The organism is Paenibacillus sp. F024, assembly GCF_057814255.1.
The window spans coordinates 113,282-166,259 of the sequence record NZ_JBVASZ010000011.1 but is presented as its reverse complement, the minus strand read 5'-3'; the positions used below and the strand labels follow the sequence as shown (position 1 = coordinate 166,259).

The window sequence follows — 52,978 nt, the reverse complement described above, 5'->3', positions numbered from 1 at the left end:
TGCAAAATGTATGGACTAAAGACGCTTTTGTAAATCGCATGCGCATGAATGACGAACATCGGAAAGCCGTATGAGGGAAAACTTCACGTACGGTTTGATGAGGAGGGGCTGAAAAAAAAAAAAAAAATTCAGTCCTTTACTCTAGATGCTATTGGTCAAGGCAATTTGACAGATGCCCTATATAAGCGTTGATCCCACTGGACCGCGGCACCCAGCGTTTCGGACACAAGGCGAAGCGGTACATACATCCGGCTATCCTCGAGAATTTGCAGCGGAACAGGGATGGAGACTGGCTTGCCGTTGACCTCGGCGGTGGAGCTGCCATCCCGCAGCTTCAACGTGACTTTGCCGCTCGTGATCACAGCCGTCCTGGTTGCGGCATCCCATTGGAAGCCGGCTTTCAGCGACGTGATAAAAGGCCGGATGGGAACCAGGGTAGTATCCTTTAGGATAAAGCCGTGAAAATCAGGCACATATCTGTCGTTGATTTCGATCTGTACCTTGGGCTTGTCCAGCTTGCGCACGACAAGCGCATTGCTGAGCTTCTGATTTTCTCCGGAATGCACAAGCTCTCCCGAATCCAGCAGCGTCCCGTTTGGAAATCGGTTGTATGGGTTGGACTCATAGGCGCTAAAGAAAGTGCCGTTTACCGCGGCTGCAGCCCGTTCTCTCTCAATCATGGAAACGAAGTCCTCGTCATGTCCGATTCCTCCTTTGGCTACTGCAGGGGCAAGCTCCAGCGTCGGATCGGTCAAATCGATTCGGACAACATTCACCTGGAAGGCTTTACCCAATGCGGTCACTTGAAGTGTCTCGGAGCTTATAGAGCTGGAGGATTGGGCAAACGCCGAGCTGCTCCCCGTGAAAAGAGCGGCGCTCAGCAGCAGGGTCATACCAAATTTGAATGCTTGCTTATGAAACATCGTTCGGATCTCCTTTATGATCGATTAAATACAGAAGGTTTGGTATTCGGTATGCTACAAACTTCGGACGAATATGTGCAATTATGACAGTTTTGGCTTGTTCATGAATAATTTGATAGAATGGATAGTATACTAGGTTTTTAAAATGATCAAACCATTATACAGGAGTGTGAATGACAGTTGGACGATTTACCCTTATCCTTGTTATTAACTTTGAGTGCATTAATTTTGTTATCGGCATTTTTTTCATCGGCGGAAACCGCTTTTTCCAGTGTGAACAAAATCAGATTGAGAAATTATGTGGATGAAAACCGCCATGGCAGCAAGAAGGCGTTATATATTGTCGAAAATTTCGATAACGCCTTGTCCACCATACTCGTTGGCAACAATATTGTAAATATTGCCGCGGCCAGTATTTCGGCGAAAGCAGCCACGGATTTGTTTGGGGCCAGCACAGGACTTGTTGTCAGTACATTTGTGATGACGGTAATTATCTTGATTTTTGGTGAAATTCTTCCTAAATCCATTGCGAAAGAGCATGCGGAATCCTATGCATTGAAAATATCGGGAATATTGCTGTTTCTCATTACGGTTTTAACTCCGATTAATTATCTGTTCAGACAATTGAAGCTCATCGTCTCCCGGCTTTTCTCCAGCGATTCGAAAAATGCGCCTTCGGTAACCGAAGAGGAAATCAAGGTGATGATCGATATCAGTGAAGAAGAAGGGGTTATTGATAAAGAAGAAAAAGAATTGGTTCACCGTTCATTGGAGTTTAATGAGGTTCTGGTAGGAGAAGTTTTTACACCCAGACCGGATGTGATTGCAATAGAAGTGGATCAGCCCATAGAGGAAATCAAGCGTGTATTTTTTGAAGAGAGGTTTTCAAGAATTCCGGTTTATGAAAAAAACATTGATAACATCATAGGAATTCTGTCGGAACGTGAATTTTTGGCGGAGGTTCTTCAGCACAAGGAAGTTGATATAAGAAAGCTGTTACGAAAACCCATGTATGTGGTTAAGTCAATGAAAATCGCTACTTTGTTACTTGAACTGCAAAAAAGTAAAGTACATATGTCCATCGTTATTGACGAATTCGGCGGTACCTCCGGGTTAATTACTTTGGAAGACATTCTGGAACAGCTTGTGGGTGAAATCTGGGACGAGCATGACGAAAAATTCAATGTCATTACTCAAACAGATGAAAATACATATGAGTTTGACGCCCAGCTCCAGCTGGATGATTTCTCCAAAATTATGAATATACAACCGCCCGAAACCAGCTATCATAATTTAGGAGGCTGGATTTTTGAAAAGCTGGAAAGGATCCCGCAAGAAGGGGATACATTCGAGTACGAAAATTTGAAAATTACGATTGTTGAAGTTGAGAAAAATCGAATCCGCAAAGTAAAAGTGGAGGGTCAAAATCCGATCGAGATGTAAGAAAACTTTGTCGCGGCAAAAGGTCCATGTCGGCCGCAGCGAAGCATGTTCAGATTTCCTGCAGGTGATGCCGCTTTAAGGGCATGGTCTGCAGGTTTTTTTATTTCCTGAGCTGTGAAATGATTGTCACTGAATTGTCAAATTTACTTTAGGTGCAAAATATTTGAAACTTTAAGATCAGTTCGAACGTATTAAACCGGCAGCTATATCGAATTCACCGTGATTATGACGCATATAGTCGATCGTCCTGGTCTTAAAGGGGTTTGAATGATGTTTGGATTAATATTTATTATCGTATACCATCTACTATTGTTCTACATCGGGTGGAATGGATGGGTCTGGTTAAAAACAACATGGGGCCCAAATAAGCTTATCCGATATCTCTTTGTGGCTGTCCTTCTTATGTTGGCTTATTCGTTTTTTCTGGGTCGGGGATTAGAAGAAAGTGTGCTGTTAGCTATCATCAGTGCGCTCTGGATCGCTCTGTTTGCTTTTTTAATCCTGCTGCTGCCGTTAGCCAATCTTTCCGTATTCATAGCCGGATGGATGCGGATATCTAAAGAGAAGGCCGTCAAACGGGTTGGGTTTACCACCATCTTTGTCTTACTAAGCTTATTTTCTTATGGCGTCTTTAACGCTTATAGTCCGGTTGTCCGAAGCTACGAAATCAACATACCGAAGAAGGTTGAAGGCAAGCCGAATCTAAACATCGTCATGGCTTCGGATATGCATTTTGGAACACTTTCCGGTGCTGCGCACGCGAATAATCTTGTTGACCGCATCAATGCTTTGGAGCCCGATCTGGTATTGTTCCCGGGGGATATACTTGACGATGATGTGGTTCAGTATCTAAAAAAAGACATGCCCCAAATCTTGAGTCGGATTAATGCCCCGGTATATGCGTCCTTAGGAAATCATGACCGGCTGCAAGGAAATACGGACCTGATTAAAGTTCTTGAGGACAGCGGCATGAATGTATTATACGATGAAGTGATAACGATCGATGAAAGCATCACTCTCATCGGCCGTAAGGACCGACGAGACCAGCCGAGAGCCGAGCTTGACGAATTCATAAAGCAAGTGGATTTATCGAAGCCCGTTATTCTTTTAGATCATCAACCTTTTGATTTGGACATCGCACAGAACAACGGTATTGATCTTATGGTGTCGGGTCATACCCATCGGGGACAGATCGCCCCTGCACATTTAATTACACAGAGAATGTATGAGAATGATTGGGGTTATTTAAAGAAAGGGCAGCTGCACTCGATTGTTTCTTCCGGATACGGATTTTGGGGGACGCCGGTTCGGATCGGCTCCCGTTCGGAAATCGTCCAGATCCAGGTGACTTTCGATCCGATCGCAAGCCAGCCTTAGAAATGCGCCGTGGTTCAATTGGAAGACGCCAAGCAAAAAATAATGCCAGTAAAACGAATGAAGCTGTTCGGCTGGAGCCGACAGTTTTTTGGATAGAGGCTTTGAACCGGAACCAAGTCAATCCTGATAAAAAATTTTTGGTATACGGACGCCATATGCGTTAACTTATATGGTGATTTTGCTCCTGGTTTTACTAGCTGTTGTACGGTTGCCGATAAAGTTTTAATAGACGGGTCATAATTCTGTCATATTTTTTATGTACAATTAGCAATATATGACTTATAAGGGAGACCCGATCTATGACAACCTTGCAGCAAGCGAACCCGGCACGTCATTTTACATTACAAGAAATTTTAAAGGTTCCTGATCTCGATATTTATCAGCAAATGGTTTGTGTGGTGCTGAGTACTTATGTCAATATGGGCGCTACAGGTATTCCTACGGTTGAAGAGATTGCCGCCCAAGGACGCATGAGCATGAAGGAAGCGACCACAGCATTACAGCAGTTAGCTGAGCAGAAGGTACTGCCGCATAAAGTATTCCGTGACATCGTGGGCGATTATGGAGACAGCCGGTTGTCTTGGGCGGCGAAGGGCTTGCTGCTCTACCTTCAGGAACACCCGCGGGCTACTCTGCAGGAGCTCATGGACATGTCTATGAATGATCAAGAAACGATCCGCATGGAGCTGGAATCCCTAAGAAGGTATGGCTATATTGGTGAAGAGTATGAAGCTTTGCTAGCCGATTTAAAAGAAGCGATATAACGAAAATAAAAACTCACATACAAGAATGTAACGACTTAAGACGTCTGGTGACAGGCGTCTTATTTGTTGAGCCGCCGATGTCAATTTCCGAAAGAGGTCGTGATATGATATGATAAAGAAGATCACAAGCGGGGAGAGAATGCATGATTAAAAAAATAGGTTTAGCGATCCTCTACTTGGGGATTGCCTATCTGATTTATATTTACGGGGCCGTTATTTTGGCATGGTTTCAGCAATCTACTAATATTGCTTTGGTTATGCTTATTGCTACTTTGATGGCCTTATTTCCGGTCATTCCGTATCCTATCGTCGGTGGAGTGATCGGCGCGGCATTTGGTCCTGTGCTTGGAGGGGTTCTCACGTGGGTAGGCTCCACGGCCGCTTCTTTATTCATGTTCTTGTTTGTTCGCTATGGGTACCAGGAATGGGGGGAAAGGATACTGCATCGTCATAACAGCCTGGGCAAAATCACGGTGCTTTTTGAAAAAAATGCATTTTTGACCATTCTCTTTACCCGATTCATTCCTTTTATCCCTTCGATCATAGTCAACGTGTATTCCGCTTTAAGCCGTGTATCGTTTGCCGCATATGCCGCAGCTTCTTCCTTAGGCAAAATACCGTCCATGCTGTTATTTGCACTGATAGGAGACAGCTTGATGACAGAGCCCAGAAATATTGCAATTACGATTGCGGTATATGGTATTTTCCTTGCGATTACTCTTTTGGTCTATCGTCTTTGGAGAAAGAACAGGGTATTGGAGACCCCTAAGCAGGTATAATAGGAACTGGATCATAAACTTACATATGTCACAATGTTAAAACGAACTTAGGAGTGTAGTTATGGAGAATGAAACTCAATTAAATGATATCCAATTAGCTGTAGAAAAAATTGAGCAGCTGAATATTCGCAATCAAAGAGCGATGATGGAATTAATCAAAAGAAGCCTGAAAATGAATGATGATGAGTTTAATAAAGAACTGCTGCTGGCCTATGCCCATCAAAATCCGGTTCATATCCTTGAAGTGGCGGTTGCTTTGCAATATGAAGAGATCATTAAAACTCTCCCGGAAAAATTCAACTAGTCAGAGCTTGTCGATGAATACGACACAAGAATGGAAAGAGGAGCGTTCAGACTGCCGCCGATCTATATGAATCGAATGTGATACGGATGAGGAGAACTTGTACATGCATGAGCTTCAAGGGCAGTACAGAGAAAGACTAGGGGAGGTAGATATTCTACGCGGTTTTGCCGTATTGGGCATCTGCGTAGTCAATATACCTGAGATGCTTGGAAGCGGCGTTGCTTTTGTATCGGAGTATTCCGGCTCCAATGCATTTTTCCGGCTTCTCTACGATATGTTCATACAGACCAAGTTTTATACCCTGTTTGCCTTTTTATTCGGGTTGAGCTTTTATCTGTTCATGCAAAGAGCAGAACGGCGGGGCTTTGCTGCCAGCAGATGGATGACAAGACGGCTGCTGATCCTTCTCATCGTCGGGATTGTCCATGGGGTAATGATATGGTTTGGGGATGTGCTGCACACGTACGCCATTCTCGGGTTTATCCTTCTCATGCTCTACAGAAGGAAGGAGAAGACAATTCTGGTCTGGAGCTGGATCCTACTTATTCTCTCGGGACTCATCACCATCGCTTCTACCTTGCTTTCCATCTTATTGGTTCCGGAAGAGCTGAGCAGCCCCCTTTTTCTGACCGTTCCGAATCTGGAAGAGCGCATCGATTTTTTGTTAACGTACAGCACATTGAACTTATTCCTGAGAGGCCCGGAGATTCTGGGGTTGTTTCTGCTCGGACTTTATGCCGGCAAGAAGGGCTGGTTTGCGGGTAAAGGGTTTTCTGCTAACAGGTTAAGGCGCATGCAGTGGATTTCACTGTTCATATCCATCCTGTTCTTTATTCCGATGGTACATTTCTATGCTTCAGATTCATCCTATAATCCAAACTATGTGTACCAATATACGTTCTTATCCGGCAAAACGATGGCCGTATTCTATATTTGTACGCTGCTGCTTTTGATTCGTAAATTCGGTGAACAATGGTTTGGAGGCTTGGCCGCGGTCGGCCGGATGGCTTTTACAAATTACTTGACGCAGTCCATCCTGACCATGCTCCTTCTATACGTTATTTTGCGGGATGCTGCTTTATGGCCTCTATGGGCATGTTTTATTTATACTGTGATTCTTTCCATGCTCCAGGTCGTGTGGAGCCGGATTTGGCTTCACCGCTATCGTATGGGACCGCTGGAGTGGGCTTGGCGTGCCGGAACCTATGGGAAATTGCCGGTGCTTCGAGAAAATCCGGCGAACCTGAAGAAGCCCAATCATTAAATGGAACACAAATAGGGACCCCATTATCTTGGATAACGGATGGTCCCTATGTTGTCTTTGACTTGTCCAATGTATTAAACGCACTCCATTTCAATCATAACTTCTGAGTTCCCGCATGCCGCTCATTATGGACATGCTTCGCTAACGTGGTCCAACGGACTCCTCTCCTTTCAGAAGAAGGTTTTATTTCAATTTCAATTCGAGTCTGCGGACCGTCGCATTCCCAAATTGAATCTTGTAAACGTCAATCATGGTCCCATACCTGTCACCTCCCGCTATAAAATTGGAATGTAATCGCAATCATTATGATGTTGACCTCCTTAACCACATCATAAAACAAATGTTAAAGATATGTAAATATTCAGAATTATCTGTAATATGGATGAAAAACTATTTTTCCGCCATTATTCGCTCCTTTTCTTCCTTTCCCTGGATTTTTCGACGAAAAGTTTCGGGCTGTTTCAAGTAAAAGTATTCCACATCACATAATGTTGTGATTAAAACGGATATCCATGATGATTAGTTTTCAAATTATCTGGTCTTTAGGAGGCCAAGTACTGGTAAGAGGTGAAAAAGACAACGGAACACAATTTACGATTTTGTTACCGAATGTTAGCTAAGCCAACGTACAAACGGAGTCCATAACGCATTGAGATGGGCTTATTTTGGAATGGTTATTATTGGAATTAGAGCTTTTGTTTGGGGAGAGCTTGCGATAAGATAAGAAGGAAGGCATCATCTTCATCGTCCGACCATTACAAAGAAAGAACAGGAGTGACAAGATGGAATACGTGAAACTTGGATCTACCGGACTGGATGTTTCCAGGCTTTGTCTTGGCTGCATGAGCTACGGAGATCCCGATAGAGGTACGCACCCTTGGTCTTTGAACGAAGAACAAAGCAGGCCATTCATTAAGAAAGCGCTTGACCTTGGCATTAACTTCTTCGATACGGCGAATGTATATTCTGACGGAACTAGTGAGGAGATTGTCGGGCGAGCGTTGAAGGATTTCGCCAAACGGGACGAAGTAGTCATCGCGACGAAAGTACATGGCCGCATGCGCCCGGGTCCCAATGGTTCGGGTCTTTCACGAAAAGCGATAATGTCTGAAATCGATAACAGCTTAAGAAGGCTTGGGACCGATTATGTCGACCTTTATCAAATTCATCGCTGGGACAATCATACGCCTATCGAAGAAACGATGGAGGCGCTTCATGACGTGGTAAAATCCGGCAAGGTGCGTTACATCGGGGCGTCCTCTATGTATGCTTGGCAGTTCCTCAAGGCTTTACATATTGCAGAGCGCAACGGATGGACGCGTTTTGTTACGATGCAAAATTATTTGAATCTCCTTTACCGTGAAGAGGAGCGCGAAATGCTGCCGCTCTGTAAAGAGGAAAAGATCGGCATCATCCCCTGGAGCCCGCTTGCAAGAGGCAGACTCACACGTGATTGGGATGAAATGAGCGCCCGTTCGGAAACGGATGAATTCGGGAAGAAGCTTTATTCATTAACGGCTGATGCCGATCGTAAGGTTGTTGAGCGGGTAGCAGAGGTTGCTAAGAAGCGCGGAGTCCCGCGTGCTCAGATTGCGCTTGCATGGGTACTGCAAAAAGAACCGGTTACGGCACCAATTGTTGGGGCAACGAAGGAGCATCATCTGGACGATGCGGTTGCGGCGCTTTCGATCCGACTGACACCTGAAGAAATTCAGAGTCTGGAAGATCCTTATGTACCGCATCCCGTCATGGGTGGCCTAAACTAAGAAGGCATCACTGCATATCGAGGAGACATCTCAAAAGGTGTCTCTTTTTTTGTTGTGTTATTATCAGTTTAGTTATATACTAATCACAGGTTTAGAACTAAACTAAAAGGGTAAGGATTAGAAAGGGAGGTGACTCGAGTGTCGGCAAACGGCGAATCCAATGCATTGACCAAGCAGGAGGAACGACGCGGAATCCTGTTATGGTTCCGGTTATCCCGTTTTTATAACCAAAGTATTCGTGAAACCAATCATCACTTAAAAAAATGGAATATGACGGCTGCCCAGTTTGATGTACTGGCCCAGGTGGGTGCAGCTGGGCGCATTACACAGCAGGAGCTGGCCGAAAAGCTTGTAGTTACCAAGGGAAACATCACCCAGCTGATTCGAAAAGTGGAGGAGCTGGGCTGGATCGTACGTGAGCAGGATTGGAAAAGCAAGTACGTGTCGCTTACAGAAGCGGGTCAAGCCTTATTTGATGAGGTTGTTCCGCTTCAAGAACGATTTCAGGCGGCACAATTCGGAAAACTGAATTCATCGGAGCAAAAGCAGCTGTACGCCTTATTAAAAAAATTGCAATCATGAAAGGATGGTTAAACATGAACGTAAAAGGGATTCATCATTTATCCGCTATGACAGGAAACGCACCGGGGAATTATCAATTCTACACGGAGGTACTCGGTATGCGCCTGGTTAAGAAGACGGTAAACCAGGATGATACATCAGCCTATCATTTATTTTACGGTGATGAAAGAGGGAATCCGGGAACCGAGCTCACCTTCTTTGACTTTCCCGGGATCGGCCCAGCAAGCCCTGGGGTGAGCAGCATTTCGGGAACGTCGCTGCGCGTGCCCAGCGATGCAGCGCTTCAATATTGGGTGGAGCGCTTCACGGAAAAAGGTGTAAAGCATTCGCCGGTTACAGAATTTGCTGGACGCAACGTCATCTTTTTTGAAGATCCGGAAGGACAAAAGCTTGCACTGGTCTCCGATGAGAAGAATAGCGGCGTTAAAGGCGGAATTTCGTGGGATAAAAGCCCGGTACCGGCTGAGTTCGGCATTATTGGATTAGGCCCGGTGAAGCTGACCGTACGTAAACCGGAATCCACCATAGCGGCACTTCGTCTCATAGGTTTTACAGAGAAAATCCGCGTTCCGGCACTTGTCGAAGGTCAAGACGATATCATTATTATGCAAACGGGTGAGGGAGGCTCGGGTGCGGAAGTGCAGGTTGAGCCGCGCAGTGATCTGGCTGTCGGGCGTCAGGGCAAAGGAGGCGTTCATCACGTGGCCTTCCGTGTGGAGGACAAAGAAGAGCTGCTTGCCTGGATCGAAGTCCTCAATAAAGCGGGATTGCCGAACTCCGGTTTTGTAGAAAGATATTATTTCCGATCCTTATACTTCCGCGAGCCCAACGGTATACTGTTCGAGCTTGCTACTGATGGTCCGGGATTTGTAACCGATGAACCATTCGAGTCTTTAGGCGAGTCGCTTTCCCTTCCGCCGTTCTTAGAGAACCGGAGGGAATCGATCGAAGCCAATCTTAAACCGCTCGAGACCAAACGTTGATCCTATTGAATAAAAAGGCAATCCCTTTCCTCATTGAGCGGGGGGATTGCCTTTTTATTATTCATCAGACTTTAGCAGGATAGCGAGTTCATCTCCTAATCGTACTTGGCGTCTTCGATTCTAGTTTTCCGGTCAACAATGAGCTCGGCTTCGGTCTCAAAATTCAAATGCAGCGGCGCAGGAAGCAGATTCAAAATCTTCTGGACCATGGGTAATTCGAAGAATTCCTCCAAAGTCCGCGGCTGTTGATCCAATTCATAAGTCCAGTTTCGTAACGCATCGATAAAAAGATAAAAGGAAGACTCGAATTCATTCGCAGCCCCTTCAGCATCATCCTGGCTTGCTCCCGACATGGCGTTCCAGTTCCTTATCGTCGTGTTTAACGACTGCTCCACCTTTGTGTTCATCCGACAACCTCCTGATAAGACAAATGCGTTCTTTCATTTTACATTGAACATTATAACAGTCTTGTGTTGAGATCGGTTAGCCTACTTCCGAATTTTACCTTAAAGATGCATAATATAAATAGTATTGATTATCAGTTCATTTTTCTAAGGAGAGGTCGCTATGAATGAGGAAAAAACAAAAGAACATGGAACGGATTTTGAATTCGGGGTATATACCTTCGGGGATCTGCTTCCTGATCCGCAGACAGGCCGGACCATCAGCGCCCGACAGCGTCTGGAAGAAATCATAGCCGCAGCCAAGCTGGCCGATGAGGCCGGATTGGACGTTTTTGGCTTTGGGGAGCATCACCGTCTGGACTTTGCGGCCTCTTCCACACCCGTTGTCCTTGCGGCGATCGCCCAGGTGACCAAACGAATTCGTCTGACCAGCGCCACGACAGTACTTAGCACCTCTGATCCCGTAACGGTCTTTGAGGATTTCGCCTCGTTGGATTTGATTTCAAACGGACGCGCCGAAATTATCGCCGGCCGTGGGGCGTTTGTTGAATCCTTCCCGCTGTTTGGATATCGTTTGGATGACTATGAAGAACTGTTCAAGGAGAAAATCGGGCTGTTGCTGGAGCTGACCGCAAATGAACGGGTAACTTGGAACGGCCGTTTCCGTCCGGCTTTGCATGATGCTGAAATCTCTCCGCGGCCGATACAAGACCCCTTGCCGGTCTGGATCGGCGTCGGGGGAACGATGGAGAGTGCGGCGAGAGCCGGCATGCTGGGAAAAGGTATGGCGATGGCGCTGCTCAGCGGCGACCCGTCCTTTTTCAAAGCGCGCGTCGATGTCTATAAGCAGGCATACCTGGAAGCCGGCCACAATCCTGCGGGTCTTAAGATATCGGTTAACAGCCACGGGTATATCGCGAAGACATCCAAGCAGGCTTTGGATGAGTTTTTTCCCTACTATGCGAATTATTGGGGTCCTCTTATGCGGGAGAGAGGCCGCAGATTCTCGTTATCACGCTCCGAATTCGATTATTTTGTTCGTCCTGAGGAGGGGCTGGCCGTGGGCAGTCCGGAGCAAATCGTAGAGAAGATTCTTTACCAGTATGAGATGTTCGGACATCACCGCTTTGTAGCCCAGATCGATATCGGCGGTCAGCCATACAGCCGGGTGGCCGAAGCTATTGAGCTGTTGGCTGCTGAGGTAGCACCGGCGGTCCGGCGCGAGATTAGCCGGCGGTCTGCCGGTGCTTGAGGAGACTCCCGCACGAGTCAAGCGGATGTAGTGTCACGTTCAAAGACATTGCCATTGAGATGGCTCACTGCCAAGATCATGGCTTTCCTGAACCGCAAGCTTTGCCGCGGCCGCTTGGCAGTGCAGCCAATCCGCTTCCTGCTGCAACACGGGCTGCCCCTTTTTCACATACGCCATAAGGCAGCCAAGGGCATGATGTGCATATCAGTGAAATGTCCCTCGGCATGATGTGATTTTCCAGAAGCTGAAGGATATCCTGCCACGAGAGCTGATCACCCGGAGCTAATCCGAGCCTTTGCAATACCGTAGCATCTCTCTCATGCACGCTTTTCGTTTCACAGTGATTGGGCTTGTCGGCAGGATAGCATCGGCAAAGATCATCGCTGCCGTGAACGATCGTCACCCATGTTGCCGGCTCGGTTCGAAGCTGCTCATATATCATCGTCATATTGCTGGTGAACTCAGGAGAATACCCCATCCCTTGAAAGCCTAATAAACATAGCAAATGATGTCGAATATCCATGGCTTGTCACCCCTTCCCTTCTAAACAAATAATCGTATCCCAACTAGAATGAAGAAAAAGATAAAGCTGATGAGCAAAGCGGCCTTTCCGGACAGTCCTTCGGTCTTAACCATAGACAAGGGCTGCGGAGATCGGTTCGTATATCCTTTCATCTCCATGGCCACGATGAGGTCTTCTACCGCTTGAAACAATGAGATCAGCAGAGGAATGACGAACACCGGGATTTCTCTTATACCGATTTGACCATGTCTGGTAGTCCGTTTGCCGCGGGCCTTGGCGATCATGGCAAATCGCTCCGTCTCTTCAATAATAAGAGGGATGAATCTGAGTACCAGAGAAGCGGTTAAAGCCAACAGCTCGGTTGGTACCTTGATCCGTTTCAGCGGACGGAGCGCGATTTCAAGCCCCAGCTTCATATTGGAAGTACTGGTTGACAGCGTAAAGACAAGGCCGATTAACGTGATGTCAAAAAAGGTGAATAATCTGCGCAAAGTTTCCTGAGCGGAACCAAAGGAAAAACCGAATCTGTCCGTCCATGGAATTCCTTGTGTGAAGCTGATCTGTATTCCGGAAATAAAAACCGCTATGGCCATGAACCAAAGCAGAGGCTTACTCATCCGCTTCAGCTTAAGACGATCCTCCCGACTGAGGAAAGATATGCTTAAGACTGCGAAAAGCAGGCCGATCCATAAGCCCTCCCATTGATTCTGAAGGATGATTCCCGCCGAGATCAGCATATAGATCAGCCACTTTAGCTTGGTATCCATACTATATATAAAGCTTCTGGCCGGCCGGTCCGCCCAAGTTCGCCGGGCTTTAGCAGAACGTTGATTACTCTTGGATTGTATCCGCTGTGTTGAGCGCTCCTCCGGCTGCCGCGGCGAGCCGCTGAGGTTGTGGGCAAGCGATTGGGCTATTTGCTGAGGTGTTAACGCGTCGGACGGAATGAGAAAGCCTGCATCGCGAAGCGAAGCGTTGACCTTCATCGCATCGGTGAGGCCGATTCCGGCTTGTACCAGCATATCTGATCTCAGGTATAGCTCCTCGGGAGTCAGATCTGCGATGATCTGTCCTTGCTCCAATAAAAGGACCCGATCAGCAATCGGCAAAAAGGCATCCAAATCATGGGTAACGAGAACAATTCCGCAGCGGCGCTTCCACTGAATCAGCTCCTCTTTCAGCCGGGTTAGCGATTTGCCGTCCAGGCCCGCTGAAGGCTCGTCAAGCAGCAGCCATGGAGTTTCGGCAGCCAGGATCGATGCAAGAGCCACCCGCCGCTTTTGGCCTCCGCTAAGAATAAAAGGGGAGAGGGGCAGAAACGATGCAGGCAGCCGTTGTCCTTTCATGGCGGTGCTGATGCGGCGAAGCTTTTCCGGATGGGGGAGTCGGTAAGCTTTTAGAGAGTAATCCAATTCACTTTGAACCGTACGGGCGAACAGCTGATGCTCGGGAAACTGAAAAGCCAGAGCGCTGCGAAGCAAAAGCGAACGGTCGATCCGGCCATTGTTCCATAAAGAGAGATCGTCATACCATACGCTGCCTTCGCTTATTTCCGTCAAGCCGGCCAGCGAGCGGAGCAGAGTGGATTTACCTGATCCCGCTTTGCCGATGACAAGTGTAATCGCCCGGTCTTGAAAGGTACATTGGATATGATTCAAAATGGCATCGGTCCGCCGATGATCCGCAAATACCGTCATTCCGCTTACTTTTATTGGCATAAGGTCATCACTGCCTGACTTAACTGATGGGGAAATAAAGGCCGGATAGGCAGCTTATGTCCAAGCTTGTGCAAAGCACCAACGACTTGCACGACATAAGGCGGCTCGAATCCGAACCGCTCACATGGAGTAGGTGCATCGGAAAGGTCCCCGCCATAAAAAAACTGTTCACAGGTTCCATCAAAGGCAAGCCGTCCCTGATCGAGCAGCAAAACTCTATCGGAGAAGCAAAGCTCCTCCATTCGGTGGGTCACCCAAACGATCGTATGCCCAGCCCTTATAAGCTTGGCGGTTGCCTTCAACACGGCATTGCGGGACTCGGGGTCCAGCATGGAGGTGGCTTCGTCAAACACGATCAAATCCGCTCTGGCGGCCAAGCAGCAGGTCATGTTCAAAAGCTGCTTTTGTCCTCCTGAAAGGGCTTTGATCGGAGTATCGAGTGGTACCGATAAACCGACCTCATTCAGCGTATGGAGCATGATTGATTTCTGTTCGTCCGGGGTGCGGTGATGAGGATCCCGCAAGCTCATATTCATTTCTTCATAGACGGTCTCACCCAGAATTTGCGTCTCCGGATTCTGCAGCACCATATGTACAGAATGTCCCTCAGTCAGGATCAGCCGACCTTCCGAAACGGGAATCAATCCGGCCAGTACCTTGGAAAATGTGCTTTTGCCGCTGCCGTTGTCCCCGATGACGGCTGTCCATGAGCCTTTGGCCAGCTCTAGGGATATCTGCTGCAGAGCCGGTTGTTCCGATGGGCCCCCATGATAATCGACGGACACCTGCTCCAATTTATAAACAGTTTGAGAAATTGCACTCATCGGTCTATCCATTCCTTTATTCACATGCTATAATGCGTATTGCACATTGTTAACCTGATCCTTGCTGATTTAGTTGACAATCAAATTAAATTATACTGTATCATAATGAAGGGAAGAAACACAATTGGCAAAAACTTTAACTTTAAGAGGCGTTGCATTCAGCGCCTTATTCGCAGCACTGGTCGTTGTTTTCGGTTATGTCAGCATTCCGCTCGGGTTTACACCGGTGCCGATCACGCTGCAAACGCTGGCGGTGATGCTGGCCGGAGGATTACTTGGAGCACGCTACGGCTTTTTCAGTATGATGATTGTCATTGTTTTGACTGCGCTTGGATTTCCTTTACTTCAAAACAAAAGCGGCATAACGGCCCTTCTTGGCCCTACCGGAGGTTACGTCGTCATGTGGCCGTTCGCTGCGCTTCTTATTGGCCTCCTGGTGAATAAAGTACGCAGCAATGGATGGCTAGGATACGTGCTTATTTTTCTGATCATGGAATGCTTCGGTTCTTTGCTCCTGTATGTGACAGGAGTTCCATGGCTTGCCCATGTGGCAGGATTCTCTTTGGACAAGGCCATGGCGGCAGGCTTTTATCCTTATCTTCCGGGAGATGCGATTAAGGCCGCTGGGGCTACCGTAATTACCGTTGCGCTTCGTCAGGTTTTCCCCCAAGCCCGCTTGACCGGGCGTGGCCATTATGGGGTTCGTCAAACCATATCAAAATAAGTATAAGCTGCCCGTTCGGGGCAGCTTTTCGTTTAAGTTAAAGTTATTCCTAATCGTCCCGCCCATTCAAATCATCTTTATTGAAAGGATGGTTTTTTATCTTTCGCAGGTACTCGTTCCGATAACAAGCCGACCACGTACACGCCAAAAGCGCTAAAAGCGGTTAAGATCAATGAAAATATGGTCTCCGTTCCCCCAATAATAAATAGACTGAGCGGATAGACCGAAGCATCCACGAAAAAAATCGATTTGCTAAGAGAAAAGCCGTAACGTAGATGAAGCATCCTGCCAAGCAGGGAGCCGCCCCCCAAGCTGGCGTTCAACCTCGAGAGAATGCCTAAGGAAATTCCCATCCAAAAGCCGCCGACGATACTGCCGATCCAAATATTCTGAACTCCAAAAGGAATGATATAATCCTGCAATAATCCGATGGCAAGGGAAAACACGATCATACTGGCTACCGATTTATAAAATAAATCACGGTATTTAAAAAAAGAATAAATGAAAAGCGGCAAATTAAACAGTAAAAGGCTTAGGCCGATATTTGTCTTAAACACATAATAAGATAGCTGGCTTAGACCGGTGATTCCGCCGTTCATAATGTGGTTAGGAACGGCAAAAAGCAGATTTCCTACAGAATAAAGAAGGATTGCTACGAATAAGAGTACATAGCGCATAGTTACACCATCCGAGATATGAGATATGATTTCTGTGATATTGTATCACACTATGGTTCAAATTTGTGGAAAAAGCTTAGCCGGAACACCGCTGCCGGGTCCGGCTAAGCTTTTTTGCCGTTGAAGATATAACGAATAATCCGGGATGTTCTTCTCCCTCCAGGAATTCTGATCAGTAGCACGGAACGATGAGGCCGGTATCGTTTTTGCGGTCTATCCATGAATTGTCCAAGCGTCATTGATTCTTTACTCATGTGATCACCCCGTAATTTGTTTATTTTAAAATATATGCCCGGGCTATTTTGTCCTATGTATATGTCGTTGAGCCAAGTTACACAATTGGAAATAGGAGGAGTTAATTGCGCACATTTTTTGGTCCGGCATCGGCGCTAATGAAGAAACGCAAGTCAATGGACTTGGAGGAGGCACCTCCTGCATTTATTCGATTAGGGGGATTTTGATGTCCGATCTTTTTACCAAGGAACTGTCCCGGATCGCTTGCAGAATGGATTATATTTGTCTAGAGCCTGAGGCCGGCTTTTGGAGCAGCTGCGAAGCCGGATTGAGTGAAACAGCATCCTGCTACGGGTGGCATCATGATTGGTTACCGGCGTGACGGGACAGGACACGATCATGCAGAAGGGACTGTTTAAGCTGCATAATTGCTCATTTCCAACAAATACTACTAAGGTAATAAACCATGAAGTAAAGTGGAGGTTATGATGAAGCACATTATTCGAGAGCATGTATCACGCGAAGCTGGTATTACAGAGCCACAGGCCGAGAGAGCGGTCAGCGCCATGCTGGATTATTTTAAAAGCAGGCTGCCTGTGGAGATGAATAATGAAATCACTGGTCTGTTAACCGGTGATGATCGAGCGGACTAACTCCCTATAGGGGGAGTTTTTTACATTCATTGGCTTGGTTGTTGAAGGGATAAGATATCCGGGAAAAAAATTTCAAACCTTTTGATAATGGAGTGTAGCATGAATGAAAGAATTATTAATGGCATTAATTGCCGGACTTATCGTTGGAGCTATTTTTAAATTGCTAAAATTACCGCTTCCAGCGCCGCCAGTCCTTCCTGGCGTAATGGGCATCGCAGGTATATATTTGGGCGGTATCCTAACGCAGAGATTAATGGAATGGTTGAAATAAATATCATCCCATTGACATCCATCGTTGTTTGAATTCATAGTGAAGATGCTCTATGATCTAGAGTGAGTAACTTGCGTTACGGCATATTCTTTTCATTTTTTGAAGCTTAGTTTAAAGGAATGAATGAGTAGTATAATGGGTATTATGGACAGCAGTTCATATTTTAGCCGAGAGGTGGAATCATGATGAAGACGAGGACTTTAGGAAGCAGCTTGACAGTGTCGGAGTTAGGGCTCGGGTGTATGGGCATGTCCGACTTTTACAGCGGCAGGAATGAGGAAGAGTCGACTCGCACAATTCATCGCGCTTTGGAGCTGGGTATTACTTTCTTTGATACGGCTGATATGTACGGCGTAGGTAAGAACGAAGAGCTTCTTGGACGTGCTCTAAAGGGAAAAAGGGCCCAAGCTATTATAGCAACCAAATTCGGTAATGTCCGAGGTGAAGATGGAGCCTTTCTTGGGGTAAATGGTCGTCCCGAATATGTTAAACAAGCTTGCGATGCGAGTCTCCGTCGTTTGGGTGTTGATTACATTGACTTGTATTACCAGCACAGAGTCGATCCTAATACCCCAATTGAGGAAACCGTTGGTGCGATGACTGATCTAGTACAGGCCGGCAAGGTTCGTTACATCGGTTTATCCGAAGCATCCGCAGCTACGGTTCGCCGCGCACATTCGGTTCATCCGATAACAGCGCTGCAAACCGAATACTCACTTTGGAGCCGTGATGTGGAGGATGAAATTCTTCCTGCCTGCAGAGAGCTGGGCATTGGCTTTGTTCCATATAGTCCGCTAGGGCGCGGTTTTCTAACAGGACAGATTCAAAAGTTCGAGGATTTGGCAGAAGATGATTATCGCCGATTATCGCCAAGATTTCAAGGAGACAATTTCAGGAAGAACCTTGAGCTTGTAGATCGAATAAAAGAAATCGCCATGAAAAAAGGTTGCAAGCCATCCCAGCTTGCATTAGCTTGGCTGCTTGCACAGGGTAAGGATATCGTGCCTATTCCGGGAACCAAACGGACCGCATATTTGGAGGAAAATATGGAATCCGTCCATATTGAGCTAACGCATGAAGAGCTAGAGCTTATCAATGAAACGTCTCCCAAAGGCGCCGCTGCAGGAACCCGTTATCCCGAGGCCACCATGAGAGGGGTAAATCTTTAAATCGAAGTGAACGGCTTGGTATTCAAGAGAATATGATTCAAATAAGCAACACCGGATATGCCGCGGCATCTGGTGTTGCTTATTTTTGTTGATGCGTTATCGGGGCGTTTAATGGAATTGTTGGCCCTGGGTAAGAAACAGTACTAATTATTATATTGGGATTGAAAATTGTATTTATGGCGAGTTCCGTCTTCTTATTTGAAACGGTTTACAAAAGCTGAAACGGACAGTGAGGCACAGCGTCATCCCCATTACGGGCGGTTCTTAAGGCTTGAGCGCGATCGCCTTGTGGAATTGACATGGGTTACCGGAGCAGGGGGAACCAAGGGATCGGAAACATTAGATATCCAATGGTACATTATGGAGTTGATTTAGAGGAACATTTTAACGCATATTCCTCCAATTCCAGCTAATGTAACCAATGCTCCTCCAAAACGGGTTGAAAAAATATACAGGTCCGAGGGTTCTGTTGCATCGTTTGATTTCCAGCTTTCCGCTATTGTCCAGATTGCACTGGGAAGAACTAACATCAACAAACCCAATAGGATTAAAAAAAGGGAGAGAAGAATCATTCCTATCCTCCTTCGAATTTGCATTTGGATAATTATAACAGTATTTCCGGGCCTGGTTCAATCCACTAAAAATGTCGGTGTGTGTAAAGACCGTGACTCTTTCTAAGTTTATGCATTTTAACCTTCGACGTCGATCATAATAACCCTGATCCGCCATTTTTTTCTAAAAGGGGAATGACCGCACTCATGAATCTGGAACGAGCGATCATCATTATCATTTGGTTACTGGGGATTGGCGTAATAGCCTGGTTGGTACCCCGGGCCAGCTCACGCAAATTTTTGTTCGGATTTCTCGTCTGCCATACTTTAACTTGGGTGAACGTCGCTCTTCATGTAAAGCTGAGCTGGCTTGCCTACCCCGTTCGGGAATTCCCTAAAGCAGCAGATATGGGATTTACGATGCAATATATGGTATATCCATGCCTTTGCGGACTTTATTTGATCTTCGAGCCCCGGCGGTCATGGACAACGAGAGCTGTTTATCTTATCGTCTGGTGCTTTGTATTAGCTTGGTTTCATCATGGACTGGCCCGATATACAGAGCTTGTGGAATATGTACATTACCATTGGTCGATGGCTTGGATTGCTTTCATCGTCATATTTGGTTGTGCAAATGCCATTGTCCGTTGTTTTTTTAAAGAAGTGATCGTCGTAAATGAAAAGGAAACCATGCCATGAAACTGGATTACATTCTATTAATTGGTGTATGGATTGTTTCTTTCATACTGATCCTAACTATACCCCGTAACAAAATACGGGTAGCCGCCATTGCCTTGCTCTTTAAACAGGCCATTACCTGGCCATTGGGTTTGCTGGCCGTTGAATATGGTTTATTGGAATACCCTGTCAGGGAACTTGCTGATATAAACCGTACCAGCTTTACCTATGAATTTCTTGCCTACCCCGTGGTATGTACCGTATTTGTCACCCGCTATCCATATCTACGAAGTCGTTGGTTCCAGTGGGGATATTATTCGGTGTATTGTACACTGCTCACCATTCCGGAGGTGATCTTAGAAAAATATACGCATTTAATCCGATATATCCAATGGAATTGGACCTGGACTTGGATTTCGCTGTTCGTTACCTTCTGGATGACAAAACATTTTTGTGATTGGTATTTTAAAGGGATTCGTTTACGGCATGAATAGCATATTGTTATTTAAAGCTGGATTAAGAGGAAAATAAGCCTAATTAACGATTGTTCTTGCTTGGGGAGAAAAGGAATAAAACCGTATTCTCTGTGAGAATATAACCCTAAACAGGTAAATTGAGGGAGAAGCTATGAATTATGTGGGTGAAGCTCTGATTATCGTTCCGGCCGGCTATTTGCTGCTCAGATTAGCCGGAAAAAAAACCGTGGCTGAAATGACAACATTGGAAATTATCACAACATTGGCCATAGGCACGTTAATCAGCCATGCGATCAACGAGGATAGTGTTTGGAAGACTATGATTGCTATGGCTGTGGTTGTCGGCATATTGATCTTAACGCAATTCATTCAATTAAAGGTGAGTAAATTCCAACAGCTGATGATAGGTAAACCCAGTATTGTCGTCAGCAATGGGCAAATCTTAGAGAAGCCGTTAAAAAAAATGAGGATGACCAAGGAACAGCTTGAAATGAGGCTCAGGCAGCATGGTATCAACACCATCTCTAAAGTAAAGACGGCTACGATCGAAGCCAACGGACAATTGGGATATGAATTGCAGCCGAACGCCGAGCCAGTTACTTATGGAGAATTGATCAACCTGCTGCATCAATTGAGGAATGGGCAACCGCTGCCGAGCTTACCTCAAGAACAAGGAACTGCCAATAGCAGTAACATTTTTACCAAAATACATAAAAATTGATATATACTCCCGCCACATTTCATTCTCCTGCTGACAAGCCTCGATCTGCCGCCCTTTCCATGAAACGCCGCACAGCGGTAACACGTTACTCCTTTAAGCGTAATCACTCCGATGGTTTTAGAACTTTTTCCTCTATGAACCTATCGGAACCTTGTAGTATACTAGGAGTCGGCCTTCCGGCCGGCGGCTTAACTATGTACTTATGAAGGGGACGCTTAGATGAAGTTTGACGTGGAGTATATTTCTTTTTTCGTAATCCAGGTGGACGGAGAGGACGGACAAGGCGGCAAGCGGAGCAAGCATTACCAGACGATGGAGGGGGATGATTACTCCATGAGCGAGCTCAGCGCGTTTTTGGACGGAGAGTTCTCCAAAACCGCCAAACGCAAAGCCGAACGCAATCCGAAGGCGGAACAGGTTCCAACCAAGATCGGCCGATTCGCGGCGGAGCCCGGATATGATCTGGACAGCAACCCGAACTATAATTTATTTGCCCGTTTACGTACAGCGGAGACGATAGATGCTTTTATGGGGCATGCCGATGAGCTGGTGACCACGTATATGGATGCAAGCGCGATTCGCGGCGGCGCCATGTTCGTCGTGCGGGCGAAGGCGAACCAGTATTTTGACGAGCCATTCCTGTTTGTGTTCAAATGCGATTTCGAGCAAAAAATTGCCCGGATTACAGACGAGCGCAGTCTGCTGAACAAAGTGGAGATGGCGATCAACGCCAAAAATATGAAATCGATCATGTACCCGCACATGCCGGAGCCGGGAATGATGGAGGTATGGGAGCTTAAAATTCATCAATCCTCGCATGCCAGATATTTTGAAGACTTCTTGAAATACGTCGAATATGAGAAATCGGTGCCGGAGCTGATGAGCGATCAGGTGCTCGGTTTTGTACAGCAATACGTTGAGCAGGTATACGAAGACGATCCGGAAGAAAAAGAACGCGAGTTTGAAGAAATGGAGCTCTGGGCCCACAGTGAGAAGCGGGAGCTTCAGGAAAAATGGGATCAAAACCAGGTGATCGAAGCGGCGTCGATCATGGTCGAGCAAAAGCCGGATCTGGAGATGAAGCTGAAGCTGGGGAATATGTCCGTGAAGGCGCTGCTCGCCGATTTCGGCGATCGGCTTCATATCGCCAAGCTGGGTGATCGATACGTCGTTGTACTCGAAGGCGACGGATTGGAGTTTGACCGGGGGATATCGCCGGTAGAGCTGCTGATGCCGGAGACTCTGGAGTCGCTTGTAGGCCGGCTGAAGGCCAAGGCGCTGGATGAAGAGCGGGCGGCTGGGGCAGTACCGTATTAAGAAGAGCACAATAAATGAGAACCCACCCTAAGGTTAGCGCCCGGGTGGGTTCTTCTCTGTTACGATCGGGATGGGTACTCACTTCTTCCGGAACAGCAGCAAAGCTGGCTAAGAATGCACCTTGAACACGTCAAGCAGCAGTTCGCTGCTGCCCTGGGTCTCCCAAGAAGCGGCGAATCGTACCTGATGGGAAACACCCAGAATATCGTACCGCTGGGCAAGATGCTGCCGCGCCGCGCCGATAATGAGCGAGTGCAGGCGCGCATGCTTCGTTTGGCCGAGCTCGGCGAGGGCGTCGCGCACGGGCGGCGAGATGGAACCGACGCCGTCGGTGACCATGACGAAATCGGCGTCATGGTAACGAGGCTCGGCGTTGACCAGCTCGATGCCCCGCCGCATCGGGGCGTCGAAGTGCGTACCGCCTCCGAAGGCCATCTGCGCCAAGGCGTAAAATGCCGGCCAGTCGGGCTTGCGCCAATAGAGCGGGTGCTCGATCAGCTCGCCGCGGGCGCCGAACAGGAGGAGCAGGAAATCACGTTTTTCCAGCATGCTAAAGGCCGCGAAGGTAGCGATGAAAATCTGCGCAAGCCGAAGCTTGCTTCCCCGCATGGAATGGGAAGTGTCGAGCATGCAGATCACAGGTCCTCGCTGAGGCTCCTCCGTCCAGCCGGTGACGTTATAGGTCAGCAGCTTGCGTTCAAGCCATTTGACCATAAAATAGGACTCGTAATCTTCATCGGCCAGCAGGCTGGCTTCGCTTGCAAGCATATGAGAAATATCTCCGGACTGCCTCAGGTCGTCATAGCTTTCAGGTATGCGAGGCGAGCGCACCTTACGGTGCCGGGCCTTCAAGTGCTGAAGCTGCCGTCCAACCTCCTGTAGGAATGCGACAAGCTCCGGATGCCGCTTCAGCTTTTCAACCCATTGCATGTAATGAGCAAACTGCTGACGATGCAGACGACCCAAATCGCTGCCCCAGCGGCGGTTTGCGATCCGCTGACTGGCCTGCAGCAGTTCGAACACGTTCAGGCTTTCGGATTCCTCTTGGCCAAGCGTTTCCTGCAGAGCACGGTTCAACCAGCCTCCAAGCTGCTCCTCCAGCTGACGAACGTTTTCCCGCTCCCGCCGGTTCATGCGCTCCATCTGTTTTTCGCGCTCACCCAGCTCGGCTTCCGCTTTCGCCAGCTTCTGCCGCAGCTTGTCCCGGCGGATGAAGTCGGTCCTCAGGTCCTCCTGAAGCGAGCGGATGCGCTCCTTCAAGGCGGCGATCTCCTTATGGACCAAAGGACGGCTGTCCAGTGCCGCCTGCTTTTCCTCCACATTCCGTTTGCCTCTTTGCAGCGTATACCCGACAAGCCGGAGCTGCTCCAGCTGTTTATCGTTAAGATGCTCTTGAACCTGAGTCTGCTCCTGGCCCTGCTGCCGTTTTTGCTCATTCAATCCGATAGTTCTTAGCTGCTGTTCTTCATGCTTCCGCTTGTTGACTTCCTGCTCGAAGCTCTCCGTGAGCCACATAAGCGATTTGAGCGCCGTCTTGAAGGAGGCATTCACTTCGCCAATCGTCCGGGGATGGATCGTCCGGTAGAAGAACTGCTTCTGCAGCTCTCCGACCAGCCAGCGGTGGAACGGGGTTGCCTCGCCGCTGTGGTCGGTCTGCGGATTCGCCAGATAAAAGCACAAGAAGAAATCGGCGAACAGTTCGATGGAAAACCAAGGTGTCCGCGCCTCGGCTTCACGAATCCACTCCTGTGCCGTTCTGGAGGAGTGAACGTATCCGTCAAACACAAAGCGGTCGACCCGCGCACAGCGTATGATCATAAGGACACCACCTCAACAGAGCTACAGTGTGTAATCATATTCAACGCCCGGGAGTTCCCTGTCGAACAGAGTGCGGTAGAGTCCCTGCAGCGTCTGCAGCGTACGCTCTCCCTGAATCCGGAGGTGGGTGTACTTTACGGCGAACTGCGCGGTTTGAACCAGCAGGAAATTCCGGTTTCGGATATATCCCGGCAAATCCTTTTCCCGCTGCAGCCACTGCACCAGCTTGCCGCGAAGCTCACGGGCCGTTTCCTCCAGCTCCATCCGGCATTCCTCCAGGTTGGCCTTGGCTTTCTCGTGATCCTCTTTGCTCAAGCGGCCGCCGACTTCTTTCTTAAATTGGAAAGCGTGGAGCTCCTCCTCTTTATCGAGCCAATGCCTGGCAATCTGATCGTAACGCTTTAGCGGCAGCTCGCGCTCCGTCTCCTGCTTCAAGGCTTCCTGGAACACCTTCTGAAACAGCTCCTGCAAGGTCCCGTAATCCTCGGGCTGATCCCAGAGCATGTGCGGGGTATAGACCGTGTCCCAAACGCCGACCTCCGTTCGTCCGTTCAGCGCCGCGGAGGTTTTCCAAACCTGGCCTATTTTCCTCCAGCGCCGGTCGGATAATACGAATTCTTTTTCCTCCATGTCGCTTTTCAGCTGATACAGCATGTAAATAAGCGGCTCCGGTATGGTGACTCCGGCTGCTGCTTGCCGTACGGTCTCAATATCACGCAGGGAAAGCAGCGGGGGAAGGGGATCGGCCGGCAGCTGAAACATGCGTTCGTAGCTGGACATTTGCTTTAAGTAACCAACCTCAAATCGGATTAAGAACCGGTCGTACAGCGCCGCAAGCTGGTCGTTCTCCTCCGGAAGCTCGTTGGAAGCCGCCATCAGGAAAAGCAGGGGCACCTGCTCCTTGGTCTGACCGTTAAAAAAGATGCGTTCGTTCAAAATCGACAGAAGCGCATTCAGAATTGCGCTGTTCGCTTTGAAAATTTCATCCAAAAAGGCAAAATCCGCTGCGGGCAAATATCCGTCCGTCTGCCGTACATATTGGTCCTGCTTCAGCTGTCTTAAGGAGACCGGCCCAAACATTTCGTCGGGCGTTGTAAAGCGGGTGAGCAAATAATCGAACCAACGCCCGCTGCCGAACAGCTGGGAAACCGCCCGCGCCAGCTGGGATTTGGCTGTACCCGGAGGACCGACCAAGAGCGCGTTCTCACCGGCCATAAGCCCGAGCAGCAGCAGGCGGATCAGCTCCTCACGTTCAAGAAAACGAGCTTCCAATCGGCCGATGGCTTCTTCCAATTTATTTTGAATCGATTGAATTTCATTCATATCTGCGCAGTACCTCCTTCGGCCTTTTTACCCTGTATTTCTTTATTAATTGTACCAGAGCGGATTGGTTTTCTCTAATTGTCCATGGATTTTTATTCCAAGGAGGTTCATGATACAATAGGTGGAGTAACATTCCATGCCGATAGGAGAGGAAAACATGTCAGTCTACGATTTCTCAGCCCAAACGATTGACGGAACAGAAAAGTCTCTCGCAGATTACAAAGGAAAGGTGCTGCTGATTGTTAATACGGCCAGTGCCTGCGGATTGACTCCTCATTATAAAGGCCTCCAGGCGCTATATGAGAAGTACAAGGATCAAGGGCTTGTCGTTCTCGGATTTCCATGCAACCAGTTTGGCGGCCAGGAGCCGGGTACGGAAGAACAGATTAAACAATTTTGCGAGCTGAATTATCAGGTGACCTTCCCGATGTTCGCCAAAATCGACGTCAAAGGCGATAACGCCCATCCGCTGTACACCTATTTGATCAAAAACGTTCCTGCAGAGACCCGAACAGGGGATATCGAGTGGAATTTCGTCAAGTTCCTGGTGAACCGTGACGGAGCACCGGTCAAGCAGTTCTCCGCCCGTACGGAGCCTGAGGCGCTTGAAAAAGACATTAAAGGGCTGTTGTAAGTAAAAGGACTTTTGAAGCAGCAGTCTGTCTCGCCAACGAGACAGGCTTTTTTTTGTCACATTTTTCCGTGTTGAGAAGAGGATTTGAAAAAATACCTTTTTCTCCGCTTCAAAAGGGTCTATAATAGTCAAGAGTGGTTACGCTATCTCACGAACTGCAAACGTGTGCGACAGGGTGAATCCGTTGGATACCCTTACATCATAAAAGGAGGCTGGAACCTTGGCAGACATGGAGCAGCAAATTGAGCAAAAATACGAAAAACTTGGGGACATTCTCCGTTCAATGGACAGAGTTGTAGTGGCTTTTTCCGGCGGCGTTGACAGCGCTTTTTTGTTAAAGGCGGCGTTGGAATTTCTGGGTAAGGATCGCGTGCTCGCCATTACGGCCGATTCGGAAACCTATCCCGAACGGGAAAAGCACGAAGCCATCGCGCTGGCCACTGAGATGGGGGCGCCTCATGAGGTGATTCATACCAGTGAATTGAATATTCCCGGCTATGCGGAAAATCCGACGAACCGCTGTTACTTTTGCAAAAACTCTCTTTTCGATCATCTGATTCCGATTGCCGAGGCTCGCGGCTACAAGCATCTCGTATTCGGCGCCATCGCAGACGATCTGGGCGAGCACCGTCCAGGCCTTCAGGCCGCTCATGAACGGGGTGTTCGTGCACCGCTGCTTGAGGCGGGGATAAAGAAATCGGAGATTCGTCATTTGTCCCGCAAATTTGGATTAAAAACCTGGGATAAGCCGTCCTTTGCCTGCTTGTCCTCGAGAATACCTTATGGCGAGCTGATTACGGCTCAGAAGCTTTCCATGATCGATCAGGCGGAGGATTTTCTGATTCAGCTGGGCTTCCGTCAAGTACGCGTACGTCAGCATGATACTTTGGCCCGGATCGAAGTGCCGGCTTCCGAGCTGGCTGAAGTGCTCTCCGTTGCGGAGACGATCCACGCCAAGCTTAAGGAAATCGGGTACGCTTATGTTACCTTGGATTTGAAAGGCTACCGTTCGGGCAGCTTGAACGAAGTCCTGCCGCAGGAGCAGCAGGCCATTCACGCGACAGCGAAATAGGAGGCTAGGTGTTCATGGGCAAACCGAAGATCTATATAGCCAAGCCGGTGGATCCGGAAGTATTGGCTTATTTGGAGCAGCATTGCGAGTGCAGGATGTGGGATGGGCAAGGCACGGCTTCGCGCCAAGCCCTGCTGGGCGAGCTTTCGGACGTGGAAGGACTGCTGGCCACCGGCGTTCCGATTAATCAGGAGCTGCTGGATCATGCGCCCAAGCTGAGAGCCGTAAGCACCGTATCGGTCGGTTATAACCACTACGATATAGAGGCGATGAAGGCACGGGGCATTCTTGGAACACATACGCCTACGGTACTTGACGATACGGTTGCCGATCTCGTTCTGGCGCTTATGCTATCTTCTGCGCGCCGGGTTCCTGAGCTGGATGCGTTCGTGAAGCAAGGGAAATGGCAGCGGGGCAAAGGGCTTACCGATGACATTCTCTTCGGTATGGATGTACATCACCGCACACTTGGAATTATCGGCATGGGCCGCATCGGCGAGGCTATCGCCAAGCGTGCCGTAAACGGCTTCGATATGGAGCTGCTTTACTACAACCGCAGCCGCCGTCCTGAAGCCGAGGAACTTTACGGAGCAAAGTACAGCAGCCTGGAAGACCTGCTGAAGCAGTCTGATTTTGTCGTTCTGATGACGCCATTGACGCCGGAGACGGTTCATTTTATCCGCAAGGAGCATTTTGAAATGATGAAGCCGACAGCTTTCTTCATCAATGCTTCCCGAGGCCAGACCGTCGATGAGCAGGCCTTAATCGAAGCGCTTAAATCCGGCCGGATTCGCGGAGCGGGCCTAGATGTATTCGATCCGGAGCCTCCTTCACCGGACAACCCTTTGCTGAAGATGCCCAATGTTGTGACGCTGCCGCATATCGGCTCCGCTACAGCCGCCACACGATTAGATATGGCCATGCTGGCTGCGAAAAACCTGGTGTCGGCGCTGACCAGCGACTCTCCTTCGAATGTGGTGAAGGAGCTTCAGGTTTTGGTGACAAAGTAATTGTTTGATCCAAGCTAGTCAGAATTATAAGTTCATTGTTTGTATAATGTAGAAAAGCCAAGTCGGATGAATCCGGCTTGGCTTTTTTAGTAGATGCGACAAATATTTGGGATTTGGGTTATGTGTGCTTGATCGAATGTAAACTAATGGAATGTTATGATAATATCTGTAATAAAAGATAATACGTATATGTTACGGGTAATGCAAGGGATAGGCACAATTTCCGAACGAAAATTTTTAGAAGGTGCTTATCTCCGTACAAAAGCATGAAAGGAGATAAAATCTAATGCTTAAATGGTTCTCGTTTATATTCGAATTACTCCGGTTATGTATTTTACTTGCTTTGACGCTGCTTATTTTAGGCGGATTGGAGAGGATCATATATGAATTGATATTTGACCAACCCATTTATCATTGGAGTACAACGCTGGGAAATATAATGATATTTCTGGTGTTATACCGAAATTACTTTCAGTTTAAGGGCTGGTATAAATCCGAGAAGAATAAAAAATTGAATACAATCTCCACAAGAAGTTTAATTGTAATCTCACTAGTATTATTAATCATACCGATTTGGATAAACCAGAAATAGATTAGAAGAGAGAGTTATACTTCAGATAACACCGTATTTACGCTGCGGATCTATCTAAGATTGGGAAGTTTTCTAGATTGTAGATAAATCAGCACCTATGGTTGAAAGAAGCACAAGCTGGCATCAACAATATATAACACCATATTCACACATCGGAGCAAATTCAGTTAGCATGTCAGAAGAATCAGCAGACAACCCTGCGAAACTAACTGCATCGCGGCCGGCAGGATTATCATGTACGTGCAAACGATAATCCTTTACGACACTCGATGAGAATTTCAGGGAGGTATATTCGATGATGTATATTGATGAAATTCTTAAAACCATGAACACGGAATTAAACAGAGTTATTACTTGCTTGAATCATTTAAATGATGATCAAATAGGGTATAGATTTAAGCCTAATATGAATTCTATCGGCAATTTATGTATTCATCTTGCCGGCAATGAATATCAGCATTGGATTAGCGGGATCGGTCGTAGCCCATATATTAGAGAAAGAACTTCAGAATTCAACTCAGATCGAACTTACTCGAAACACGAACTCACAGAATTGTTAAATGGCAATCGATATCCATATTAAGAAGCCTGACTGAAGAGGATTTACTTAGATCGGTCAAAATCTCATATTCTATTGAAGATTGGAATGAACAAAATTCGAACATTTGTTCTTTAATTGGTTGGAAGACGATGGTATAATAGAAGATACAATTGAATCTTGGGTGGGCGTGGTTTCCCTTCGAAAGGAGGTGAGGCCATGGAAATAAAAGATGCAATGATCATTATGATCAGTTTTGCTACCTTTCTCATTGCACTTTTAACATATATCTCGAATAACTACAAGAGAAAGTAAAAACCCACCCCAAGGTTAGCGCCACAGGTGGGTTTTTGTCCCTTTGATGACTCGGAAGGGAGTCCCATCCAAGCCAATTGTATGAGGCCAAGTGTTAGCAGCACTTGGTCTTTGTTAAATAGATCATAACATAATAAGAGCATCTCAGCAACGATTAGAGCTCCCGTTCATTGCGGCAGGTGAGGATTGTCGTTCGGTAGAACGATGATCCGTGAATTAGTTAAGTGAAGGAGGCCCCCTATGCCATATCAAATCGAAGATAAATTCGTCATTGCCGTTGCTTCCAGCGCCTTGTTTGATTTAACCGAATCGGACAAAGTGTTTAGAACCAGGGGAGAAGAGGAATACAGACAATATCAACGAGAGCATGAGACGAATGTTCTAAATACAGGGGTGGCATTCCCGTTAATCAAAAGGCTCTTAAGCATGAACGGTTCGACAGCAGAAGATCAGCCCGTAGAAGTGGTTTTGTTATCACGCAATGATCCGGATACCGGGCTGCGAGTGTTTAAATCGATCGAGCGTTATAAGCTTCCTATAAGCAGGGCGGTCTTTGTTACTGGCAGCAATCCGTTTCAGTATATGGAGGCATTTAATGCTTCTCTGTTTTTATCCGGGAATCCGGCAGATGTCAAAGAAGCCGTTGAACGCGGTTTTCCAGCCGGGTGTATTTATCCTACGGACTTTATAGATAATGACGAGGATCAGGAGCTGCGAATCGCATTCGATTTTGATGGTGTCATCGCTGACGATTCGGCAGAGACGATATTTCAAACCGGAGGCGCTTTACAATCTTTTCATGATCATGAGAAGCTTAACGCAGGAGAACCGCTTCCCGGAGGTCCGCTGATCCGCTTTTTTACGGAGATATCCAAGCTGCAAAGAAGAGAGATCGAAAAGAAAAAAAGCAATCCGGAATACAAACCCAAAATCAGAGTAGCCATTGCTACAGCCAGAAATGCTCCCGCACATGAGAGAGTCATTACTACGCTGAGAAAATTGGATATCAGAGTGGATGAGGCTTTTTTTCTGGGAGGCGTCGATAAAGGAAGGGTATTAAGAATATTTAAGCCCCATATCTTCTTTGATGATCAGGTTGGACACATTGAGGGTGTGGCCAGGATCGTCCCTTCCGTTCATGTGCCTTTCGGCGTGACCAACAATAAAAAGGTCGACCGTGACGCGGAGTGATTTTTCCTATTATCAGGAAAGGAAAGACGATGAAGACGAAAAAGATAGTCTTTTGTTGTTTATTATGATTTTCTGTCCTGTGATCATAATCGGATGCAGCAGCGACAAAGAAGTCCCTGAAACGGAAGAGGGTTTTACCATCAAAGAGTTGGCCGAACCTCCAAGCATAGGAGTATTGGGCAAAGAGCTTGATTATAAATCATTGCGTTCGAGAGACTTAGCCGCAGCAGAACGAACGGAAGTTAAGAATCATATCCTGCAATGGCTTGAAAATTAGACTGGACATTGCTGGGTGTGATGGTTGCCAAGATGGATTCAAACGAATGCAGGCATACAGAGACTAGCATGTTCTGCAATAAACTTTTGACAACAGACTGCGCATTCAAGCAGACTGTTTTATTTGAACAACACTGCGTGAAAGAGGGGAGGTAATGCGATGATCTGCAGGTTAGCTGTCGGGTAGTTTCGATTTTCTCTCGAGCTGTACAGTAATAAATCATATCATTAATATTACGGAAGTTAAAAATCCATGGTGTAAATAAATCATTGGATTATAAGCATATTCAACAAAATCGAAAGAATATGCGAAAATTACTCATTGTAAATATGACGAACGTTATTAAAACATTTACATATATTCCATTCTCTATATCCTATAATTACAACTTAGAGATTACGTTCCTATTCATACCTCTTATGGAGGTGATGCCTATGGTTATGTTTCTCTTCTAACAAGAAGAGAGCGAGCAGTCCGTAGCAATGGTCTAAGAATGTTTCCCCGCACTAGAATTCGCAATAAACATCCGATCGCTTAGCATCACTACATACTTCTTCAAAATCAGTCTTACTCATTGTGGTAAGCGGTTCCAATTGTCTTCTTTTTTAAATTCAACTGCATGAACCGCTCTGTTGATATCTTTCCACCATTACTAAATCGGGGGTGTTGAAATGAACGGTATCCACGATGTTGGAGGCATGGACGGCTTTGGCAAAATCGTTGCGGAAGAAAACGAACCTCTCTTCCATGAAGAATGGGAAAAGCGTGCTTTTGGCATTTTGCTGGGTACGCTGGGGCAAGGCTTATATAACCTGGATGAGATGAGGCACGGCTGGGAACGGATGCATCCGGTCGACTTTATGACTTCAGGCTATTATGGTCATTGGCTTGCGGCTGTCGAACGCAACCTGGTGGAAAAGAATATTTTGGACGCGGCGGAAGTCCAAGCCCGTACACAAACATTTCTAACGGATCCGAATGCCCAAGTGCCAAAACGGGAGAAGCCGGAATTAGTGGAGCACATGAAGCTTGTCGTGCAGTATGGTGCGTCGACACACCGCGAAGCATCCGCAGTGCCCCGTTTTCAAGTGGGAGATCGAGTAAAGACCCGGAATATCAATCCACCGGGACATACGAGATTACCCCGCTATGCACGAGGCAAATATGGTGTCATTGATGCGGTGTATGGTGCGCATGTATTCCCCGATGCCCATGCGCATGGGAAAGGGGAATGTCCTGAACCTCTCTATTCCGTACGTATTGAGGCTGACGAGTTGTGGGGCTTGCGGCAGAAAGATTCGGTCAATATCGATTTATGGGAAAGTCATTTGGAGCCTGCTTCTAACTAATTGAAGGGGGAGTTTGCATTGACTGAGGAGAATAAACACGATAATCATGAACATGAACATGAGCATGAGCATGAACATTCCCACCATCATCCGCATCCGGAATCGTTTTGGTCGGCAAAAGCCAAAGCATTGGAATCTCTGTTGATTGAAAAAGGGATTCTATCCTCCGATGCGATCGACAGTGTCGTACAACGCTATGAGAACGATATTGGACCCATGAACGGGGCTAAGGTGGTTGCTAAAGCGTGGACAGATGCCGCGTTTAAAGAAAGGCTGCTCAATGATCCGGAAACGGAGTTAAAGGCGCTCGGTTATTATGGTCTGCAAGGAGAACATGTGAGGGTATTGGAAAATACGGATACGGTGCATCATGTGGTATGCTGCACCCTTTGTTCGTGCTATCCCTGGACCTTGCTTGGGCTTCCGCCATCATGGTACAAAGAACCGGCTTACCGGTCCCGTATTGTGAAAGAGCCTAGAGAGGTGCTTCGGGAGTTCGGCTTGATGCTGCCAGATACGACAGAAATCCGGGTGTGGGACAGCAGTGCGGAGATGAGGTATCTCGTTTTGCCGCAGCGGCCTGAAGGGACGGAAGGGATGTCTGAGGAGGAACTAGCCTCTATTGTGACTCGGGATTCGATGATCGGGGTTGTCAAAATACAGCCGCCTGCGGTAACTGTGTAAAAGGAGGACTAGAATGGAAAAAAACTGTGATATTCAGTCTGCCGAGCAGTGGCTTGTTTCCATACCCGAAGGGATTGCCCCACCGCGCAAAAACGGGGAATTGAATTTTCAGGAGCCGTGGGAAAGCCGATCGTTCGGTATGGCTGTCGCATTATACGACCAGAAATATTATACTTCATGGGATGACTTCCGGGCCCGGTTGGTTCAGGAGATCGGAGATTGGGAAAATGTCGACTCTAAAGAATCGGAGACCTGGAACTACTATGATCATTGGTTGGCAGCATTAGAGCGGCTTATCGTGGACACCGGAATATTAGATCAGCACGATATTGATATACGCGCTGAAGAATTTCTTACAGGCAAACGAGAAGCTTTTTAAACCTGGAACTGAACCTTCTTGCATGGTTTGGATTAAGGCACATTATATCTTGGGAGGGAATTTCTATGCAGTTTACAATTGATGACCCGAAAAAAACAGCTCTTCTCGTTATCGATATGGAAAATGATTTTGCGAAACCGGGAGCCCCCATGTTTGTACCCATGGCTTATGAAATGCTCCCGAATATGAAAAAGCTGATTGACTATTCCAGACAAAATGGCGTAACCGTGATCTATACCGCCCATGTTCATGGCGAAGACCGGGGAGATATGGGCTTAATGGAGCATTTTTGGCCGCCAATTGGAAACCAGACCGCTTTGGTCGACGGAACGCCAGGGGTAGAAATCATTGACGATATAGCGCCGCAAAAGGGCGATTTGCTGATCAAAAAACACCGGTACAGCGCATTTTACAATACCGATTTGGAGACGCAGCTGCGGAATCGAGGAATTGATACCTTGATTATTACCGGAACGGTGACGAACATGTGCTGCGAGTCTACAGCCCGGGATGCCCAATTTAGGGATTACAAGGTCATTTTTGTATCGGATGCCAACGCTACGATGGATCATCCTGATCTAGGCGCGGGTGCCATGAGCGCAGATGAGATCCAAAAAGCCGTACTCACGAGTCTGTCTTTCTGCATTGCTGAAATTGCTTCAACCGATGAGGTTATCCAAAAGTTCGAAAAGCCTCAAGCGGCCGTTTCCTGATATACGATACGAATGCTTTTAATTCGCCCAAGCCAGATTGATATACATTCCAATGATAGCTTCCATGAATCCAGAGGACCCTGCTATTTTGTCGTGGGGTCTTTCCTATGGGAAGGAGCTCTTGTTTCGTGAGGTTTACGTTTACCAGAGCTTAGGAGTGAATATCTTTGGACCGCTATGGGCAAATTATGCAAAGGATGCATAACATGGATGTGATTTTTTCATCCGGAGGATGAAAGAAGCGTTCAATGAAGGCGGTGTCGATATGGACTGGTTCAAGCTCTTGTTTAAATCCAATGCGCCAAAAGAAATGGATATCCATCATTCAATCCTTTCCGATGTCCAACATCAGCCCTTATCCGAAGTTCTGACCGTCAATGAAACAAGCTTGAAAGAAATCTTCCGGAATTGTACTGACATTGTATTTCGTTCCATCGTAATAAAAGAAAAAAAACAAGGGTTAATCATTTATGTCGATGGTTTATGCGATACCCAAACGTTGGATGAAGTTGTGTTGAAGCCTCTTTATGAAGGGGTGCCTAGTGATGTGAAGTTAGTCATCGATGAGATGTATATGGCAGTGGCACAGGTTAAAGTGGTTACAGGTCTAGACGATGTGGTTGATCAGGTTTTAAAAGGTGATGCGGCTGTATTGGTCGATGGAACCAATCAGGCTGTGATAGCCGATCTCAAAGGATTTGATAAGCGCAGTATTGAAGAGCCGTCTACGGAAAGCACCGTTAGGGGACCAAGGGACGGATTTACGGAAACACTCCGGACCAATACGATGCTGATCCGCAGAAGAATTCGAAGTCCAAAGCTGAAAATGGAAACCTGTTCGGTTGGAAAATTCTCAAAGACTGACGTTGTTATTGCCTATATTGAGGGGATTGCTCAGGCCGTTGTACTCAAGGAAGTACGCAAAAGAATCCATCGTATCCAAATCGATGGGGTAATCGATTCGGGTTATATTGAAGATTTTATTGAAGATTTTCCTTATTCACCCTTCCCTCAGGTACAAAATACAGAACGGCCTGATATCGTATGCGCAAGCTTGCTCGAAGGAAAAGTTGCCATTCTCATGGATAACACTCCATTTACATTGATTGTTCCTATGACCTTTTGGGCCGGCCTTCAGGCATCGGAGGATTATTACGAACGATTTCTGTATACAACCTTCATTCGGTGGATTCGCTATTTATTCTTGAATATTGCTTTGTTTCTGCCCTCGTTATACGTGGCAACGACAACGTTTCATCCCCAGCTGATTCCAACAAATCTGTTAATAAGCATCGCCTCCGCTAGAGAAGGGGTGCCATTTCCTGCTGTTGTCGAAGCGTTGATGATGGAACTCATGTTTGAAGGACTGCGCGAAGCGGGTATAAGACTTCCCAAATCGGTAGGCTCTGCTGTCAGTATTGTAGGTGCGCTTGTCATAGGACAGGCTGCTGTCGAAGCGGGAATCATTTCTGCTCCTATGGTTATTGTCGTTGCAACGACCGGAATCGCTTCCTTCGCTATCCCGCGGTACAATATCGGCACGGCCTACCGGCTGCTTCGCTTTCCGATGCTCATCCTGGGAGGAACTCTCGGACTATTCGGTATCATGGTCGGAGCGGTATGCATTTTAATACATTTGGTTTGTTTGAGTTCCTTTGGAGTTCCTTATATGAGTCCGATAGCGCCGCAGAGCCCGATAAACTTAAAGGATGTATTAATTCGTCCGCCAAGGTGGACTCTGCGTTATCGTCCTACTTTTGAGAGCGGATCAAACAAAAAACGGATTCCGGAGAACCAATGGCCAAGACCAGGGGCAGAGGAATAGGTAACATGAAAAAAAAGATGCTGATGATATTAAGCTTATTTTCACTGACGATAACCGGCTGTTGGGACCGCAGGGAGTTGAACGATCTTGCTATTCTGCTCGGTTTGGGCATCGATCTGTCTGATCGCGGGACTTATGTCGGCAGCGCTCAATTTATTTTGCCGGCTAAGCTAAGCAGTGACGGAGCAAGCGGGCAGGATAAAGCTTATTTTATTGAAACGGCGGAAGGGAAAAACCTGCTGGACGTATCTCAAAAAATTCAAAACAAGCTTTCCCGAGCTATCTTCGGCGGTCACCGAAGGGCTATTTTTATAGGAGAAAAATTGGCTAAGCATGGGATTTCGAAGCTCATTGACCAATACAGCAGAAATCCTGATATCCGGCTTAGAAGCGATATATTTGTTGTTAAAGGGAGCACGGCTCATCAATTTTTAAAGGTTTCGTATCCATTCGAAAAGGTCCCTGCCATCGCTGCCCATAAAATTCGTCAACAAGCCGTTCCGGCAACCACCACACTGGCAGATTTTCTAATGGCGGCAAGCGGAGATGAGGATAGCCCGACATTGCCGGCCGTTGAAATTATTAAGGATATGGACGGCTCAACGATTCGACTTGCCGGCAGAGCTATTTTTGACGACAAACTAAGTTTAATTGGTTTTTTAGATTATAAAGAAGCCATTGAAAGACTTTGGCTTTTAAATCGTTTGAAGAAACGCACAATTATCGCCGACGTTTCTAAAGGAGAAGGCAATGTTTCGTATGACGGTGATGAGTTTGAATGTACAATCAAGCCGTTTTTAACTGGAGATAAAGTCACCTTTAATATTTTTTTGGAAGGGTCCGGGAAGATTCGGGAAAACAATACGAATTTGGATTTAAAGCAATCGAAAAATCTTGAAATTTTGGAAAAAGCGATCGAGGAAACCGTTCAAAAGGACATATTGAAAATGATCAAAAAGGTACAAAAAAATTATGGTACGGATATTTTCGGCTTAGGAAGAACAATTCACAAAAAACATCCCTATGCTTGGAAAAAAATGAAAGCATCATGGAAAGATAAGTTTCGAGAAGCTGAGATATCCGTTAAAGTAGAACTGAAAATCAAGAATACGGGACTTACCGGGTTACCGCTGCATTTAAAGGAGGGGGCGATGAAATAATGAAGATATCAAGCCTGCAGGTGCTTTGGCTCATAGCAACATTTGAGCTTGGAATGTCTATCTTATTAACCGCCTCTCCATCTATTATGGATGCGAAACAGGATGCATGGATTTCGTTCATAATAGCCGGTGCGGCCGTCCTCTTCCTTACGACGGTATCCACAAAATTAAGCTTGTTGTATCCTGATCAGACGCTTATCGAATTCAGCCAAACGATACTCGGGAAATGGCTGGGAAAAATCATGGTCATCCCATATTTTGTTCAATGGTATTCGGTCATTGCTGTGATTCTGCGGCAAGCATCCGATTTTATAGATATGATCATGTTCAAAAAGACTCCCCTATTTCTCATTATCTTGTTGGTACTTATTCCTGTAATTTATGTAACGTACAAAGGCGGAATTCAAGGCATTGGACGATGCAGTGAAATCGTGGGGCCGATTATATTTTTTGCATTTGGACTTGTTCTGCTGCTGGGTATCGTCAATTTTGATGTAAGCCGGCTGCTTCCCGTTTATGCGGATTCCGGGTGGAGAAATATACTGAAAGGAACATTGCCGCCTTTTGCTTTTTTGGGTGAATCTTCTGTCGTTATGATGATGTTAACCTGTTTTGTCACAGATCAAAAAAAGGCATTGCCAAGAGCCGTTTGGGGAGTTACCCTTGCTTCATTTTTTTTATCGCTGTCCGTTTTGGCTACATTGATGACCTTTGGACCTCATCTGAGCGCAAAAATGTGGTACCCGTTTTTTGAGATGATCCGATATATTTCCTTAATGGAATTTATCCAAAACCTTGAAATCTTAATTGTTGTGATTTGGTTTTTAAGTGTCTGCATTAAATTGTCCGTGTACTTATTTATTACGAGTTATGGAACGGCTCAATGGCTGCATATTCGCAATTGGAAGCACATGATCGGGTTTGTTGGGTTATTGGGAGTGATATTCGCTATGGGCTACAAAAATATCGTTGTTTCCTCCATCGACTATCCCAAAAATTTTTGGCTCCCCTATGTTTTTCCAATCAACTTTGTTGGGATCCCATTGCTTTTATTTGTTATTGGAACCGTAAAAAAGAACAAAAAATGGTAGATATAAATAGGAAGGTCAGAGCATAGAAAGAATGTTCAAGAGTGAGGGGAAGCTTTTGCTCGGGTAATTGGCGGGTTTACCGGGTGTGGAGAGGATATATAGGAATGAAAGCTCGTTTAGCCGGGATGCTGCTGCTTCTCGGCTGCGTCGGTCCGCAAACTTTCAATGAGATGAACAAGGAAGAGGAGCACTAACAGGATGCCCAGCGATAGGCCTACCGATAAGGGTATGGTCCAAGGGTATGAAGATTTAGAGAAAAACGGAATAAAGGACACGGATAAAATGGGTGGTGCATTCCAACGAAATTTTTTGATTAAGAAAATGATGACCAAAGTATCCGCTAATAAGGAAAGTTCACTTGGATTAATCGCGTACATGATGGCCCCGATCGTAGAAGCTAAAAAAGCCCCAAAGGCAATTTTACTTAACGTCTTCATATCGTAGGTGCGTGAGATAAACAGAAAACAAAACGCGCCTAAGGTGGGGTAGAACAAGCTGTTCAGTATGGGATAGTGCAAGGAAAAGGAATAAACCAACATCAGATAAATACTAACCGCCGCGATTTTGATATTCATAGTAGCCTTATGCATCCCCTAATTGGTTGTATTTGGTCGGAATTACTTCAAAAAATTATATAGATTATGGGCTTTTTCGTCAATGCTAAATAGGTATGAATACACATTCCATTATGCTTCGTGTTATGGCATCTAATGGTTTACGGTGTTCCCAACGAAAACAAACCATTGAAACTACATCGGGTTAGAAAAATTATTAACAACCAGGCATTAGAATAAAAATTTTACATATATAGGTGATATCCGTTCGAATTTGTTAAGGAGGATATCATAAAACCTATGTTACCTATTGAAGAATATTTCGGTAAGTTAGAACTAGTGTATTCATTTTATGGGGCAATGCCTACAGGCGTTACTGTTTCAGAAACCGGGCGTATTTTCATTTGCTTTCCGAAATGGGGAGACGACGTTAAATTTACGGTGGCGGAAATTGTTGGGGATAAATTGCAACCTTATCCTAGTCTAGAAACTAATTTGGTAAACCCATGGAATATCACCATGTCTTTCATTAGTGTCCAAAGTGTAGTTGCTGATGGAAGGGGAACGCTTTGGGTATTAGATACAGCGGCACCCGATTTTTCTGAACCTATTAAAGGGGGTGCCAAATTAGTCGCTGTTGATTTGAAAACAAATACAATAACTAAAGTATATACCTTTGCAGAAGGTGTTGTGCTGCCAACAACTTATCTGAATGATGTCCGATTTGATTTTCGTGTGGGTAAAGCAGGTTATACATATATTACGGATTCTTCTTCCAAAGGACCGGGAGCGATTATTGTCGTAGATTTAGAAAATGGAAATGCGTTCAGACGGTTAAATGGAGCAAATTCAACCTCCCCCGATCCCTATTTCTTACCGAAAGTAGAAGGTAAAATTTTGATGAATCGAAACAAAGATGGCTCCACTTCTCCCTTTAGATTGGCCTCTGATGGTATAGCCATTTCTCCTGATGGAAAGAATTTATTTTTTTGTCCACTCTCCAGTCGTCACCTATACTCGATCTCAACAGAAGCCCTAAGAGACAGAACTATACCGGATATGGATTTAAGTTATCATGTGAAGTATTGGGGTGAAAAAGGTGCGTCTGATGGTATGATTACCGATGCAAAAGGAAACGTTTATGCTGGAGACTATGAAAATGATAGTATTCGAAAGATATTGCCCAATGGCAAAATGGAGACCATCGCACATGATCCTAGAATTTTATGGCCGGATACTTTTTCGATTGGTCCGGATCAATACTTATATGTCATTGTGAACCAATTACATCGGCAGGCAAGATTTCATTATGGAGAAGACCTGCGACAAAAGCCATATAGTTTACTTCGTATGAAAATTAATGAATTGCCTGCTCCTACCTTTTCATAATAGAAGCTGGTGATGAATCAGTGGAAATGAAGTAATCTAAACAGCTAACCAAGGAGATTATCCAAGGTTGGCTTTTTAAATTGAGGTGAAGGCTAACAGATACGATAGACTAAGTTGGAAGGAACATACTGGGAGTTTAATGTAAATTAGCTTGTATATATGTAATAAATTATTTGAATAAGCGAATGAGACTTCTGTTTTTCGGCACAATACAATTGTACTAAGTCCATACAGTGAAGGGTGAATGAAGAATGGATAATCAAAAATTAGCTGCTCATGAGTCTTTGGACCTGCATGAAGTCATTAATTTCAAAACGCTTTGTTTAGCGAAATCCAAATTAATGCAAGGACTGGTTTTTGATGATGATCTGAGAGCATTGATGCAAAAAGATGTTGATCAATCGATCCGAGCGCTTGGAGAGTTGAAGACCATTTATGAACGGGCGCCTTTTGAAGCCCCTATTCCTCAAAGTCGCCCAACACCAATCATAAATTGAAAGGCAGGAATAAGCATTGAATAACGACTATTTAGATCCAATAAACTCGTTACATGTACCCGAGCTTGCGGATACCACCTTTGCCATGGATTTTCTTCTTCGCGCAAAAGAAGGGGTTCGTAATATGGCTGTGGCGTTAACGGAAGCCTCATCTCCTGATGTTAGGGCCTCTTTACGGAATCAGCTTATGCAGGGGATTGCCTTGCATCAAGAAATTACAGAACTGATGATTGAAAAAAAATGGTTCCATCCTTATGAACTCAGTGAGCAGTATCAATTAGATCAACTCTCCGCCAATAATACGATCATGATTGGCAAAATGAATCTGTTTCCTGTTCAGACCAATAGAAAAGGCCAGTTTGATCGGACACCTGATGCACACTAACAATGGAGGTTGTATAGCATGAAGGCGGTAACGTATCAAGGTATTAAAAATGTTGAAGTGAAGGAAGTCGAAGACCCAAAAATTCAGAAGCCTGATGACATGATTATTAAAGTAACCAGTACAGCTATCTGTGGTTCTGATTTACATTTAATACATGGTATGATTCCTAATCTTCAGGAAAACTATGTTATCGGTCATGAACCCATGGGAATCGTTGAAGAGGTTGGACCAGGTGTTACCAAGGTAAAAAAGGGAGATCGTGTAATTATCCCATTTAATATTGCATGTGGTGAATGTCATTACTGCAAAAGCCACCTGGAGAGCCAATGTGATAATTCCAATGATAATGGCGATATGGGAGCGTATTTCGGCTATTCAGGTACGACGGGTGGTTATCCAGGTGGGCAAGCAGAATATTTGAGAGTGCCTTTTGCCAATTTTACTCATTTCAAAATCCCAGAGACTTGTGAAGAGCCCGATGAAAAGTTATCCGTTATTGCTGATGCGATGACCACTGCATTTTGGAGTGTTGATAATGCAGGGGTAAAGGACGGAGATACAGTTATTGTTCTTGGCTGCGGTCCAGTCGGTCTTTTTGCTCAAAAATTTTGTTGGTTAAAAGGGGCAAAGCGTGTGATTGCCGTAGATTATGTCGAATATCGTTTGCAGCATGCCAAACGTACGAACAACGTAGAAATTATTAATTTTGAAAACTTTGAAAATGTAGGAATGCATCTGAAAGAAATGACAAAAGGTGGAGCTGACGTTGTCATTGACGCTGTTGGTATGGATGGTAAAATGACGGATTTAGAGTTCCTTGCGAGCGGCCTCAAACTTCATAGCGGAGCATTTGGAGCGTTTATCATTGCTTCGCAGGCCGTTCGAAAAGGCGGTACAATCCAAGTTACAGGCGTCTATGCCGGCAAATATAATGGATTTCCAATGGGTGATATTATGAATCGTAACGTCAATATCCGCACTGGACAAGCACCTGTTATTCACTATATGCCATATATGTTTGAATTAGTTTCAACAGGGAAAATTGATCCAGGCGATGTGGTGAGTCATGTCATTCCACTTAGTGAAGCTAAGCGTGGCTATGAAATTTTTGATACAAAAACGGATAATTGTATAAAAGTTGTATTGAAACCTTAAGAGAAGGAGATTTTAATCATGAATAATTATGCTCTGCATGAAGTTCTTGAGACTCAAGAACTGGCTGCATTTAAGACGGTTTGTTTGACAAAGTCAAAGACAATGATAGGGCTGGTTACAGACCCGCAGTTAATAGATATTATGCAGCAAGACATTGATTTATCTACGAGACAGTTACAGGATTTTACCACTATTTTATCCAAAGCAAAGCAGTAAATTAGGAGATGAATGAATATGAATCCAATCATTGAAACTTTAACCGGCATGGATGCACTATCTGATCAAGTGATTGCAATGGATTTATTGATTGCAGCAAAAAGTGGAGTTAGAAATTATGCGATGGCAGTTACCGAATCTGGAACGCCCGAAATTAAAGAGATACTAACTCGTCATTTAGTGGAAGCTATTGACATGCATGAAAGAATTTCTAGTTACATGGCACAAAATAGATGGTACCATGCTTGGGATACGAATGAACAAATTAATTTAAATATAAATAATATGAATACGGCATTAAACTTACCGACTCTATAAAAAATTTAAGGAACAGTTTTAATTCATAAAACAAACTGTTCCTTATAAGCTTATTGCAGTTAAATGGACACAATCCATTAGCAAAAAACGGTTCGTTCAAGGAGATGGTATTTTTGTAACGGCATGGAGTAAATGAAGTGAAGGGAGCTGTCAAAGGTTGTATCTATTGTATACTCATAATGATTTGGACGGCATCGGCTGCGGGATCGTTGCCAGATGTGCATTTGGACGAAATGTCGTGATCCGTTACAATTCCGTCGAAAGTTTAAATTTTCAAGTGGAACGATTTTTGGAAAAACCAAGTAAAGATAGTTATTTATACATTACCGATCTTTCCGTGAATGAAGCTAACGAAAAAGGACTGGATGAATTCGTGAGATCGGGTGGAAAGGCAAAGCTGATCGACCATCATAAAACCGCCCTTCATTATAACAAGTATCCTTGGGGAACGGTTCAAGTAGAGGATAAGAACGGAAAGCTGGCTTCAGCCACATCGCTTTTTTATGAAGATCTTGTCCGGGACGGTTTGCTAAAACCTATAAAGGCGTTGGAAGAATTCGTCGAGCTGGTCCGGCAGTATGATACATGGGAATGGGAGCGAAACGAACAGCTGCAGGCCAAGCGATTGCATGATCTCTTTTTTATGCTGTCAATCGATGAATTTGAAGAAAAAATGGTAGAACGCATTAAGCACAGCGAGCACTTTTCTTTTGATGAGTTCGAAGAAAAAATACTCGATATGGAAGAAGAAAAAATTGAACGTTACATACGAAGAAAAAAGCGGGAAATCACGCAAGCCGTTATTCATGGCTATGTAGCAGGTGTAGTTCATGCGGAATCCTATCACTCGGAATTGGCAAGTGAACTAGGAAAAGAAAACCCCCACTTGGATTACATCGCCATCATGAACATGAGTGGAAAAAAGATTAGCCTTCGAACCATTCACGATCACATTGACGTTTCGGAAATCGCAGCTCTTTATGGAGGGGGAGGCCATGCCAAAGCGTCCGGTTGTAAAATGACGGAGGAAGCTTACCGATTATATGTGGCGGAACCCTTCTTACTTGAACCGATGCGCGCGGATGCATTTAGAAATACATTTAATTTGAAAAAATCCAGCTATGGATCACTATATGAGAACCGGAAAGAGCAGCAGATATTCATATTTCCTTCGGGGGATGGCTGGATCATCGATGTGGATGACAATGAACGAAATGAACATTATTCCACGTTTGAAGAGGCTGAACGATTTGTGAAAAGAGAGTATGCGGCTTGGTTAGTCAAAGATGACGTATATATCGCATACCTCATGGATCATATGATGGATAGAAGAAAGAAAAAAAGAAACCATTAATTATAAGTATATGCAGCCTTGACCATGGCAGTAATGTTCAATTCTCCCTGCTGGATCGGCGTGGCGGCAGCACTTTCTGCAAAAAGTGTGGCCTGATAAGGTATTGGCTCACGTGTGCGCGATTCTTCTTGAACCATTATAGGCTGCTCAACCAGAGCTGCACCTATCGTTCTTGCAATGGTCATGGCCTTCGCTTTGGCATTTTTGAGAGCTAGTGAGAGGGACTGGTTATAATACATTTCGGGGTTCGATATACTGAACCGGATGTTGGATACGGAGTTTGCGCCATGATGTACCGCCGTATCGACAACAATGCCTGTCAGATGGACCTGATCGAGGGTGACCTGGAGCATATGTGTCACTTGATAGCCTCTTAGGATTTGTTTACCCTCTATATAATTATACTGGATCTCAATTTTGTAAGATACGGTGCGGATTTGTTCATTAGGAATACCCAGTTGGACCAGGGAATGGACAATGTCGGCTGTGGAAGCGGCATTGTCTCTTTGAGCTGCGGAAAGGGCCGGGTCTTCCGTGATAACACCCAGGTCAATCATGGCTCTGTCCGGAGGGGCCGTTACGGTTCCTTCTCCCGAAACCTCAATCATTGGCCTGCTTCGATGAACGGAGGGAACGGCCGCTATGCAAGCCGGATGCCACGGCTGATGATCATACATAGATAAATCCCTCGTTTCTGCTCATAAATTATTACTACATTGTATTATCTTACGCTTTGTAACGTTCCTGCTTGCAGGGGCTTGAAAAATTAACAGATAATTGAAATATTTTCAATTATTCATGCTTTTCATATTCTAGGAGAACGTTATAATTGAAGAGTAACCATTATGATTGTGAAGGAGTAATGTACATGGAAAACACAGCAGCGAAACAAACGGTATATGTGAACACCTTTACAAACGGCATCCTGGATCCTTCTCAAGCCATGTTAGGTCCTGTCCGAAACGGGGGCTACATCGTAGCCAATACAACTCCCGGCTGTTGGGGACCGATGATTACTCCGGCTTTGCGGGGAGGACACGAAGTCACACAGCCTGTCTATGTGGAGGGCGCTAAGGTCGGCGATGCGATTGCGATTCGGATCAAATCCATTGAAGTGACCTCGATGGCCACCGCCTCAGGCAATGAAAGAACAATGGAAGGAAGATTTCTGGGAGATCCGTTCGTAGCCGCCAAATGTCCGGGCTGCGGAACTTTACATCCCCAAACCAGGATCGAGGGGATTGGCCAGGAGTCCATCCGATGTGCTGAATGCGGCGCGGATACCACTCCTTTTGTATTTACTAATGGTTATACGATTGGGTTTAATGACAACAAAGAATTTGGGGTCACTTTACCCAAGGAAGCGGCCGAACAGATTGCCCATAACGGCAGATATTATATGAATACGCCGGAAGGCTCTCAACAAAATCCGATCGTCACCTTTGCTCCTCACGATTTGGTAGGCGTAGTTGCCCGTGTTCGTCCATTCTTGGGTCAGCTGGGAACGACGCCGTCTCATCCTATGCCGGATTCGCATAATGCCGGCGATTTTGGAGCTTTTCTGATTGGCGCTCCTCACGAATATGCGCTAACGAAAGAAGAGCTGAACCAGTACAAAACGGATGGCCATATGGACATCAACCGTGTCCGGCAAGGTGCGATCTTGATCTGTCCCGTAAAGGTGCCCGGGGGAGGCATATATCTGGGGGATATGCATGCCATGCAGGGGGATGGTGAAATCGCCGGACATACGACCGACGTCTCCGGTATTGTCACGCTGCAGGTTCAGGTGATACCAGGATTGAACATCGATGGTCCCATTCTGCTGCCCGTAGAGGAAGACTTGCCTTATTTGGCTAAACCGTTCACTCCGGAAGAAAAAGCCAAAGCCCTGCAGTACGCCAAAAGCTGGCAGCTGGATACGCTTGAAGAAGCTTTGCCTGTTTCCTTTATCGGGACCGGAGCTAATTTGAATGAAGCTACGGAAATCGGTTTGAAGCGCGCATCCGAAGTGCTTGGCATCACCGTCCCCGAGGTGTTAAATCGGGCCACAATTACAGGCGCCATTCAAATCGGCAGACATCCGGGCGTTGTGACCGTTACTTTCCTTGCTCCGCATGAGCTTCTGGATAAAGCGGGGATTTTGGATCTGGTTAAAGAGCAGTACAGCATTCTATAATACAAGCCAAGAGTAAGAGGAGCGTTCGTGTGAACGCTCCTTTGTTTTATGCTCAGATGGTATTAATAAATCGTTCCAGCTCGTTGGCCGCGGCGTAAAGACTGGCGCGATTCTCGAATTCGTTCCTAGTTTCAGGTAAGGGGAGATGCTTATGGTATTCCCTGATATCGCGAAGCGTATCACGTAAATAAGAAGTATGGCTAGGGTTATTCAGGTGAAGGCTCAACTCTTGAACGAAATCGCCGATCCGAATCCCTTGTTCCATTTGTACGGTAATTCTTGAAATCGAAGGCAGCATCCGTTCGAGAATATCGTACTGCCGCTGCTTGTGTTCAAAATACGATTGGTAGGAATTCTCCTTGCGAAGGAGATTGTTCTCCGCATCCAGTATCGCCAACCGCTTGGCGTTCTGGAGAGCATCGGACAGCATCAGCAGCTCCTTACCATCCCAAAGCGTATAGCCTTCTTTCAAGTAGCAGGCCATTTCGTTTAAAATCCTCGAGATCAGCTGATCCACTTCTTCTTTGTACCGGTTAAGCTCTTTATCAATACTGGGCATGTACCAATTGATCAATAAAGCCACGCCAAGCCCTACCGTAATGACCATGATTTCATTCAAAAAGAAAGAAGGCTCTATTTTTCCGTGCATATAGACATGCATGACGATAACGGAGCTGCTGGCGATCCCTTCCTGAATTCGGAAGCGGACGCAAAAAGGAATGAATAACAGCAGAAGCACCAGAAAGGAATAGGGCTGGTACCCGATAACCTCAAATAAGAGGCTTGAAAACAATAGGCCTGCCAAGCAGGCGAAAAACCGGCTGATCACAGCTTGGGTGGACTGCTTGCGTGACTTCTGAATGCACAGCAGAGTTAGAATCCCCGCAGCCGTATAATATTCCAGCTGCAAGGACTGTGCCAGCAAGATCGAAATACTGACGCCAATCGCGGTCTTAATCGTGCGGAAGCCAATCTTCATGGTGATCACCCGATTTCGTTTTTGCCTTATTTTACACTTAATCGAGTGAGAGTGTAAACATAGTTTACACAAATATCACAAAAATCGGCCGAATTAGCCCATCATCCATCACCCTCGGATAAACGGAGGTTGCATCAATAGGAATTCCCGGATCGATCCCTCAGCTTGTCATGCAGTCGGATCGGTTTTTGGATTTCCGCATAATTTTCTTCAATATCCCGTTTGATGGACTCGAGGATATGCAGTGCCAGCTTATGCTCTTCATCTTCTCCCATAGCCCGGATCATGGTCTGGAGATGGTCAAGCCTGGTTTTGGTTACGAATCTCATAAAGGTATACCTCTTCGCTTCCAAGATTGTAGGGTCTTGTTACATCATTCGATAAAAAAGGCGCTTTTTTGACGCCATTGCTCCACTTCAACGAATCATATCGCGTTAAGGCATAAGGAGGGTTGTTTAAAATCTATGATTGCTATTAAAAGAAGGTAGAGTTATAATGGCAAAGTTAAACATCCTATGTTTGGAGGTTTGAATATTGGGGCTTAAGCGGGCATCACGAACGACACTGGTCGAACAGGTCGCAGCTCAAATAGAGCTTCTTATCGAGTCGGGCAAATGGCCGGTGGGATTGCGCATTCCGGCTGAGCCGGATCTTGTTCAACAGCTTGGAGTAAGCAGGAATACCGTAAGGGAGGCCGTCAAGGCGCTCGTTCATGCGGGGCTATTGATCGTCCGTCCGGGCGACGGCACGTATGTATGCTCCTCCAGCGGACTGGGTGCAGTATTGCTGCGCCGATTGCGCCGCTCCAACATTGTTGAAACGTTGGAGGTTCGATTTGCGCTTGAACAGGAAGCCGCCCGTTTAGCGGCCGTAAGGCGTACGGATAAAGACATTGAGGCTTTGCGCAGAAGCTTGATCGAGTATGATGCAGCGGCAGCGAATAAGGATATGGAGGCTTATTTAAAGGCCGACCTGAATCTGCATAAGGTGATCATTGCATCTGCACACAACAGCGTACTTACGGAATTGTATGAGCATATCACCGAAGGCGTGAGAAAATCGATCGGCAGTGTGCTGGATCAGGCCGTTCTTGTGGAGACACATACCCAAATCCATCGCGATCTTGCACAGGCCATCATAGACCGGAATCCTGATTGTGCTGCGGAAGCCGTTCGCGCTTATATAGAAGCTTCTCGACTTACCCTGCAAAGCGACATTAGAGAGGAGTAACGGATTCATGTTACAACAGGAGTTAGTGAATCAACGCCTGCAAACACGCGCAGGTTTTTCCATGCTGCTGGCGGGAATTATACTGGTGGCTGCCAACCTTCGTGCGCCGATTACTGCCGTAGGCCCGATTATTGGAGAAATCCGGAATGCAACTGGAATTTCGAATACTTTGGCCGGGGCCTTGACCACCCTGCCGCTGCTTGCTTTTGCGCTGCTCTCGCCGTTTGCAGCCAGAATCGCCCGCAAGATCGGGATTGAGATTACTCTTCTTGCGGGGATGATCGCACTTACGATTGGGATATTGATACGCTCAATTCCCGGAATAGGGATGCTGTTTCTTGGGACGTTATTGCTGGGGCTTGCGATATCGGTGTGCAATGTGCTTGTCCCCAGCCTGGTTAAAAGGGAGTTCCCGGAAAGAATAGGCGTTATGACAGGCATTTATGCCGTTTCAATGAACTTATGCGGGGCTATCGCTTCGGGGATCAGCATTCCGATTACTCGCGGATTAGGGCTGGGATGGGGCGCGGCACTGGGCTGCTGGGCGCTTCTTTCTTTATTCGCCATTCTGCTTTGGCTGCCGCAGCTGCGTTATCGCAGGCATACCCCCATTTCCAACGTCAAAAAGTCGGGTGGTGAATTATGGCGTTCACGTCTGGCATGGAGTGTGACGATTTATATGGGATCCCAGTCCCTGGTATTCTATATGCTGGTCGCCTGGCTTCCGGAACTCCTTCAAACACGGGGGATGAGCAATGAAACGGCGGGTTGGATGCTTTCCTTGCTTCAATTTATCATTTTGCCGCTCACCTTTGTCGTTCCCGTGCTGGCAAGCCGATTTTCAAATCAGCGTAAAATGGTAATTATCGCAGGTATCTCGTTGATTATTGGCTGTCTTGGATTGATGAGCGGTAATTTATCCTTGATCATCCTATGGATGATACTGCTTGGTATTGGCGTCGGATCGGCATTCAGTTTAGCTATGATGTTCTTTGTTCTCCGTACCCGTGATTCGCAGCAAGCTGCCGAATTGTCTGGTATGGCGCAAGCTGTGGGGTACTTGATGGCCGCCATGGGACCGACGCTTTTTGGTTTGCTGCATGATGTAACGAACGGCTGGACCCTGCCGCTGTTCTTCTTGTTGGCTTCTTCGGTCATGCTGATGATTTCCGGATATGGAGGAGCCAGCGGCTATGTAACCTCTAAGGAACCGTCGAAATAAATGGAATAAAAGACAAGAGCCGGGAATCGTATTCTCCGGCTCTTGTCTTTTATTCTGCAAAGCGCTAACACGGTTGGATGTAAATTCCATTCTATGGGGTAATCTATGTTAGAATGAACTTAAATGATGAATGAAGGAGGAGTTCCATATGGAATACAGAATCGAACGGGATACGATGGGGGAAATCAAGGTCCCTGCAGATAAGCTTTGGGGAGCGCAGACCCAGCGGAGCAGCGAAAATTTCCGGATCGGAACAGAACGAATGCCGGTCGAAGTAGTTCGGGCTTTTGCGCAGCTGAAAAAAGCGGCCGCTCAGGCCAACCTTAAGCTGGGCAAGCTTGAACGGGAAAAGGCCGAAGCCATTGCGGCCGCGGCGGCTGAAGTGATGGAGGGGAAATGGGATGACCAATTTCCCCTTGTTGTGTGGCAAACCGGCAGCGGCACGCAATCGAACATGAACGCCAATGAAGTGATTGCCGCGCGGGCCTCGCAGCTGCTTGAAGCAAAGGGCGTTAATCTCCGCATTCATCCCAATGATGATGTCAACCGGTCGCAAAGCTCAAACGATACCTTTCCGACGGCGATGCATATCGCGGGAGTATTGGCGGTCGAAGACCGTTTGCTGCCGGCTCTGGACAATCTGAAAGAGACGCTGGAAAGCAAGATGGAGGCTTTCGCCGATATCGTCAAGATCGGACGCACCCATCTTCAAGATGCCACGCCGCTTACGCTGGGCCAGGAAATCAGCGGCTGGTGGGCCATGCTGGATACGACCGGGAGGATGATACGTCAAAGTGTGGAATCCATGAAAGAGCTGGCCATCGGAGGTACCGCCGTGGGAACCGGGCTGAACGCGCATCCGAAATTTGGAGAAATGACAGCGGATGAAATTTCAAAGGAGACCGGCAGGACCTTTGTCTCGGCGCCCAATAAATTTCATGGGCTGACAAGCCATGATCAAATCGTATATACGCATGGAGCGCTGAAGGCGCTGGCAGCGGATTTGATGAAAATCGCCAATGACGTCCGCTGGCTGGCCAGCGGGCCGAGAAGCGGTATCGGCGAGATCCGGATCCCCGAGAACGAACCGGGCAGCTCGATTATGCCGGGCAAAGTGAACCCTACGCAAAGCGAAGCGCTCACGATGGTGGTATGCCAAGTAATGGGCAATGATGCGGTGATAGGATTTGCGGCAAGCCAGGGGAACTTCGAGCTCAACGTATTCAAACCGGTCATCATCCACAACTTCCTGCAATCCGTCCGGCTTCTGTCCGACGCTATGGATTCGTTCAATGACCATTGTGCCGTAGGGATCGAGCCTAACTTGGCGGTCATTGAAAAGCATCTGGAGCAATCGCTGATGCTGGTGACCGCGCTGAATCCGCATATCGGGTATGAAAAAGCCGCAGCGATCGCCAAGCTTGCACACAAGGAAGGTCTGACTCTGAAGGAAGCGGCTGTGCAGAGCGGTTATTTAAACGCAGAGCAGTTTGACTCCATCGTTCGTCCGGAGGAAATGATTTACCCGAAGGAATAAAGCCGTTAGAACCTTAACAAGCATCCCTTTTCTCCATAAGGAGAGGGATGCTTTTTGAATTTCTGGTTTTATGAGTCAATCCATCATTGATTCACTCAAGAAGTTTTCCGTTTTTTGTATTAAACTCTTCTAATTCATCTTGATTAAACATAGATATAAGAGAAACGAGAGAGGAAGATCTTATGTCCTCTATTGAGATATTTCATTGAGAGATTAGTAGGGAGTGGCAAATAGATATGGACCGACCTAAAACGATTAAGGAATTTGTCTATGAACAGCTGAAACATAACATTTTAGTTGGCGTCTATCAGCCTGGAGAAAGACTGATCGAATCCAATCTTGCACAGGATTTGGATGTGAGCCGAACCCCTATCCGCGACGCTCTAAATCGGTTGGAATCGGAAGGCTTGGTGGAAACGTTCCCGCACCGGGGAATTTTTGTAATTCAGCTCTCTGAGAAAAACATGCAGGACTTTTATCAAACCAGGGCGGTTATGGAAGGATTGGCCGCAAAGCTAGCAGCCGAAAACGCGACCGAGGAGGAGTTATCCGACTTTAGGTTGTTTTTAGATGACATGGAAACTATTTTTGAAAGAGACAAAGAATCGGTTGATTATAAAAGAATAGCAGAAGTAAACAATGATTTTCATAAAAAAATCCACTATATGTCAAAGAATGAAGTACTGACAAAAATGCTGGAGAGTTTAAAAAATCCGATTACGTTCCTAAGATCAACGTCGTGGGCCAATAACATTGAACGAAAGTATTATACGATGATGGAGCATCGGGGCATTGCCGAGGCCATCCTGCGCAAAGACGGAAAAACGGCCCAGACCAAATCCGAAGAACACATTTACAATTCGTGGAAAGCAGCCATGCAGGCATTGGCGCAGGTTGAGGACAATGGTCATGGGAAATCCGATGAGAACTATCAGGGAATTAAACGATGAGGAAATCAAAAACAGAGTAATTCGCACCGCAGCTTCCTATGTGATCAAAGGGGAGCAATACAAAGCAGCAATCCAGTCCGGCGTATAGATGGACTCATCCTACCTCTTCCGACGATAGACCCGACATGTGTCGGGTTTTTTTATTTTAGGAATACTTTGCCGGGACACAAAATACTGTATACCAAGCAAGATGCCCAACAATCAAGGGAGAGGTGTTGTGAATGCTTCCGTTAGACGGTTTGAAGGTGTTGGATTTGACTCAATTTCTAGCAGGCCCCTACTGTACCATGATATTGGCCGACCTTGGCGCAGAAGTAACCAAGGTGGAACGGTTTCCGGGAGGGGATGATTCGAGAAGGGTAGGACCTTTTAAAAATGGCGAGGGCTATTGCTTTGTCATGCCGAATAGAAACAAAAGAAGTCTTGCGCTTGATTTGAAAAGCGACAAAGGCAAAGAAATCTTTATGCGGCTGGCCGAGAAGGCGGATGTGGTGATTGAAAATTTCCGGCCCGATGTCAAAAAGAAAATGGGAATTGATTACGAGGCGGTAAAGGCGGTCAACCCAAGTGTGGTTTATTGTTCTATATCCGGGTACGGACAAACGGGACCCTACAGTCATAGAGGCGGATTTGATATCGTAGCTCAGGGCGTTTCGGGTCTGATG

General features: G+C 46.3%; 59 protein-coding genes (1 of these 59 only partly in view). 46 read left to right on the top strand and 13 right to left on the bottom strand.

Translation table 11 applies throughout. From position 1 onward, the window contains the following. Window positions 1-155: 155 nt before the first annotated feature. Entirely contained in the window at window positions 156-923 is a 768-nt protein-coding gene (locus ACZYR9_RS13810; protein ID WP_488979073.1) for a copper amine oxidase N-terminal domain-containing protein, read from the bottom strand. A gap of 180 nt (window positions 924-1,103) precedes the next feature. Here ACZYR9_RS13810 and ACZYR9_RS13805 point away from each other — a divergent pair, with 180 nt between their 5' ends. The 9 genes from ACZYR9_RS13805 to ACZYR9_RS13765 all read left to right on the top strand — a co-directional run bounded on the left by ACZYR9_RS13805 (window position 1,104) and on the right by ACZYR9_RS13765 (window position 10,185). Continuing rightward, window positions 1,104-2,366: a hemolysin family protein gene (locus tag ACZYR9_RS13805; RefSeq protein ID WP_488979072.1), complete on the top strand. Its 1,263-nt coding sequence runs from the start codon at window positions 1,104-1,106 to the stop codon at window positions 2,364-2,366. Between the two features lie 447 nt (window positions 2,367-2,813). Next, on the top strand, window positions 2,814-3,743 hold the full coding sequence (locus ACZYR9_RS13800) for a metallophosphoesterase (protein ID WP_488979071.1): 930 nt from the start codon (window positions 2,814-2,816) through the stop codon (window positions 3,741-3,743). Window positions 3,744-4,042: 299 nt separating this feature from the next. Next, window positions 4,043-4,507, top strand: coding sequence for a hypothetical protein (locus ACZYR9_RS13795; protein ID WP_488979070.1), 465 nt, complete (start codon window positions 4,043-4,045; stop codon window positions 4,505-4,507). A 143-nt stretch (window positions 4,508-4,650) separates the two neighbouring features. Then, entirely contained in the window at window positions 4,651-5,286 is a 636-nt protein-coding gene (locus ACZYR9_RS13790; protein WP_488979069.1) for a TVP38/TMEM64 family protein, read from the top strand. A 61-nt stretch (window positions 5,287-5,347) separates the two neighbouring features. Then, the gene (locus ACZYR9_RS13785; protein WP_488979068.1) at window positions 5,348-5,590 is read left to right on the top strand and encodes a hypothetical protein; all 243 of its coding nucleotides are present in this window, start codon (window positions 5,348-5,350) and stop codon (window positions 5,588-5,590) included. A 103-nt stretch (window positions 5,591-5,693) separates the two neighbouring features. Further along, window positions 5,694-6,854: a DUF418 domain-containing protein gene (locus ACZYR9_RS13780; RefSeq protein WP_488979067.1), complete on the top strand. Its 1,161-nt coding sequence runs from the start codon at window positions 5,694-5,696 to the stop codon at window positions 6,852-6,854. Between the two features lie 782 nt (window positions 6,855-7,636). After that, window positions 7,637-8,620, top strand: a complete 984-nt coding sequence (locus ACZYR9_RS13775; RefSeq protein WP_488979066.1) for an aldo/keto reductase — start codon at window positions 7,637-7,639, stop codon at window positions 8,618-8,620. A 165-nt stretch (window positions 8,621-8,785) separates the two neighbouring features. Beyond that, on the top strand, window positions 8,786-9,202 hold the full coding sequence (locus tag ACZYR9_RS13770; RefSeq protein WP_488979083.1) for a MarR family winged helix-turn-helix transcriptional regulator: 417 nt from the start codon (window positions 8,786-8,788) through the stop codon (window positions 9,200-9,202). A gap of 14 nt (window positions 9,203-9,216) precedes the next feature. After that, entirely contained in the window at window positions 9,217-10,185 is a 969-nt protein-coding gene (locus ACZYR9_RS13765) for a ring-cleaving dioxygenase (RefSeq protein ID WP_488979065.1), read from the top strand. A 95-nt stretch (window positions 10,186-10,280) separates the two neighbouring features. On the opposite strand, the gene ACZYR9_RS13760 is transcribed toward ACZYR9_RS13765, so the two are convergent. After that, a complete protein-coding gene (locus ACZYR9_RS13760) occupies window positions 10,281-10,592 on the bottom strand; it encodes a hypothetical protein (protein WP_488979064.1) in 312 nt (103 codons plus the stop codon). 160 nt (window positions 10,593-10,752) lie between these two features. Here ACZYR9_RS13760 and ACZYR9_RS13755 point away from each other — a divergent pair, with 160 nt between their 5' ends. After that, on the top strand, window positions 10,753-11,841 hold the full coding sequence (locus ACZYR9_RS13755; protein WP_488979063.1) for an LLM class flavin-dependent oxidoreductase: 1,089 nt from the start codon (window positions 10,753-10,755) through the stop codon (window positions 11,839-11,841). Window positions 11,842-11,917: 76 nt separating this feature from the next. Here ACZYR9_RS13755 and ACZYR9_RS13750 read toward each other — a convergent pair whose 3' ends face one another. From ACZYR9_RS13750 to ACZYR9_RS13740, 3 genes are read right to left on the bottom strand one after another with little or no spacing between them, the layout of a single operon-like run. Continuing rightward, window positions 11,918-12,364 carry a DUF1284 domain-containing protein gene (locus tag ACZYR9_RS13750; RefSeq protein ID WP_488979062.1) on the bottom strand — a complete coding sequence of 149 codons (447 nt, stop codon included), beginning with the start codon at window positions 12,362-12,364 and terminating at the stop codon, window positions 11,918-11,920. Window positions 12,365-12,384: 20 nt separating this feature from the next. After that, a complete protein-coding gene (locus ACZYR9_RS13745) occupies window positions 12,385-14,082 on the bottom strand; it encodes an ATP-binding cassette domain-containing protein (RefSeq protein ID WP_488979061.1) in 1,698 nt (565 codons plus the stop codon). Next, entirely contained in the window at window positions 14,073-14,906 is an 834-nt protein-coding gene (locus ACZYR9_RS13740; RefSeq protein WP_488979060.1) for an energy-coupling factor ABC transporter ATP-binding protein, read from the bottom strand. The genes ACZYR9_RS13745 and ACZYR9_RS13740 overlap by 10 nt, the downstream gene beginning before the upstream one ends. Window positions 14,907-15,030: 124 nt before the next feature. On the opposite strand from ACZYR9_RS13740, the gene ACZYR9_RS13735 reads away from it, so the two are divergent. Further along, complete coding sequence (locus ACZYR9_RS13735; protein ID WP_488979059.1) at window positions 15,031-15,630, top strand: biotin transporter BioY; 600 nt, start codon at window positions 15,031-15,033, stop codon at window positions 15,628-15,630. Between the two features lie 77 nt (window positions 15,631-15,707). On the opposite strand, the gene ACZYR9_RS13730 is transcribed toward ACZYR9_RS13735, so the two are convergent. Beyond that, window positions 15,708-16,307: a YitT family protein gene (locus ACZYR9_RS13730; protein WP_488979058.1), complete on the bottom strand. Its 600-nt coding sequence runs from the start codon at window positions 16,305-16,307 to the stop codon at window positions 15,708-15,710. Window positions 16,308-17,026: 719 nt separating this feature from the next. Here ACZYR9_RS13730 and ACZYR9_RS13725 point away from each other — a divergent pair. From ACZYR9_RS13725 to ACZYR9_RS13710, 4 genes are all read left to right on the top strand, one after another. Then, the gene (locus tag ACZYR9_RS13725) at window positions 17,027-17,194 is read left to right on the top strand and encodes a hypothetical protein (RefSeq protein WP_488979057.1); all 168 of its coding nucleotides are present in this window, start codon (window positions 17,027-17,029) and stop codon (window positions 17,192-17,194) included. A 103-nt stretch (window positions 17,195-17,297) separates the two neighbouring features. Next, entirely contained in the window at window positions 17,298-17,465 is a 168-nt protein-coding gene (locus ACZYR9_RS13720; protein ID WP_488979056.1) for a XapX domain-containing protein, read from the top strand. A gap of 185 nt (window positions 17,466-17,650) precedes the next feature. Further along, the gene (locus ACZYR9_RS13715) at window positions 17,651-18,634 is read left to right on the top strand and encodes an aldo/keto reductase (RefSeq protein ID WP_488979082.1); all 984 of its coding nucleotides are present in this window, start codon (window positions 17,651-17,653) and stop codon (window positions 18,632-18,634) included. Window positions 18,635-18,802: 168 nt separating this feature from the next. Further along, the gene (locus ACZYR9_RS13710) at window positions 18,803-19,009 is read left to right on the top strand and encodes a hypothetical protein (RefSeq protein ID WP_488979055.1); all 207 of its coding nucleotides are present in this window, start codon (window positions 18,803-18,805) and stop codon (window positions 19,007-19,009) included. On the opposite strand, the gene ACZYR9_RS13705 is transcribed toward ACZYR9_RS13710, so the two are convergent. Continuing rightward, window positions 19,006-19,206: a DUF6199 family natural product biosynthesis protein gene (locus ACZYR9_RS13705; protein ID WP_488979054.1), complete on the bottom strand. Its 201-nt coding sequence runs from the start codon at window positions 19,204-19,206 to the stop codon at window positions 19,006-19,008. The genes ACZYR9_RS13710 and ACZYR9_RS13705 overlap by 4 nt on opposite strands. A gap of 186 nt (window positions 19,207-19,392) precedes the next feature. Here ACZYR9_RS13705 and ACZYR9_RS13700 point away from each other — a divergent pair, with 186 nt between their 5' ends. The 4 genes from ACZYR9_RS13700 (at window position 19,393) to ACZYR9_RS13685 (ending at window position 22,377) form a co-directional block, all read left to right on the top strand. Continuing rightward, window positions 19,393-19,884 (top strand): CBO0543 family protein, encoded by a 492-nt coding sequence (locus ACZYR9_RS13700; RefSeq protein ID WP_488979053.1) that lies wholly within the window; start codon window positions 19,393-19,395, stop codon window positions 19,882-19,884. After that, a complete protein-coding gene (locus tag ACZYR9_RS13695; RefSeq protein ID WP_488979052.1) occupies window positions 19,881-20,357 on the top strand; it encodes a CBO0543 family protein in 477 nt (158 codons plus the stop codon). The genes ACZYR9_RS13700 and ACZYR9_RS13695 overlap by 4 nt, the downstream gene beginning before the upstream one ends. Before the next feature lie 133 nt (window positions 20,358-20,490). Beyond that, complete coding sequence (locus ACZYR9_RS13690) at window positions 20,491-21,060, top strand: DUF421 domain-containing protein (protein ID WP_488979051.1); 570 nt, start codon at window positions 20,491-20,493, stop codon at window positions 21,058-21,060. Between the two features lie 219 nt (window positions 21,061-21,279). Further along, window positions 21,280-22,377, top strand: a complete 1,098-nt coding sequence (locus tag ACZYR9_RS13685) for a DUF3900 domain-containing protein (protein ID WP_488979050.1) — start codon at window positions 21,280-21,282, stop codon at window positions 22,375-22,377. 108 nt (window positions 22,378-22,485) lie between these two features. Here ACZYR9_RS13685 and ACZYR9_RS13680 read toward each other — a convergent pair whose 3' ends face one another. Both ACZYR9_RS13680 and ACZYR9_RS13675 read right to left on the bottom strand, forming a co-directional pair. Beyond that, on the bottom strand, window positions 22,486-24,195 hold the full coding sequence (locus ACZYR9_RS13680; RefSeq protein ID WP_488979049.1) for a vWA domain-containing protein: 1,710 nt from the start codon (window positions 24,193-24,195) through the stop codon (window positions 22,486-22,488). Window positions 24,196-24,216: 21 nt separating this feature from the next. Then, entirely contained in the window at window positions 24,217-25,518 is a 1,302-nt protein-coding gene (locus ACZYR9_RS13675) for an AAA family ATPase (protein ID WP_488979048.1), read from the bottom strand. A 157-nt stretch (window positions 25,519-25,675) separates the two neighbouring features. Between ACZYR9_RS13675 and ACZYR9_RS13670 the strand changes: the two genes are divergently transcribed. From ACZYR9_RS13670 to ACZYR9_RS13605, 14 genes are all read left to right on the top strand, one after another. Further along, window positions 25,676-26,152: a glutathione peroxidase gene (locus ACZYR9_RS13670; RefSeq protein ID WP_488979047.1), complete on the top strand. Its 477-nt coding sequence runs from the start codon at window positions 25,676-25,678 to the stop codon at window positions 26,150-26,152. A 229-nt stretch (window positions 26,153-26,381) separates the two neighbouring features. Further along, window positions 26,382-27,224 (top strand): ATP-dependent sacrificial sulfur transferase LarE, encoded by an 843-nt coding sequence (gene larE, locus ACZYR9_RS13665; protein WP_488979081.1) that lies wholly within the window; start codon window positions 26,382-26,384, stop codon window positions 27,222-27,224. Window positions 27,225-27,238: 14 nt separating this feature from the next. After that, a complete protein-coding gene (locus ACZYR9_RS13660; RefSeq protein WP_488979046.1) occupies window positions 27,239-28,234 on the top strand; it encodes a 2-hydroxyacid dehydrogenase in 996 nt (331 codons plus the stop codon). Between the two features lie 887 nt (window positions 28,235-29,121). After that, entirely contained in the window at window positions 29,122-29,409 is a 288-nt protein-coding gene (locus ACZYR9_RS13655; protein ID WP_488979045.1) for a DUF1572 family protein, read from the top strand. Window positions 29,410-29,583: 174 nt separating this feature from the next. Beyond that, window positions 29,584-29,679 (top strand): putative holin-like toxin, encoded by a 96-nt coding sequence (locus ACZYR9_RS13650; RefSeq protein WP_488979044.1) that lies wholly within the window; start codon window positions 29,584-29,586, stop codon window positions 29,677-29,679. Between the two features lie 240 nt (window positions 29,680-29,919). Beyond that, a complete protein-coding gene (locus ACZYR9_RS13645; RefSeq protein ID WP_488979043.1) occupies window positions 29,920-30,870 on the top strand; it encodes a 5'-nucleotidase in 951 nt (316 codons plus the stop codon). Further along, complete coding sequence (locus ACZYR9_RS13640) at window positions 30,857-31,147, top strand: hypothetical protein (RefSeq protein ID WP_488979042.1); 291 nt, start codon at window positions 30,857-30,859, stop codon at window positions 31,145-31,147. The genes ACZYR9_RS13645 and ACZYR9_RS13640 overlap by 14 nt, the downstream gene beginning before the upstream one ends. Before the next feature lie 671 nt (window positions 31,148-31,818). Then, window positions 31,819-32,496, top strand: a complete 678-nt coding sequence (gene nthB / locus ACZYR9_RS13635; RefSeq protein WP_488979041.1) for a nitrile hydratase subunit beta — start codon at window positions 31,819-31,821, stop codon at window positions 32,494-32,496. A gap of 18 nt (window positions 32,497-32,514) precedes the next feature. Continuing rightward, window positions 32,515-33,180: a nitrile hydratase subunit alpha gene (gene nthA, locus ACZYR9_RS13630; RefSeq protein ID WP_488979040.1), complete on the top strand. Its 666-nt coding sequence runs from the start codon at window positions 32,515-32,517 to the stop codon at window positions 33,178-33,180. Window positions 33,181-33,193: 13 nt separating this feature from the next. After that, the gene (locus ACZYR9_RS13625) at window positions 33,194-33,559 is read left to right on the top strand and encodes a nitrile hydratase accessory protein (RefSeq protein WP_488979039.1); all 366 of its coding nucleotides are present in this window, start codon (window positions 33,194-33,196) and stop codon (window positions 33,557-33,559) included. A gap of 65 nt (window positions 33,560-33,624) precedes the next feature. Then, on the top strand, window positions 33,625-34,272 hold the full coding sequence (locus tag ACZYR9_RS13620; protein ID WP_488979038.1) for an isochorismatase family protein: 648 nt from the start codon (window positions 33,625-33,627) through the stop codon (window positions 34,270-34,272). Window positions 34,273-34,537: 265 nt separating this feature from the next. Continuing rightward, window positions 34,538-36,097 carry a spore germination protein gene (locus ACZYR9_RS13615; RefSeq protein ID WP_488979080.1) on the top strand — a complete coding sequence of 520 codons (1,560 nt, stop codon included), beginning with the start codon at window positions 34,538-34,540 and terminating at the stop codon, window positions 36,095-36,097. Beyond that, entirely contained in the window at window positions 36,070-37,257 is a 1,188-nt protein-coding gene (locus ACZYR9_RS13610; protein WP_488979037.1) for a Ger(x)C family spore germination protein, read from the top strand. The genes ACZYR9_RS13615 and ACZYR9_RS13610 overlap by 28 nt, the downstream gene beginning before the upstream one ends. Further along, the gene (locus ACZYR9_RS13605; RefSeq protein WP_488979036.1) at window positions 37,257-38,348 is read left to right on the top strand and encodes a GerAB/ArcD/ProY family transporter; all 1,092 of its coding nucleotides are present in this window, start codon (window positions 37,257-37,259) and stop codon (window positions 38,346-38,348) included. The genes ACZYR9_RS13610 and ACZYR9_RS13605 overlap by 1 nt, the downstream gene beginning before the upstream one ends. A gap of 116 nt (window positions 38,349-38,464) precedes the next feature. Here ACZYR9_RS13605 and ACZYR9_RS13600 read toward each other — a convergent pair whose 3' ends face one another. Further along, window positions 38,465-38,923, bottom strand: a complete 459-nt coding sequence (locus ACZYR9_RS13600) for a hypothetical protein (protein ID WP_488979035.1) — start codon at window positions 38,921-38,923, stop codon at window positions 38,465-38,467. Window positions 38,924-39,193: 270 nt separating this feature from the next. Between ACZYR9_RS13600 and ACZYR9_RS13595 the strand changes: the two genes are divergently transcribed. The 7 genes from ACZYR9_RS13595 (at window position 39,194) to ACZYR9_RS13565 (ending at window position 44,216) form a co-directional block, all read left to right on the top strand. Continuing rightward, window positions 39,194-40,291 (top strand): L-dopachrome tautomerase-related protein, encoded by a 1,098-nt coding sequence (locus ACZYR9_RS13595; protein WP_488979079.1) that lies wholly within the window; start codon window positions 39,194-39,196, stop codon window positions 40,289-40,291. 251 nt (window positions 40,292-40,542) lie between these two features. Then, window positions 40,543-40,788 (top strand): spore gernimation protein GerQ, encoded by a 246-nt coding sequence (locus ACZYR9_RS13590; RefSeq protein ID WP_488979034.1) that lies wholly within the window; start codon window positions 40,543-40,545, stop codon window positions 40,786-40,788. Window positions 40,789-40,804: 16 nt separating this feature from the next. Next, window positions 40,805-41,173 carry a spore coat protein gene (locus ACZYR9_RS13585; RefSeq protein ID WP_488979033.1) on the top strand — a complete coding sequence of 123 codons (369 nt, stop codon included), beginning with the start codon at window positions 40,805-40,807 and terminating at the stop codon, window positions 41,171-41,173. A gap of 18 nt (window positions 41,174-41,191) precedes the next feature. After that, window positions 41,192-42,328 (top strand): zinc-dependent alcohol dehydrogenase, encoded by a 1,137-nt coding sequence (locus tag ACZYR9_RS13580; protein ID WP_488979032.1) that lies wholly within the window; start codon window positions 41,192-41,194, stop codon window positions 42,326-42,328. An 18-nt stretch (window positions 42,329-42,346) separates the two neighbouring features. Continuing rightward, window positions 42,347-42,544 (top strand): hypothetical protein, encoded by a 198-nt coding sequence (locus ACZYR9_RS13575; protein WP_488979031.1) that lies wholly within the window; start codon window positions 42,347-42,349, stop codon window positions 42,542-42,544. Window positions 42,545-42,562: 18 nt separating this feature from the next. Continuing rightward, complete coding sequence (locus ACZYR9_RS13570; protein WP_488979030.1) at window positions 42,563-42,862, top strand: spore coat protein; 300 nt, start codon at window positions 42,563-42,565, stop codon at window positions 42,860-42,862. 157 nt (window positions 42,863-43,019) lie between these two features. Further along, on the top strand, window positions 43,020-44,216 hold the full coding sequence (locus tag ACZYR9_RS13565; protein WP_488979029.1) for a DHH family phosphoesterase: 1,197 nt from the start codon (window positions 43,020-43,022) through the stop codon (window positions 44,214-44,216). Here ACZYR9_RS13565 and ACZYR9_RS13560 read toward each other — a convergent pair. Then, entirely contained in the window at window positions 44,213-44,893 is a 681-nt protein-coding gene (locus tag ACZYR9_RS13560) for an SIMPL domain-containing protein (RefSeq protein ID WP_488979028.1), read from the bottom strand. The two genes, ACZYR9_RS13565 and ACZYR9_RS13560, sit on opposite strands and share 4 nt — an antisense overlap. A 191-nt stretch (window positions 44,894-45,084) precedes the next feature. Between ACZYR9_RS13560 and ACZYR9_RS13555 the strand changes: the two genes are divergently transcribed. After that, on the top strand, window positions 45,085-46,395 hold the full coding sequence (locus ACZYR9_RS13555; RefSeq protein WP_488979027.1) for an acetamidase/formamidase family protein: 1,311 nt from the start codon (window positions 45,085-45,087) through the stop codon (window positions 46,393-46,395). A gap of 52 nt (window positions 46,396-46,447) precedes the next feature. On the opposite strand, the gene ACZYR9_RS13550 is transcribed toward ACZYR9_RS13555, so the two are convergent. After that, window positions 46,448-47,374 (bottom strand): aromatic acid exporter family protein, encoded by a 927-nt coding sequence (locus ACZYR9_RS13550; protein ID WP_488979026.1) that lies wholly within the window; start codon window positions 47,372-47,374, stop codon window positions 46,448-46,450. A gap of 134 nt (window positions 47,375-47,508) precedes the next feature. Continuing rightward, on the bottom strand, window positions 47,509-47,703 hold the full coding sequence (locus ACZYR9_RS13545) for a hypothetical protein (RefSeq protein ID WP_488979025.1): 195 nt from the start codon (window positions 47,701-47,703) through the stop codon (window positions 47,509-47,511). A gap of 205 nt (window positions 47,704-47,908) precedes the next feature. On the opposite strand from ACZYR9_RS13545, the gene ACZYR9_RS13540 reads away from it, so the two are divergent. The 5 genes from ACZYR9_RS13540 to ACZYR9_RS13520 all read left to right on the top strand — a co-directional run. Then, entirely contained in the window at window positions 47,909-48,604 is a 696-nt protein-coding gene (locus ACZYR9_RS13540; RefSeq protein ID WP_488979024.1) for a FadR/GntR family transcriptional regulator, read from the top strand. A 7-nt stretch (window positions 48,605-48,611) separates the two neighbouring features. Beyond that, a complete protein-coding gene (locus ACZYR9_RS13535) occupies window positions 48,612-49,826 on the top strand; it encodes a CynX/NimT family MFS transporter (protein ID WP_488979023.1) in 1,215 nt (404 codons plus the stop codon). Between the two features lie 148 nt (window positions 49,827-49,974). Beyond that, window positions 49,975-51,363: a class II fumarate hydratase gene (gene fumC / locus ACZYR9_RS13530; RefSeq protein ID WP_488979022.1), complete on the top strand. Its 1,389-nt coding sequence runs from the start codon at window positions 49,975-49,977 to the stop codon at window positions 51,361-51,363. A gap of 236 nt (window positions 51,364-51,599) precedes the next feature. Then, on the top strand, window positions 51,600-52,313 hold the full coding sequence (locus tag ACZYR9_RS13525; protein WP_488979021.1) for a GntR family transcriptional regulator: 714 nt from the start codon (window positions 51,600-51,602) through the stop codon (window positions 52,311-52,313). A 221-nt stretch (window positions 52,314-52,534) separates the two neighbouring features. Continuing rightward, window positions 52,535-52,978: the 5' portion of a CaiB/BaiF CoA transferase family protein gene (locus tag ACZYR9_RS13520; protein WP_488979020.1), read on the top strand. It continues 771 nt past the right edge of the window; the window shows 444 of its 1,215 coding nt (coding positions 1-444); the start codon lies at window positions 52,535-52,537; its stop codon lies beyond the right edge, outside the window.

Excerpts from the sequence above, each read along its gene's own strand:
- ACZYR9_RS13720 (WP_488979056.1), top strand. The coding sequence starts at position 17,298 with ATGAAAGAATTATTAATGGCATTAATTGCCGGACTTATCGTTGGAGCT.
- ACZYR9_RS13535 (WP_488979023.1), top strand. The coding sequence starts at position 48,612 with ATGTTACAACAGGAGTTAGTGAATCAACGCCTGCAAACACGCGCAGGT.
- ACZYR9_RS13615 (WP_488979080.1), top strand. The coding sequence starts at position 34,538 with ATGGACTGGTTCAAGCTCTTGTTTAAATCCAATGCGCCAAAAGAAATG.
- ACZYR9_RS13550 (WP_488979026.1), bottom strand. The coding sequence starts at position 47,374 with ATGAAGATTGGCTTCCGCACGATTAAGACCGCGATTGGCGTCAGTATT.
- ACZYR9_RS13790 (WP_488979069.1), top strand. The coding sequence starts at position 4,651 with ATGATTAAAAAAATAGGTTTAGCGATCCTCTACTTGGGGATTGCCTAT.
- ACZYR9_RS13645 (WP_488979043.1), top strand. The coding sequence starts at position 29,920 with ATGCCATATCAAATCGAAGATAAATTCGTCATTGCCGTTGCTTCCAGC.
- ACZYR9_RS13600 (WP_488979035.1), bottom strand. The coding sequence starts at position 38,923 with ATGAATATCAAAATCGCGGCGGTTAGTATTTATCTGATGTTGGTTTAT.
- ACZYR9_RS13705 (WP_488979054.1), bottom strand. The coding sequence starts at position 19,206 with ATGATTCTTCTCTCCCTTTTTTTAATCCTATTGGGTTTGTTGATGTTA.
- nthB (WP_488979041.1), top strand. The coding sequence starts at position 31,819 with ATGAACGGTATCCACGATGTTGGAGGCATGGACGGCTTTGGCAAAATC.
- ACZYR9_RS13695 (WP_488979052.1), top strand. The coding sequence starts at position 19,881 with ATGAAACTGGATTACATTCTATTAATTGGTGTATGGATTGTTTCTTTC.
- ACZYR9_RS13625 (WP_488979039.1), top strand. The coding sequence starts at position 33,194 with ATGGAAAAAAACTGTGATATTCAGTCTGCCGAGCAGTGGCTTGTTTCC.
- ACZYR9_RS13590 (WP_488979034.1), top strand. The coding sequence starts at position 40,543 with ATGGATAATCAAAAATTAGCTGCTCATGAGTCTTTGGACCTGCATGAA.
- ACZYR9_RS13750 (WP_488979062.1), bottom strand. The coding sequence starts at position 12,364 with ATGGATATTCGACATCATTTGCTATGTTTATTAGGCTTTCAAGGGATG.
- ACZYR9_RS13525 (WP_488979021.1), top strand. The coding sequence starts at position 51,600 with ATGGACCGACCTAAAACGATTAAGGAATTTGTCTATGAACAGCTGAAA.
- ACZYR9_RS13580 (WP_488979032.1), top strand. The coding sequence starts at position 41,192 with ATGAAGGCGGTAACGTATCAAGGTATTAAAAATGTTGAAGTGAAGGAA.
- ACZYR9_RS13795 (WP_488979070.1), top strand. The coding sequence starts at position 4,043 with ATGACAACCTTGCAGCAAGCGAACCCGGCACGTCATTTTACATTACAA.
- ACZYR9_RS13655 (WP_488979045.1), top strand. The coding sequence starts at position 29,122 with ATGATGTATATTGATGAAATTCTTAAAACCATGAACACGGAATTAAAC.
- ACZYR9_RS13715 (WP_488979082.1), top strand. The coding sequence starts at position 17,651 with ATGAAGACGAGGACTTTAGGAAGCAGCTTGACAGTGTCGGAGTTAGGG.
- larE (WP_488979081.1), top strand. The coding sequence starts at position 26,382 with ATGGAGCAGCAAATTGAGCAAAAATACGAAAAACTTGGGGACATTCTC.
- ACZYR9_RS13685 (WP_488979050.1), top strand. The coding sequence starts at position 21,280 with ATGAAGTTTGACGTGGAGTATATTTCTTTTTTCGTAATCCAGGTGGAC.
- ACZYR9_RS13650 (WP_488979044.1), top strand. The coding sequence starts at position 29,584 with ATGGAAATAAAAGATGCAATGATCATTATGATCAGTTTTGCTACCTTT.
- ACZYR9_RS13780 (WP_488979067.1), top strand. The coding sequence starts at position 5,694 with ATGCATGAGCTTCAAGGGCAGTACAGAGAAAGACTAGGGGAGGTAGAT.
- ACZYR9_RS13700 (WP_488979053.1), top strand. The coding sequence starts at position 19,393 with ATGAATCTGGAACGAGCGATCATCATTATCATTTGGTTACTGGGGATT.
- ACZYR9_RS13620 (WP_488979038.1), top strand. The coding sequence starts at position 33,625 with ATGCAGTTTACAATTGATGACCCGAAAAAAACAGCTCTTCTCGTTATC.
- ACZYR9_RS13560 (WP_488979028.1), bottom strand. The coding sequence starts at position 44,893 with ATGTATGATCATCAGCCGTGGCATCCGGCTTGCATAGCGGCCGTTCCC.
- ACZYR9_RS13680 (WP_488979049.1), bottom strand. The coding sequence starts at position 24,195 with ATGATCATACGCTGTGCGCGGGTCGACCGCTTTGTGTTTGACGGATAC.
- ACZYR9_RS13745 (WP_488979061.1), bottom strand. The coding sequence starts at position 14,082 with ATGCCAATAAAAGTAAGCGGAATGACGGTATTTGCGGATCATCGGCGG.
- ACZYR9_RS13555 (WP_488979027.1), top strand. The coding sequence starts at position 45,085 with ATGGAAAACACAGCAGCGAAACAAACGGTATATGTGAACACCTTTACA.
- ACZYR9_RS13570 (WP_488979030.1), top strand. The coding sequence starts at position 42,563 with ATGAATCCAATCATTGAAACTTTAACCGGCATGGATGCACTATCTGAT.
- ACZYR9_RS13755 (WP_488979063.1), top strand. The coding sequence starts at position 10,753 with ATGAATGAGGAAAAAACAAAAGAACATGGAACGGATTTTGAATTCGGG.
- ACZYR9_RS13785 (WP_488979068.1), top strand. The coding sequence starts at position 5,348 with ATGGAGAATGAAACTCAATTAAATGATATCCAATTAGCTGTAGAAAAA.
- ACZYR9_RS13690 (WP_488979051.1), top strand. The coding sequence starts at position 20,491 with ATGAATTATGTGGGTGAAGCTCTGATTATCGTTCCGGCCGGCTATTTG.
- ACZYR9_RS13730 (WP_488979058.1), bottom strand. The coding sequence starts at position 16,307 with ATGCGCTATGTACTCTTATTCGTAGCAATCCTTCTTTATTCTGTAGGA.
- ACZYR9_RS13810 (WP_488979073.1), bottom strand. The coding sequence starts at position 923 with ATGTTTCATAAGCAAGCATTCAAATTTGGTATGACCCTGCTGCTGAGC.
- ACZYR9_RS13760 (WP_488979064.1), bottom strand. The coding sequence starts at position 10,592 with ATGAACACAAAGGTGGAGCAGTCGTTAAACACGACGATAAGGAACTGG.
- ACZYR9_RS13545 (WP_488979025.1), bottom strand. The coding sequence starts at position 47,703 with ATGAGATTCGTAACCAAAACCAGGCTTGACCATCTCCAGACCATGATC.
- ACZYR9_RS13765 (WP_488979065.1), top strand. The coding sequence starts at position 9,217 with ATGAACGTAAAAGGGATTCATCATTTATCCGCTATGACAGGAAACGCA.
- ACZYR9_RS13775 (WP_488979066.1), top strand. The coding sequence starts at position 7,637 with ATGGAATACGTGAAACTTGGATCTACCGGACTGGATGTTTCCAGGCTT.
- ACZYR9_RS13605 (WP_488979036.1), top strand. The coding sequence starts at position 37,257 with ATGAAGATATCAAGCCTGCAGGTGCTTTGGCTCATAGCAACATTTGAG.
- ACZYR9_RS13670 (WP_488979047.1), top strand. The coding sequence starts at position 25,676 with ATGTCAGTCTACGATTTCTCAGCCCAAACGATTGACGGAACAGAAAAG.
- ACZYR9_RS13725 (WP_488979057.1), top strand. The coding sequence starts at position 17,027 with ATGATGAAGCACATTATTCGAGAGCATGTATCACGCGAAGCTGGTATT.
- ACZYR9_RS13660 (WP_488979046.1), top strand. The coding sequence starts at position 27,239 with ATGGGCAAACCGAAGATCTATATAGCCAAGCCGGTGGATCCGGAAGTA.
- ACZYR9_RS13575 (WP_488979031.1), top strand. The coding sequence starts at position 42,347 with ATGAATAATTATGCTCTGCATGAAGTTCTTGAGACTCAAGAACTGGCT.
- ACZYR9_RS13610 (WP_488979037.1), top strand. The coding sequence starts at position 36,070 with ATGGCCAAGACCAGGGGCAGAGGAATAGGTAACATGAAAAAAAAGATG.
- fumC (WP_488979022.1), top strand. The coding sequence starts at position 49,975 with ATGGAATACAGAATCGAACGGGATACGATGGGGGAAATCAAGGTCCCT.
- ACZYR9_RS13740 (WP_488979060.1), bottom strand. The coding sequence starts at position 14,906 with ATGAGTGCAATTTCTCAAACTGTTTATAAATTGGAGCAGGTGTCCGTC.
- ACZYR9_RS13675 (WP_488979048.1), bottom strand. The coding sequence starts at position 25,518 with ATGAATGAAATTCAATCGATTCAAAATAAATTGGAAGAAGCCATCGGC.